The organism is Rhizobium sp. P28RR-XV (genome assembly GCF_012641385.1).
In the GTDB taxonomy this organism is placed as follows: Bacteria; Pseudomonadota; Alphaproteobacteria; order Rhizobiales; family Rhizobiaceae; genus Rhizobium.
The window spans coordinates 57,672-103,333 of sequence record NZ_JABAIG010000019.1 but is presented as its reverse complement, the minus strand read 5'-3'; the positions used below and the strand labels follow the sequence as shown (position 1 = coordinate 103,333).

The following is a 45,662-nucleotide window of genomic DNA, read 5'->3' as shown; positions in this document are numbered from 1 at the left end:
ATTACGCTACCTTCTTTCATGGTTCGCCCTCGCTAAGCTTGGGGCTCGGCTCCGGCCAATCCAGAGCAACCCCCGAATTCAGCTTACTGCGGGGGCGGGCCACGCTCACCCCGAGAACATACGGTCTAATCGCAGCCGGATGAAACTTCAGTGGCAGGTCACCGCGAAGCAAGCTGTCCAGCCTTTCAGCGACATCGCCCCATGCCGATGGCTACCATCACAGACGATCAAATGCCCATATCGCCATTCGACAATCAAAGGCGGCAAGCGTTGTGCGTCGACAAGACCAAGAGCGATGCTTTCGATCCGCTCTTTCCAAACGTCCGTGGGAACGCGGTAGATCATCCCGTCTTCAGGTCCGCAACACCGTTGCAGGCTTGAAAGCTCAATGAAGACGGGTTGGCCTGACGGGCAATCGAAACTCGCCTCAACCACGTGCTGGTAAGAAGCATCGAGGTGGAGCGAAGGACGGCTATTGTGCCATTCAACGCGAACCGGCACGGTCGTATTGGACCGTATGCAGGATAACAGCATACGGCCCAGCCGCAAGACGTCGAGCAATCGTATGATCCGTGTAGTCGTCGGGCAGATCAGGGTGACCCTCATCACGCAAATAGATTTGAAAGTAGTCGGCAAAAACATTGCCCTGAAACAGGACTTTGAAGTTGGAAGCCCCAGCAATCACCGAACCGATCATTGAAATTCCTCTGATGGCCAGAAATGTGCCGCGAGTTACGGTCATTTGTTTGCCTCTTTCGCCATATTCTTCTGGCGGACCAGCGCGGCTCCTTAATCGAATTGTTCACCGTGTCCTATCTGCTCGCGAACAGCGTTGCCGATTGGCGGATCATCAGCAGGATCTGGGTCAGCACTGTTGGCTTTATCGAGAGAACGGACTGCCTCGACCAGTGCGACGAGTACCTCTCGAGTACCCCACCCCGCTTGGTTTGCTGAGGCGATGACTTCTTCCAGGGCGTCTTTGGCCGCTACCTTCAATTCCTCGATGCGCTGCTCTAAATCCTGGGCTCGTGGGCATGGAAACGGCATGGTCGGCTCCTCTTGCTGCGGAGGTAACCCGTGGGACATCGGTCGGTTCCGTCGTCTCAACGGATCTTCAAATAATCGCAGAAAAACCTTCCAATACCAACGAATATCTATCGTTTCCCAAGGCGATTCGGACGCTGCGCTCGGCGCCTGAATTTGATCACATGGATGCAGGAGTCGGGAGAAGAGTCGTGCCCATGGCTGATTTTTGTCTGAAGAAAACGGCTTGATAAGTAGCGTTGAGCGTAAAAGCGGAGTCGTCTGCACCGGACGACGCAGCAGCGCGTTGGATTGCCGTCTTGATGCGCGCCTTGCTACGGAAGCCCTACGTGCGTCGTTTGGTTCATCGATTTCGGCAGCCATGTCTTTGAAAGCAACCATACCCCCGTCACGAAGGCCACACTCGCCGCGACACCCAGCAAATGCGCGATATGCCATGCTGTATTGAATTTGTCACCGGCGTAGCCTCCAACTCTTCCAGTGAAGCAGCAGGAGTTGGCCTGAAGGTGAGCCCTTCCTGGGCAATGTACAGCCTTGCCGCAATATCAGTTTTCTCTCTCATCGGCACAACATGAGCGTGCGCATGTGGAATATCGCCCCCTGAGAAAAGGAAAACGACACGATCTACGCCGTAAGTTTCTTTTGGGCACGCGCGATCCTTTGCCCTGTGCAAACTAGCTCGCCCGCAAGGTCGGCTGGCAAATCATCGAAATAGTTGAAATGATCGCGAGGGGTGATTTGAACATGCCCACGACGGATCGGAGAGGTATCGAGGATACGCCAGTAACTCAGGGCTTTCCAAAATGGGGACGCATGAAATCCGATTGTTCGCGATGTCGCAAAAGAGGCACGAAGAATTCTTTCCGGTCATAATTTCCTCGCCCGCGCAGCATAGGCGGTTAACGATATCAAGCATCGAACCCGATGTTTAACCCAAAGAAGCCAGCGCTACTTGTGAACAAATAGCACTCGCTGAAACGTCCGTGCCGGATGATCCAAGGATGCATGTGCTTGTGGGAAGATCTTGCGCTTTACTGATGGGGCTATCAACAATTGGCGACGAGCACGATCTCAATCGAATTTGTCGCGGCACCCCGCCGCATATGGAGTTTACACGGCCTCTGCCGTCACTTACGGGAATGCCAGCCATCTGGATTAAGGGGAACCGGTGATGTTGATCACCCAAAGCGACTACCATCGGATTTACCGGGTCATCAACAGCCTGTTGGTCAACGAAAACGCCAATCCCGCCACGGCTTCGATGTATTTCAGCACCTTTGGGGCCTTCATCCTCGAACATCACTTCAAGGTGAAGGCAAAGGCAAAAAGCGGGCTCGCGGCCTACAACCTCGACGGAAAGTACATCCTCTTCGCAGACCAGCGCGACGATGGTTACGTCTCTGGCGCTGGTGAGAATTTCCATTGCTGGGTCGAGGCTGACGATTGGGCGATCGATTTCATGGCCCCTACGTTCTCACAGAGCACCCCGGGTTTGGCGATTCCGCCGAAGATGTTTCAGCGGCCGCTCTCATCGATGCGCTCGTCCATCAATGATTTGAGCCAGTCCGGCGACTTCTTCTATCGTGCCGAACCTGATGCAACGAGCCGACGTTTCGCAGACTGGCGCAAGAATCCGATGATTGGAGACCTCGCCAGCCTCGCAGCGAACTGGTTCCGGAAATCTCCCAGAAAGATGCAGACATCAATCACAGTGCGGCATCAGGATGGAAAATCCAACGCCGTACCACTCATCGGCAACTCCCTTGTTGGTGCTTGGTAATCGTGGCACGAACGCGTCCCCACGCGATTGAAATGTCCTTGTGTTCCCCTTGAATTTTCTCGCGCACGGTGGCTGCATGATGGAGTGCCCCTCGCCCAGATACGACGGCAATAAAGGGTTGTTTCTGGAGGACACGGATCATGCGCTTGAATCAAGTGACGGTAACGATGCCCGACCTCGATGCACGCTGGAACTTTTATTGCACTCTTGGCCTCAAGCCTGTCGTCGATGCACGTCCCCACTATGCTCGATTCTTATGCCCGGACGGCGACAGCACGTTTTCATTGCACCAAGGCGAGAGCGCCGGTGGTGGGACTACGGTGTATTTTGAATGTGACGATTTGAACGAAACGGTTAGCCAACTGCAGAAGAAAGGGCTTCAATTCACAAGCCCGCCCGAAGATAAAAGCTGGTTGTGGCGAGAAGCCGAGCTGTTTGATCCTGGTGGTAATCGCGTCCTGCTATACTTTGCTGGGCAAAATCGCATTAACCCACCATGGCGTATCAAATAGCTTGTTTTGGAAGACTGACTTGCTCCACTTTTCCACGGACGAAGGAATTTAAGCTGAAGCGGCGAATTTCCGCGAAATTGAAACAGGCCGCATAACGTCAACCGATTGGTGGCAATTCCAGGCATTCGAAAATGGTCATGAAACACCGACGCCAGTCTGCCTGGCAATTCCTTTTACTGCCCTTGCGGCTCATTATAGCCGTGTTCGTTGTCATCAGCGAAATCGCCCGGCCCGTTTATCGGCCGCTCGTGAATTGGTTTGCTTCGCTTTCCATCGTAAAGCACTTTGGCGAGTTTGTGGGTTCACTGCCGCGAGCCGTCATTCTTGTTCTCTTTGTGGTTCCGCTCGCGATTGCCGAGCCCCTGAAGATTTATGCATTGGTCGTGATCGCCCGGGGCCATGTAATCTCGGGGCTGGTCATAATCGCACTGGCCTATCTGATGAGCTTTCTCCTGGTTGAGCGCCTGTTCCACGCGGGCCGTGAGAAACTACTAACCTATGGCTGGCTTAAGTGGATTATGGACCGCGTTGAGATCGTTCGAAATTGGATGGCCGAGATGAAGGAGCGGATCATGGCGTCCGTCCGCACTTGGCTTAGATCTCCCCGAAACTGATAAGCCAAAAGTAGTGGCAGCCGACTAGGGGAACCCAGATGCAGGCCTACCGACAGGCGACATTTTGGGAAAGGTGCAGGGCGAGCTTCTGACACTCGCCAAGCCGAACGGGTGGCGCGTTCTTGTCTGGGTGAATCGAGCGGTCGCGTAACCGTCGATAAGAAGTTGGGGTTCGAACCGTCTGGACAACCTCAAGAGACCAGATGAGGCTTGATCTTGCCAATGCTGGCGAGGCGGTAAGCGGAATAGATGCAAATGGCGCGTTCCCGCTATCCATTGCAGTCGTCTACATGGCATAGTCCTTAATCGACGTCCGCAAGGAAATGCTCCGGAAGAGTTAGTTTGATCTAAATCAGGCAACGATTATATATTGTATGCTAGAAGCTACGGAGGCCATGGCGAAAGCCCGCCAGAAGTTGCATCTTCATCAGGGGCTGTTACATCGTGATAGCGAGGGAAACCGATACTTCCATCAAGCCGGCTGATTTCGTCGAGAGACGGAAATGGCCGCGTTTGTCGCAGGCGCCGCTATTTCCGGAAATGCAAGCTGCTACAGCCCCGGAATCCTTGTCGTTTTCGAACTTGGATTTGGCTATTGATCAGCAATTTGCGGCCTGGCAGCAATTCATGACGCCGTTGATCGACATCCACATGCCAGAGCGCCTCCGCATCGGTGATGCATTTCCCGTGAATCAAATCGTCTGGAATCTGGAAGGGGTGCTTCTCATCCAGCAGGACAGTCCCGCATTCAGCTTTGCGCGATCTGAAGAAAAAGTACGCTATAGCTCGATGGATCATTGGCAGGTCACATTTTTGCGGACCGGAAAGACATGGGCGAGCACGAACGGGCGAGTGATCGAAAATGCCCCAGGTATGATGGAAATACGCAATTTGGGATGCCCCTTTTATGGGAGATCTCTTGCCGGCCAGTCCGTCGCGCTTATTCTCCCACGTGATTTATTTGCGATCCATGGCGGACTCCCAAACGCCGACAGTAATATCGTATTGGGAGGAGAGCGCGTCGAACTTCTCCACAGTTACGTGGATCATCTCGAAACGAACCTCGAACGGCTGACCAAAAACGACCTCGCCGGCGTGAGGAACCAGCTTCGTGATACGATATTTGAAATCATGACGTCGCTGGCGCATGATCGCCTCGATAGTGATGCGACGCAAACTGGATTGATGACGCGGGCAAGGCAATTCATCCAAGATAACCTCCATTCGACGTCCCTAACGCCGGAGAAACTCAGCCGAGAATTGGCCATTTCGCGCACCCGGCTTTACGAGATGTTTCAGGCATCCGGCGGAGTATTGAATTACATTCGAAGAAGACGGCTTTTGGCTGCGCACATGGCGCTGAGCGATCCAGCCAATAGATTGAAGATTGGTGCTATAGCCGAACAGCTCAGCTTTGATTCCGCCGCCTCCTTCTGTCGCGCGTTCACCCATGAGTTCGGCTACAATCCCAGTGAAGTGCGCAAACATTCGGGGATGCACGAAATGGCGCATCCGATAGGCGCAAAAGACCTTTCGACGTTTAACGGCTGGCTCAGCTCCCTTGGGCTTTGACTGCGCCGGCTACCGGTGTGCGGGAATGCCTTCAGACCTTCAATACGCTCGCCTTGTAAATTTCTTCGATCGTTTTCCCGAGACTGGCGTCGAACTCCGCGTCGCTCATCGTAACCCGCAGATCTTCCGTCAAAGCCCTTGAGAAGCTCGCGATCATGCCATGATTATGAGTGAGCTTTTCGCAGGCGTCGACACGGCTATAGCCGCCTGAGAGCGCGACGACACGAGCGACTGACTTATGGTCGACGAGCGACTTGTAAAAATCCGCGACCGTCGGAATGGTCAGTTTGATCATGACATGCTGGTCCGGCGACAGAGCATCGAGTTCCCGGGCGATCTCGTCGCGCAGGATGGCTTCCGCTTCGGTTTTCGTCGAGCTCTTGATAGAGACTTCCGGCTCGATGATCGGAACGAGGCCGTGGTCCAGGATTTGCCGACCCACGACGAACTGTTGCTTCACCACGGCAGCGATCCCGGTCTTATCGGCATGAGCGATCACCGACCGCATCTTGGTACCGAAGATTCCCTTCTTCACCGCGCGCTCCAGCAGAGCGTCAAGATCGGGCATCGGCTTCATGAGCTGGACGCCATCTTCCTCGCCCGCCAATCCTCTATCGACTTTCAGAAACGGCACGACGCCGCGGTCCTCCCAAAGGAACGACGGGACCGGTTTTCCATTCGCGTCTCCATCCATGGTCCTTTCGAAAAGGATGGCGCCGATCACCTTGTCACCGGAGAATGCGGGGGTCGTCACGATGCGCACCCGCATCTCATGCATAAGCCGGAACATCTCCTCCTCGCCGCTGTAGTCGGCATCGGAAATGCCGTAGAGACGCAAAGCGGCCGGCGTGGAACCACCACTTTGATCAAGGGCGGCGATGAACCCGTCCCGGCTGGTCATCTGCGCCATCATCCGTGCATCTGCTGCCATTTTCATTCCCTTTGCGCTGCGTCCTAACGTGATGGCGTCGAAGTCCACACCCAAGGTTCCAAGGTTGATCAAATTCCCAGTTGCTTCCAAGCTCAGGGACTTTCCGAGTCACGACGCTGCAAACATACTTGCATCGTCGTGCCGACCCAATGCGTCTACGGCAGTTTCCTCAATACTATTTCGGCGTCGTACTCCTCGGGTCCGCGAACATGCGGCCCAACTTCGCGTCGCGATGCAGCGTAAGCAGCCGTCCGAGAGCTTCCTTTGGTGCGCGAGCCCCCGGATGCCGCAGCACTTCAGCTGAAAGCTGCTGGCCGAAAGGCACTGCGTCACGCAGCGTCATCCCGCCAATACGGGCCGCCAGATAACCTGCGTTGAAGGCGTCGCCGGCCCCTGTCGTGTCCCTGATCATTGCAACTTTGGGAGTCGCCATCTCGCCGCTCTCGTTGCCTGCGGCGAAGGTAATCGCATGCGCGCCATTCTTGACGATAATCTCCTTCCCTCCCTCGGCTTCGATCCTTGCAATGGTGTCGGCCGGGGACTTGTCGCCCCACAGAGCGGCCTCGTCGTCGAAACTCGGGAGTACGATATCGCTGAGCGCAAGCATGTCTTGAATGCTTTGCCGCGCGTGCTCGGGTGACGCCCAAAGCCTCGGGCGGACATTCGGATCGAAGGAGACGACTGCGCCTGCGTCACGAGCCCGCGCAACGGCTTCAAGCAGTGTTCGGCGACCGTTTTCAGGCAAAATAGCCAGCGTTATCCCTGAAACATGGATGAGGTCTGCGCCACTCATCGCCACCGACAGCTCGGCCGGATCGTCGGCGAGATGCGTGGCTGCCGAATCCTTGCGCCAGTAATGGAAGCTGCGCTCAACGCCGTCCAACTCAGTGACGTAGAGCCCCATTGTCCGCGTGGGATCTCGCGAGATGACTGCCGTATCGAACCCATCTGCCCGCAGCTCTTCGACGAACCGGCCAGAAAGACCGTCGACCCCTACCCTCGTCACGAAGGCCACACTCGCTGCGACACCCAGCAAATGCGCCATATGCCATGCTGTATTGAACGTATCACCGGCGTAACCGAAGCGAAACATGTTCGCTCCATCAGGCGCCATTTCGATCATCGCCTCGCCGATGGCGACAATTCTTCTCGATACAAACTCCACCATCCAGGCAACCTCAGCGAGTCTCGAGATCGTAGATGCGCCCGGTGAGCCAAGCAGGCCAGTCCCGTTCGAAGAAGCATTTGGCGCTTTCGTCAAACGTCCGGTTCCGGCGAGTGTGGATATCGAAGCCCTCGGTGCTCATTCGCACCACAATCTGCTCCCGACGATGCTCTTCGCGTTCCTTCCGGAAGCGAAGTTCCTCGAGCGGACCCGACTTGGAAAGAGGCAAGGAGTCACCGTTGCGATCGCAGATCGCCCGCGCGCCGCGACTGCCTCCGCCATTTGCGATGAAGAAATCCAAGGCGGCGAGGACAGCTTCGGATGCGATCGCCATCTGATACCATTGAACGGCGCGGGTCGCCTCTGCGGCCCGGTCGTAAGTTATTCCATGTTCGCCGATGCGCTTGTTGAGCAGTCGTGCCTCTTGCAGTGCGTCAGTGACGTTGCCCGGATCGCAGATCAAACCAGCCTTATCGCTCATGCGCGCCTGCACCTCGCTGCGGACCGCCTTTACCGTCAGTTCGCTGTCGGAGCGAAGGAGCGCGCTGATTTCGGCCATGCCCTGCTCGGCAGCAATCCTGATGTCAGCTCCGGGGCGCGTCCGGGCTTCCTGGCTGGCAGATATGTGCTCTGCGACGCGTGTACCGAAAACCTGTCCGGCATTGAGTGCAGCACCTCCGGGACGGGTAACACCATGGGTTCCGGCGGCCTCACCGATCGCGTAGCAACCGGCAAGGTTGCTGCGCCCCCAGGTGTCGACCATGATCCCTCCGTTCATATGCTGATTGTTCACAGCGAACTCCAGCGGCTGCTCGGCAATGTCGATCTTGTAGCGGCGGTAGAGCTCGATCGAAAGCGGATTCATGTGCCGGAGACGATCGATCGGCATCTCCTGGATCGCCCCTGCATTGCCAAGATACTGACTTGCGTCGTAGTCAAGCCGTGCAAGCGAAAACGGCAGGTCGCCGGGGACAGGCAGTGGGTTCCTGTTGAAATCCATGAAAACCTGACGCCCTGCAATGGTCTCTCGATAGATGGCGAGATCCACGAGACTCGATCCGAAATCGAGCATGCGGGTGGAATGGAATGGCCACTGGTAGCCTTTCCGGAATACGTTCGATGCTAGTTCCTGGGTGGTCCGATAGTACTCCGCGAGGAAATGATGCTCGTTTCCTTCGGCATCTAGCGAAAAGATATGGGGAATGGCCTGCATATAGGTGCCGGAAAGATTCCAAGGGAATCCTTCCCGGCGAGTGCCAATTCCGAATTGGCTCTCCGTCAGGTTCACCAGCTCGATGCCCGACTCAAGCGCCAAGCCCAAAGAGCCGAAGCAGCCGTTCGGATAGACGCTGTCCCGATAGAGTTCCCCGGGTCCGCCGGCGGCGAGTACCAGGACGTTGCAGACGAAGAGAGTCAAGCCAAGGAGATTCTTCTCGGCTCGATGGCCCGCCTTCATGACGAGCACGCCGCAAACGCGGCCTGCGGCCCCCTGCTCTTCCTTTAGGATCTTCACCACCGTTGCATGGTTGTAGAACGGAATCCCCAGACGTATTGCCTCTTCGGCCAGCACCTTGACCATCAGCCTCGACGTTCTTGGTCCGCAGCTCGTCGCGCGACCGACCTCGTCGTGATCCGTCTGATATCGCAACGTCCCGCCAAGTGGCTCCTGCGGAAGTCGAAGGCCGAGGAACTGCAGCGACGCCATCATACGCGGGGAGCCGACCGCCTCCACGTAAGCCGTGTCCTCGTCCATCGCGCCGCCCGCCCGGATTGCCCGCGCCATCGCCTTATAATTATCGCCTTGATCAGCGGTATTTGCAGTGTGCAGCGTCTGCTTGTCGGAGCCGGAACAAGCGGACGTGCCGCCCCATGCGCTTTGGCTGACGATCGCCACATCGTCGCCGCGCCGCTTCAGTTCGACCGCTGCACGCAGCCCCGCCGCGCCAGATCCGACGATGACGCAGCCGGCTCGATAGACGGGCACATCTGTGCCCGCCAGGCGGACTATCTCCGAGGACATTGCCTCCGGGGACAGTCGCGGCATGTCGACATCCGTGAGCGCGTCGAGGATGTGTTGCGGAACATCGATGGTCATTGGCGCAGGTCCTTGCGAGGTCTTGGCTCAGGAGAGCGGGATGTCGATCCAGCGCTTCAGGCGCGAGGATTCCATGCAGGCGTCGACGATCTGGCAGATATGATGACCGCTTTCGAACGTTGGCCACATCGGTGTGTTCGTGGTGATCGACTTCACCACCTCGGCGGCTTCGATAATCTTGCTCTCGTTGTACCCGAGGGCGAAGTTCGGAAGCGGTAGGAACGCCCTGAAGGTCGGGTTTTCAGGCCCGACGTCGATCTCACGGAAGCCACTTCGTCCGGCACGGTCGTCGTTCGTGTAGAAGCGCAAGCGGTTCACCTCGTCATAGGTGTAGGCAATGCTGCCTTTTGTTCCATAGATTTCGTAGGTCTGCATGAACTTGCGGCCGGTGGCGACACGGCTGAAGTCGACGATCCCCGCAGCGCCATTTTCGAAGCGGCAGAGCAGGTTCGTGGCGTCGGGATTGGTAATCTCTGCCCACTTCTCATCGCCTTTGAGCTTGACCTGCTCGCCGTATGCAAGCCCTTCCACCACAGGCCGGCTGGCCGTGACGATCAGGTTGTCGGCAATCAAAGAGCTGACGCGACCCACCAGAAACTCCATGAAGCTGAAGATGTGCGAGCCGGTGTCACCGACGATACCCGTCGGGGCCAGCTTGCCGTCGGCGCGCCACATGAATGGTGCCATCGGGTCGCCGTACATATCGACGTGCTGACAGCCCTTGAACATCTTGATCTCGCCGATTTCCCCTGCCTGGATGATCTCCTTGGCGAGGTCGTGCACCGGATTGCGGGGGAACGCGTGGCCGACTCTCGTGATGACGCCCTTCTCTCGGGCGATATCGGCAAGCTCGCGAGCCTCTTTGGCGGTATTCGCCAGCGGCTTCTCGCAGTACACGTGCTTGCCGGCGATCAGTGCAGCTTTGGCTACCTCGTAGTGCAGGCTGTCGGGCAGGCATATGTCGATCAGGTCGATTTCCGGGTCGTTTACCGCCTGTTGCCAGTTCTGCAGGATCTTCGCGCCGGGGGCCCGTCGGGCAAGATCTTCGGCCGCGGCCGGATTTGCCTCGACGATCGCGACGACGCGCGCGGTCCCTCCGGAGGGACCGAGGAAATGAGGAAAGGTCTGGTAGGCCATCGTGTGGATCTTGCCCATCCAGCCCGAGCCGCCCAGCACAGCCACCTTGACTTCGCCCATTGCGAAAACTCCCTTGAAATCCGGCCCGTTCACGACCGGTCGCTGATATTCATCTGTTCCCCGCGGTTACGGAGGCGTGACGTGTTTCCTACCGGACGCCGGCGCGTGCCCTCGGGCGCGTATCGTTGCGCTCGTATGAAAAGATCGCCGATGGGAGTGGCGGCAGGCCCCGAATGAGGTCCGCTCCCTTCTCGCCGACCATGATCGTCGGAGCGTTGGTGTTGCAGGAGGGAACACGCGGCATGATCGAGGAATCGCACACGCGCAGCCCCTCGAGCCCATGGACCTTGAGATCGAGGCCGACGACGGCGTCGTGCCCCGTGCCCATCTTGCACGTCCCGACGGGATGGTGGTCCGTCTTGGCATTGGCGCAGCCGTATTCGAAAAGCTGCTCGTCGGTCGTGACCTTCGGGCCGGGAAGACGCTCGGCCAGCACGAACGGCTTGAGGGCGTCCTGCTGCATGATTTCGCGCGCAATCTTCAGGCCTTCGACAGACATCTTCCTGTCGTGCGGGTCCGACCAGTAGTTCGGATCGATGAGGGGTGCTGCCGCAGGATCGGACGAAGACAGGCGGACCGTCCCACGTGATCTCGGGTGAAGGTAAGCGGAATTCAGCGTGACGCCCGCGTTCTTCAAGCGCTCGACGCCAGCCTCGATGCCGGATCCGAGACCCAGATGGAACTGGATGTCCGGCGAGCGAGCATCGGGCTCGGCGTACCAGAAGCCGCCTGTCTCGAAAAGCGATGATGCAACAGGGCCGGTACGGAAGAGCACATACTCCATGCCCGCCCAGAGTGTGCGATGCAGCTTCGCCACGCCGTCATACGTGTGGTCGCCGGTGCATTCGGCGATGACGAACAGATCGAGATGATCCTGCAGGTTGCCGCCGACGCCCGGGAGATCGTGAAGTACCTTCACACCTACGGAACGCAAATGATCGCCGGGACCGATGCCCGACTGAAGAAGCAGCTTCGGCGAGCCAATCGCTCCCGAGGAGACCAGGACTTCCCGCTCGGCACGAACGGTCTCCGGGCCGCTTCCGCCTGCGATCTCAACGCCCACGGCGCGGTTGCCTTCCAGCACGATGCGCGAGACGTGCGCGCCGGTGCGGACTTTCAGGTTGCTGCGGTTCTTGATCGGGGAAATATACGCCATGGACGCCGAAGAACGGCGATGATCGCGCTGCGTGACCTGGTAGAAGCCAACACCCGCCTGCTGTCGGCCGTTGAAGTCCGGATTGTACGGAATACCCAGTTCCTGTCCCGCACGGATATAGGCGTCGCAAATGGGTAGCGGCGCGGCCGGCATGGATACGCCGAGCGGACCGCCGTAGGAGTGGTAGTCGTCGCAGAAGCGCTGATTGTCTTCGGCGCGTTTGAAGTAAGGAAGGATCGAGCGATAGTCCCACCCCTCGCAGCCGTCTTCGCTCGCCCAAAGATCGTAGTCGGCGGAATTTCCGCGAGTGTAGAGCTGCGCGTTGATCGATGAGCCGCCGCCGATGACCTTGGCCTGCGTATACCGGAGGACCCTGCCGTTCATGTGCTTTTGAGGCACCGTGTGCCAGCCCCAGCTCGCGACGCCCTTGGTCATCTTTGCGAAGCCGGCGGGCATATGAAACAGTGGGTTCCAATCGCCGCCGCCCGCTTCCAGCAGGAGCACGTTGACGTTTGGGTCTTCGCTGAGCCGGTTCGCAAGCACGCACCCGGCCGGACCAGCTCCTGTGATAATGTAGTCGAAGCGCATTTTGCTAATCCTGTTGGATGCGAGAGAACGAGAGATCCTGCGAGGCTATGTGGTCCGCCACGCGAAGCGCCTGGCTTGCCACCGTAAGGGCGGGGTTCACCGCGGCCGATGTCGGCAGGAAACTGGCGTCCACGACGAAGAGATTACTGTGGTCGTAAGAACGGCAGTACACGTCCAGTGGTGCGGAGGCAGGATCGTTTCCGATCCTGATTGTTCCGCACTGGTGCGACGGTGTGCGCTTGTCGAACGCTCTGGCCAGCACGATTGGGAATCCGATCGACTTCAGGATTTGCTTCAGTTTCGCGACGAGTGCGAGGTGAGCTGTCCAGTTTGTCCGCTGCCACTGCAGGATGACGCGATCGCCATCGACCATGACCCGGCTCTCGGGGTTGGGTATATCCTCGCTCATCGCATAGAAGTCGATTGCGTGGCCCGTTACGAGATTGAGCAACCATTCCGGCGCGCTTGGGAGGGATCCCTTGAGGATCTCGGCAGACACGCGTCCGAGGAGTTGCACGTTGCCGAGAGGAAAACCTCCGTCTCCATCTGAAAGATAGAAATCGTTGAACGCGAACGTCTTCTGATAGATGGACGTGTTCCGGAAGGTCGGCGAAACGCCGATCACGGCCGAAGCGTTGTGGTTCATGAAGTTCCGCCCGACCTGGTCGGAGGAATTCGCAAGGCCATTTCTGTAGCGGTCGCTCGCCGAGCGCAGCAGCAGGGCTGACGACTGAACGGCACCCGCGGACAAGATGACGATTTTCGGGGCCACGGAAAGCGTCTGTCCGTCCCTGACGTAGACGACTTTCTCAATCTTACCGCCTTGGCCGGTCTCTAGCCGAACCGCGCGCGAGTTCGTTTGGAGGGCGACATTCGGATGCCTCATCGCGATGGAAAGTGCCGCCGTTTCGGCATCCATCTTGCCGTCCTTGGAATTCGGATGGGCATCCCACGGTGTCTTCGCCTTGGCCAGCCAGGTGTCGATGTCGATGCCAAGTGGCAGCGAAGATGGGTGTAGCCCCTTTCTCTTGAGACGCGCTCTCACGTCGGCGATGGGAGCTTCATCCGGAACCGGCGGGTATTCGTATCCGAGAGAATGGTGCGGCTCCGTCGGATCTTCGCCGAGAGTGCCGCGAACCTTGTACATTCGCTCCGCGCGACTGTACCAGGGCTCCAAGACCTCGTATGGAAACGGCCACGCCGGAGAAACGCCTTCCCGATGCTTGAGAATCCCGAAGTCCTCCTTTCGGTAGCGGGACAGCACCGCGCCGTAGAATTTCGAGTTCCCGCCCACGTTATAGTAGTTGCCGGGATTGAAGCCTTTTCCATCGGCTTCATACCACGTCTCCTTCGGTCGGAAGTGTCCGCGTTGGAAGATAGCTCGTTGATCGCGATTCACCGGCAGGTCGGCTATGTGATCGCCCGCTTCCAGGATGAGGATCTGGGCGCCGCTCGCGGCTAGACCGGCCGCCACGGTCGATCCGCCCACTCCTGAGCCGATGATGACGATATCGGGTGTGACGTTCATTTCAATTCCTGTCCTACGCGATCCGGACCTGGGTCTGCGGATCGAAGAAGACGGCCTTGTCGAGGTTGAACGCGAGGCGTGCCGTTTCGCCCGCCTTGATCCGGGCATCGGCCCGCAGTCGCGCCACCACTTCCTTGCCACCCAGCTTGGTGACCGCGAAAGTGTCCGATCCGGCCGGCTCGACGACCTCAATAAGGCAATCGTTCTCCGCGACGCTCTGCGCATTTCGGTCGGCGCCTTCCGGGTCGGTCAAGGCTTCGGGACGGATGCCGAAGACAACATTGCGGTCCGCGTAGGTTGCCAAAGACATCATGCTCGGTGCGATCGGGAGCTTCATCGCCTCTCCCGCTGTTCGCTCCAGCGAAACGGCGAGACCGTTCGAATCCTTCAGGATCTTGCCTGAAAGGAGGTTCATGGCCGGCGACCCCATGAAATCGGCGACGAACATGTTTGCCGGATTATTGTAGATTTCCGCGGGCGTGCCGAACTGCTGGACAATGCCCTCCTTCATGACGGCGATCTTCGTTGCAAGCGTCATGGCCTCAATCTGATCATGCGTGACGTAGACGATCGTCTTGCCGGTCGCCTGGTGAAGGCGCTTGATTTCGGTGCGCATGTCGACGCGAAGCTTGGCATCGAGGTTCGACAATGGCTCGTCAAAGAGAAAGAGCTTCGGGTCACGGACCAGGGCACGGCCCATTGCCACGCGCTGTCTTTGGCCGCCCGAGAGCTGGCTCGGCTTGCGATCGAGCAGATGGCCGATCTGCAGCACCTTGGCGACCTTGTCGATTGCCTGCTTGCGCTCTTCGGCGGGCACACCGCGCATTTCCATACCGAAGGAGATGTTTCCCGCCACCGTCATGTTCGGATAGAGCGCGTAGCTCTGGAATACCATCGCGATGTCGCGCTTCGATGGGTGCAGGTCGGCGATGCTGCGGTCGTCGACGCGAATATCCCCTTCGGTGATCGTCTCGAGACCGGCGATCGTGTTGAGCAGCGTTGACTTGCCGCAGCCGGACGGACCGACAAGCACGAGGAAGCCGCCCTTTTCCAGTTCGAGGTCGATGCCCTTAAGGATTTCCAGGGCGCCGTAGCGCTTTCTAAGACCGGAGATGTTGAGGAAAGCCATTGTGATTATCCTTTGACAGCGCCCGCCATCAGACCGCGAACGAAATAACGGCCGGCGACGATATAGACGATGAGGGTCGGCATGGCGGCGATCATTGCGGCGGCCATGTTGACGTTGTACTCGACCACGCCGGTCGAGGTGTTGACGACGTTGTTCAGGGCAACGGTCATTGGCATCGAGTCACCTGAGCCTGCGTAAGCCGACGCAAACAGGAAGTCGTTCCAAATATTGGTGAACTGGTAGATGACCGTGACGACAATGATCGGCAGCGAGTTCGGTAGCATGATGCGGCGGAAGATCTGGAAGAAGCTTGCTCCGTCCACCTGGGCTGCGCGCACGAGTTCGTCCGGAAACGCCTCGTAGTAGTTACGGAAGAAGAGCGTCGTGAAGCCGAGACCATAGATGACGTGGACGATGACGAGATTGACGGTCGAGTTGCCGAAGCCTAACGACATGCCGATCTCGTTACGCAACGTTGCTCCGAACCGACCGAGGTTGCCAAGGATGGTCGCCATGGGGAGAAGCACCGACTGAAACGGAATGAAGCAGGCAAAAAGCATCAAACCGAAGACCAACGTGTGGCCTGGAAAACGCCACTTCGTCAGAATGTAGCCGTTCAACGCGCCCAGGATCGTGGAGATCGCAACGGCTGGCACAACCATCTTGATCGAGTTCCAGAAGTAGCCCTTGATGCCTGTGCAAGTCAGACCGACACAGGCCTCGCCCCAGGCCTTGAACCAGGGATCGATGGTCGGCGACTGAGGTAAGGCCAGCATGTTGCCATTCTGGATCTCGTCCATCGTCTTGAACGAGGTAACCAGCATGACGAATAGCGGCATCAGGTAGAAGATTGCGAATACGACCAGCAGGCCATAGATAATCGTGCGGTTGATCCAGCGCCCACTGGCAATGCTCCGTGATGGTGAAGACGGGGTGGAAATCGTAGTCATCGCGCCTTCTCCTTCAGTTCGGAATAGAGGTACGGAACGATGATCGCGGAGATCGTCATCAGCATGATGATCGCGCTTGCAGAGCCAACGGCCATCTCGTTGCGCTTGAAGGTGTATTCGTACATGAAGTTGGACGGCAGCCAAGCCGAACCGCCCGGCCCGCCGGAGGTCAGCGCCACGACAAGATCGTAGGACTTGATCGCCATGTGAGCGAGCACGATGAAGGCTGACAGGAAGACAGGGCGCAGCAACGGAATGATGATCCGGCGATAGAGTTGAGCAGTCGTCGCGCCGTCGATCTGGGCAGCTTTCATGATCTCACTGTCGATGCCACGCAGGCCGGCAAGAAACATCGCCATGACGAAGCCGGAGGCCTGCCATACGCCTGCGATAACGACAGTATAGATGACGAAGTCCTTGTTCTTGATCCAATCGAAATGGAAGCTCGTCCAGCCGAGGTGATGCAGCGTCTGTTCGAGGCCGAGACCCGGATCGAGGAACCATTTCCACGCAACGCCGGTGACGATGAACGACAGCGCCATCGGGTACAGGAAGATCGGTCGCAGAACGCCCTCGCCACGGATCTTCTGATCCAGCAAGATCGCCAGAAACAAACCGAGCGTCAGGCAGATGCCGACATAAAGCACGCCGAAGATGCCCATATTGGTGATGGAGGTGTACCAACTGGATGGCGGATCGCTTTCAAACGTCCAGCGCCACAGCCGTTGATAGGCGCGCGCGCCGGTCAGGGCGTAGGACGGAAAAGTCTTCGAATTCGTGAAGGACAGATAGGCCGTCCATACGATGAAGCCATACACGAAGATGATGGTAATCGCGAAGCTTGGAGCAAGCACGATCTGCGGCAGCGTGTTCTGGATCCGCGCACGCATCGACGTGCGCTTCTCGTGCGTTAGAATTGGTTCGGTGGTAGCGACAGTGCTCATGGTAGTCATCCCTTCGGGGGGCCTCGACCGGGCATCTTCCCCGCGATTTCCGCGGGGAAGACTTTCAGCCGCACTTAGCGTGCGTCGTCGATCGCCTGGACGAGTTGCTTGACAGCTTCGTCGGAGGTCTTGATCTGACCATGGACGAACTTCGAGACGACGTCCTTGTAGGCGTTGGCGATTGCGGGAGGTGCGCCATAACCTTGTGCCAGCGAACCGAACAGCGTGCCTTTCTCGTTAGCAGCCTTCAGGTCGGCGATGCCCTTCTTGCCACAGGCGTCGAAGTCAGTATCGGGAACGTCGGTACGGGCCGGAACCGAACCCTTGACGACGTTGAAGGCCGACTGAAAGCTCTTCGACAGCGTCGCCGTTGCAAGCGCAACCTGCGCCGCCTTACGATCGTCAGGTACCTTGAACATGCCGAACATGTCGGAGTTGTAGATCACACTGCCTTCGGTGCCGGGGAAGCGATAGCACAGGAAGTCCTTGTTCGGGGTCTTCTTGGCGGCTACAAATTCGCCTTTGGCCCAGTCGCCCATGACCTGCACGAGCGCATCGCCCTTGATGACCATCGCGGTCGCCAGGTTCCAGTCACGACCGGAGAAGTTCGGGTCGACGTACTTGATGATCTTGGCGAGATTGTCGAACGATTTCTTCATCGTATCCGACTTCAGCGCCTCCTCGTCGAGGTCGTTCATCGCTTTCTTGTAGAACTCGGGACCGCCGGTCGATTCCACGATCGAGTCGAACATCGTCGCTTCCTGCCAGTTCTGGCCGCCGAGAGCGAGCGGAACGACGCCTGCAGCCTTCGCCTTATCGAGCAGTGCGATCAGGTCATCGAACGTCTTCGGCTCAGTGCCACCGATCTTGTCCATGACGGCCTTGTTAATCCACAGCCAGTTCACCGAGTGAACGTTGACCGGGGCGGCAACCCATTTGCCATCGTATACCGAAAACTTCTGCAGCGCCGCCGGAACGGATTTGTCCCAGCCTTCCTTCTTCGCAGTTTCGGTCAGATCACCCATGACCCCGGCCTGGGCGTAGTCGAGGACGGTGTAGCCGAGCATTTGCGAGGCGGTCGGATAGTTGCCAGCGGCGACCATCGCCTTCAGCGCGGTCATCGCGGCGTCGCCGCCGCCGCCTGCTACCGGGACGTCCTTCCAGGCATACCCTTCCTTGGACAGGTCCTGTTTCAGGACATTGAGCGCCGCAGCTTCGCCGCCGGACGTCCACCAGTGCAGCATCTGCACTTCTTTCACGTCGTCGGCGCGTGCCGCAGCAGTCGCACCAGCAAATGCAAGTGCAATTACAGCGGTAGATGTTAGAAACTTGCGCATTGAAAACCTCCCAGTACAAGTTTGAGGTGCGGGACCATTCCCGCACCGATCACCCGCCCTCCTCGGGCGTAGTCCTGTCGCCGACCTAAGCCGGCGTTCCCTTCTTCGGCATCCACCAGTTCGTTCGGGCGCCGATATGCATGTTAAGTGTCTTGGTCTCGGTGTAATCCTCGACCGCATGGCGGCCCAGCTCGCGACCGAGGCCGGACTGCTTGTATCCGCCGAAGGGGAGCTCCGAAGCACCGTCCATGAAGGTGTTCATCCAGACCGTCCCCGCGCGAATCTTTCTGCCGATCGTGAGGCACGTGTCGAAGTCGCGGCTCCACACGCCGGCCGAAAGACCGTAGTCGATGGAATTCCCGATCTGGATCGCTTCAGCGGTTGTCTCGAATGTCAGGACGGAAAGGACTGGTCCGAACACTTCCTCGCGTGCTACCGCCATGTCCGGCGTGACAGCTTCGAGAATGGTCGGAGCCATGAACTGCCCCATGCCGAAGTCAAGGGCTTCGCCACCGTGAGCGACCTGCGCACCGTTGTTCGTCGCGCCGGTCACATAGGTGTTGATCTTTGCCAGGTGCTGCGGCGTGATGATGGCACCGACCTGGGTGCTTGGATCGAGCGGATCGCCGACCTTGACGTCCTTCGCCAGCTCGGCAACGCGCTTAACGACGTCTGATGCAATGCTCTTGTGCAGGATCAGTCGCGAACCGGCATTGCAGCATTCGCCTGCATTGAAATACGCGCCGAACACGGCAGCGTCGATGAAGGCATCGAGATCCGCATCCGGGAAAACGATCTGCGGGTTCTTGCCACCAAGCTCGAGCGACACCTTCTTCAGCGTCTGCGCGGCGTTGGTCATCGTCAGTTTGCCGACCCCGGTCGAACCCGTGAAGGACACCATGTCGACATGCGGGTGCGTCGTCATGATCGCACCCACCTCCGGTCCGGTGCCTGTAACGATGTTGACCGCACCGTCAGGAAGGCCGGCCTCTTGCAGAATCTCCCCCAGCAGCAGCGTTGATCCCGAGGTGAGTTCGGAAGGCTTGACGACCGTCGTGCAGCCGGCGGCAAGTGCAAAAGGCAGCTTCTGACCGACGATCAGGAACGGGAAATTCCACGGTGTGATGATCGACACCACGCCGATGGCTTCACGAAGAACGACGCCCAGAGTACCGTCGCCCAGGCTGTTATAGCTCTCGCCATGCAGGTCACGGGCGAGTGCGGCGGCGTATCGCCAAATGTCAACAGAACCAGCAATCTCCCCGCGAACCTGCGAGATCGGCTTTCCGGCTTCGATGGCGTCGAGATAGGCAAGTTCTTCGGAGCGCGCTGCGACGAGATCGGCGGCCTTCAGAAGAATGGCGGACCGTTCGGACGCGGTCATCCGGGGCCAAGGTCCATGATCAAAGGCCTTGCGTGCAGCGGCGATCGCCCGTTCGGCATCTGCTTTCATGCCCGTCGGATAGCGACTGACGACGACACCATGGCTCGGTGCTACGCGTTCCAGCGGCTGCGTGCCGCCTGCTTCCCACTTGCCGTCGATCAGCATCTTGAAATCGCGCGCCCTGTGATCGGCGAGAGCTTTGGGAGCAATCAGAACCGTCATTACCATTCTCCTTTGAACTGTGCGGGGCGCTTTTCTGTGAAGGAAGCAACGCCCTCCTTTAGGTCACCCGTCTTCGCAACAAGGATCGAGCCCAGCGCCTCGACGGCGGTCCCGTTGTCCTCACCATTTGCGGAGGCGATCATGAGTTTGACGACTTCGAGCGCCGCCGGACCGCGCGCTGCGATGCGCGCCGCATATTCCTTGGCAGCCTTGACGGCGTTACCTGTCGTTGTGACTGTATCGACGATGCCGAAGCCACGTGCCTCCTCGGCGGTGAATATCTCTCCGCCGAGAGCCATACGGCGAACAACCTGGGCGCCGAAGCGTTTCACCAGGCGCTGGGTGCCGGACCAGCCGGGAACCATGCCAAGACCCGTCTCGGGAAGACCGATCTTGATCTGCTCTTCTGCGATACGAATGTCGGCGACGCCCGCAAGCTCAAGCCCGCCGCCAAGCGCGTGACCGTTGAGCGCAGCGACGAGCGGGACGCGAAGCGTTGCGAGCCGCTCGAAGATGCGATGACCGTGCCGGACCCACGCATGACCGAACTCTTCGGGTCGCATTCCACCCCAAGCCTTGATGTCGCCGCCGGCCGAGAATCCCTTGCCCTCCCCTGTCAGGATCGCGACGCGAACCTTTGGGTTGGCTTCCACTTCGTCAGCGGCATCGGACAGCGCCTTGAGCATGTCGAGGTCGAGTGCGTTCAACTTCTCAGGCCGCGAAACCGTCATCGTCGCGACGGGACCTTCCACGGCGACCTTCACCGTACCGCTAGCCATTGAAGGTGCCCTCCAAAACGCGGGCGGCCCTCTTGGGAAGCGAGAGATCGATGTTGGCTTCGGCAAAGAGGTTCAAGCCCATGACCTTGAGATCTTCCGAAACGATCAGCGGGAATTCGGACTGGCCCAGGACATGTTCCTGGAGATCGATGCCCGGAGCGATCTCCGTCACCACGATGCCCCTCGGCGTCAATTTCATGACGCAGCGCTCGGTGACATAGGTGATGTCTTGCCCCTGTTCGATCGCCCGCTTGCCGGAGAAGGTGACATGCTCGACCTCGTTGACCAGTTTCTTGAGCTTGCCTTCCTTCTCGATAACAAGCTTGCCTTCTGCGACCGCAAGCTTTGCACCCGCGTTGAACATTCCGGAGAATACGATCTTCCTCGCCCGCGCGGTGATGTCGACGAAGCCGCCTGCGCCCGCTGTGACATGCGGACGGAACGACAGTTTCGACACGTTGACCGAGCCGTCGCTGCCGATTTCCAGGAAGGAAAGCAGCGAGGCGTCGAAACCAGCTCCCTGAAAATAGGTAAACTGGTACGGCGAAGGCATGTAGGCGTCGGCGTTCGAGGCGCAGCCGAAGGCGAAGTCAAGAAGCGGAACGCCACCAACGGCACCCTGCTCGATGACCCATGTCACCGCGCCATGAAGGCCCTCTTCCATTAGAATGCGGGGCACATTCGCCGAGATACCGAAGCCAAGGTTGACGCAGCTTCCGGCCTGCAGTTCCTGCGCAACGCGACGGGCGATGACCTTTTGGATGTTGAACTCCGGAACCCGGAAAGTGTCGAGCGGCCGGAAGATCTCTCCGGAGATCGCCGGATCGTAGAGCGTCTGCGTCGTCTGCTTCTGATCCGGATCGACGACGACATAGTCGACGAGCATGCCAGGCACGCGCACGTCGTGCGGCTTTAGCGAGCCTTCCTTGGTTATGCGCTTGACCTGAGCGATGACGATGCCGCCGTTGTTGCGGGCAGCGAGCGCCTGATCGAGGCCACCGAGATACGCGCCTTCATGCTCGTAGGTGAGATTGCCGCGCTCGTCGGCAGTCGTTGCACGGATGATGGCGACTTGGGGCACGATTGACGGGAAGAACAGATAGTCGTCGCCTTCGAAGGAGACCCGTTTGACTACCGGCTCGCCGGCCCCGAGATCGTTCATGGCGCAGCCCTGCCGGTTCGGATCAACGAACGTGTCGATGCCGATCTTCGTCAGAACACCCGGGCGCTTGGCAGCAGCTTCCCGGTGAATATCGAACATGATGCCCGAAGGAATATTGTAGGCCGGAATCTCGTTGTTCGTGATCATCTGCCAGATCAGCGGTGGCTCGGCGCTCGACGGACCCGATGGATAGGAACCGCCGATAATCTTCTTAAGGAGACCCTTTTTGGCGATGTAGTCGACGCCCCTGATGCCGCTCATGTCACCGGCGGCGATCGGATGCAGCGTCGTGATATCCCTCGGATGACCGGTGCTATCAAAGCGCTCGCCAATCGCCTTCAACATGAGGTCGGGGCAGCCAAGGCCGCTCGACGACGAAACGGAGACGACGGCACCGTCCGGAATGAGGGCTGCGGCTTGCGCCGGGGTAATGTGCTTGCTCATGTTCGTTTAGGGTCCTGTTTCAACTTTCACGGCCGCACCCGTCGCAACCGCTTTCTTGACGGCAAGCGCGGTGGCCATTGACCAAATTCCATCCTCGGTCGCCGCCAAGGGCAAGCCGTTCTTCATTGCGGAGTGGAACGCTCTGAGAGCGTCCTCGTAGAGGTTGCCGCCGTCGACAGTCATGCCTGCGTCCTTCCAAGTGGGGAGCCGTTTGCAGCGCCACAGGTTTCGCGAACCACGAGCCGAACCGACGAGACTATGGCTTCGGCTTCCGCCTTTCCGGCGCTGATCTGCTTCAGGAGAAGCTGCGCGGCACGACGGCCTATTCCTTGAGGATCGACCGAGATGGTAGTCAGAGCCGGAACAGCGGTTTTTGCCTCGATCACGTCGTCGAACCCGACGACCGCGAAGTCCCGGCCGGGCTCGAGCTTCCTGGCACGAAGGCCGTCGCAAACCCCGAATGCGACCGCGTCGTTGAAGCATACCGCAGCAGTCGGCCTGTTTCCGATCGACAATGCACGCTCGATCGCTTCGGCTCCGCCCGCCCTCGACGGCGGGGAATCGACAATCAGATCCTCGTCGGCATCCAGCCCGCAAGCGGCAGTAGCGGCACGATAGCCGGCCAGACGCTCGTCAAAGACCGCCGTGTCACGAAAACCGCCAAGGAACGCGATGCGGCGATGACCAAGTGACACCAGGTGCTCCACGCCCACAACGACGCCTTCGCGATTATCCGAGACAACTGATGAAGCCTTTGCTCCGGGCACATTTCTAACGGCGACAACAACGGGAATGCCAGCGGCGATGAGCGGCTTCAGGTCGGCGGCTTCCGTCGCGCGTGCGGGCGAAAGGATCAGCCCCGAGATGCCGTGCTCACGCATCGACGCGATGACCTCCCGCTGACGGTCGAGGTTCTCGCTTGTGTTGGATAGAAACTGTACGAATCCGGCAGACTGCACGACCATGTCCACGCCGACTGCGAGCTCGGCGAAGAAGCCATTCGTCAGATCATTGACGACAACGCCAATGATCTTCGACTTCGACCCTGACTGCCTGAGATTGGCGGCGCCGCGATTATAGACATAACCGAGTTCCCGCATCACGGCATTGACCTTGGCCCTCGTGCCATCGTTGACCAACGGAGATCCCTGCAAGACCAACGAGACGGTCGATTTCGACACGCCCGCAGCCTTCGCGATATCGATGACGGTGACCCGTCCCTTGGTCATGACAAACCTCCAATGACCTCAGTCATGTCAATTTAATAATTGGAACGTTCCAATTCAGTCAAGAAGAAAATCTTTTCACCAATCGGACAGGCATCGCATTCTCATATAAGCATAGGAATCTATTATGCTATTAATTTCTGCGGCACTTGTTCCCTGGCGACCATAGACGGCAGATTTATTTGGAACGATCTAAATTTCGAACGCGTGAGCTTGCTCGGATTCCTCCAGGCTGGTCCCAGCTCGGCGGTGATCCCGACAAGACGATCCGCGTTTTCATCAACGCCTTTCCATTGAAGCGATTGGAAGCGCGTAACAAGGACTGCATCAACGAAATGTCACGACGAAACTTGCGAGATTGCGCCTGTCGCGTGCCAAGGCCGACGCGAAGGGGTTTTCATCATATGCCAGATGACGCGGCGCCCACATTTCAGTCGAAGGGATTATCAAGATATACCCGATCGACTAGCTTCAGACTGCGATCGGGCTGCACGATGTATGTCTCGCGCACCCGTTCGCCCCACCGATCCGTGAATGTGTGAGGAAGGATGCTGCCGACTGGTGACTTTTGTAATCGTTGAGTCGGCTGCCCGCCGTAGGTAATGCTCCCCGGAATCGGCTCCAGTCCTGGTTCGCTAGTCTGGCAGGCCGCAAGCATGCCCGCCAAAATTACCACAACCGCTATCCTCTTCATTGTATCCTCCCATCTCGCTTCGATTCATCAAGCCGATGTAGGTTCGAGTCCGGCCAAGTACAGCGTCGCTGGGGGGCCAACATCAGGATCGCCTCTGCCGATCTGCAGACCCTCACCTTCGGGCGCTCCAAGGGGCTCGGGTTTGACCGCCTCCTCATCCATCCTACTGAGAATATGGTATCGTGGTTGAAAGATCCGCGAAACGCCTTGGAAGCGGGACACGGGCTAAGCTCTGCGTAGCCCTGATGCGTGCGCGGCACGTGGTCACTGTGGTGTATGATATCCCGAATGGTCAGGACATTGCCGGCTTTTCGGTCTATGGCAACCTTCGGCTCTCGGCAGCCCAATCGAAAGAGCGTTCATCTCCGGACTGGAGCGACGGCGTCGCGATTCCCTTGGAAAGTGCGAGATGCCTGCACCGGCGCTTTTAGGAAGCTGGCTTCGTGCGTCTCACGCGCACACCAAACCATTCGTCACCGTCAGCGATAAATTCAATACCAGCCTCTTCCAATACTTTCCGAAGACGATCAAGCGTTGATTGCTTGAGCTCTTCGCCCCGTTCGAGTCGAACAAGTGTATTGGTCGAAACCCCTGCTCGCTCGGCAAACTCGACAATACCCCAATCTAGAGCCGCTCGCGCCATACGGAATTGAACCGCCAACATTCATAATCGCCATGTTTTGGCGAAATCCATTGCTTCGCCGAGTTTTCAGGTTACAATCGAAAATCTGCCGAATTGGCAGACGGCCAAGCCGGGCGTTCGCAGCGCCCTGCTTGGCCTGACCACAACCCAGCTTAGTGGAGCTCAGGACATGGCTGATTCTGAGAATAGCAGAACTTTGCCCGCATTTGCCCGCGGAAAAATCAAGCCATGCCCTCGGACGTGTGAAACCGTCCCGCGCGTGATCGACCGCCGGAACCTGCTTGCCGTCGCGTCGCGCCTATTGAGCTCTCACATCGAAGATCCTGACGCTCGGCGAACAGAGCCTGGCCCAACGCCCGTCAGAGAAATGTGGCCGAAATGGTATGCGCTTTATCAGCAGCAGGTGAAGGCCACTCGTCTCAGAGAAAAACTTGAGAGGGAATTGCTCGAAGAGGCCGGTGGTCTTCCGGCAGCGACGCTGCCGAGTGTTGGAAAGGATGGCGTCGTTAAGGTTCACTCGTTTGCCGACATCAATCGAATGGCAACGCAGCTTAATGCCGGAGACCTGTCTCAGGCGCGGGCCGAGCTTCGTGTGCGCCGGAAACGATGGAAGGACGCGGATCAGCGTTTGGGATACAGCGCGGCGCTCGCCCTCGAACAGGAGCTCGCGGAAGGGGCCGGAATATCAGGACGCGTCATGGGGATCACACCGCCCTCCTCCCTGATGGAAGTCACCGCGAAACTCCATTGCCTGATCGTCATGCATGATCCTGGCCTGAAGCTCGAAGATGCCCCCTGGCCTGAGCTGCGCACGATGCTGAAGGATCTTATCCGCCTTGCTGAGAAGCGTCGGCCGACATCATGCAAGCGACCTGCACAGCCCGGCAAAGCGGCAGGCGTTCGGAGCATTCTAAACCTGGCGACACACTACCAAGAGGCGGCCAGGAAGCTTGGCGAGGGCTCGTCCAAGCCCAACCAGGCTCCGCAGCGTCTTCTGGCGCTCCATGCGATGGAGCTCTACCTGAATGCATTCCTGCTCGCCAAAGGCGTGGACGCCACGATGATAGGCGGTTTCCGGCACGACCTCGGCGAACGAACGCGGATAGCGACCGACGCCGGCCTTATCCTGCGCAAGCGGACGGTGGCGCATCTGGCCGCGCTCTCTGCAAGCAACGAGCATCACGTCATCAGCCATGCCCCGCAACCTGCGTCCACGCTGTCACAGATGAACCGAGTTATGGCAACGGTCGATGAGCTCTCGCGCAAGGTGCGAAAGGCATTGCGGGGAGCGCCGTGATTGCGCCTCACAGAGGCGGCACCGGCAAGGTGTGCCTCAGGCTGCATATTCAGCCTACGCTCCTGAACATGGGGTAATCGCGGACGCTTCCCCCAACGACATTGCCCTAGCAATATCTGACATTGGTGGTTGCCCCCGGTAAGATGAAATACGGGCTCACGATTGGAACCGGGCCCAGCATCAAATGGGAGGCAACCATGGACCAATATATCGGGCTTGATGTTTCGTTGAGGCAAATGTCCTTCTGATCCCAAAGTTCTATCGCAGATCATCCGAAAGCCTCCACGCGCAAAGGTGGTTGTTTTCGAGACAGGCCCACTGTCGACTTGGTTCTATCACGCGCTGACAGCCGAAGGAATTCCCGCGATTTGCATCGAAGTACGTCTTGCGCAAAAGGTTCTGAATGAGACCCTCAATAAGACTGATGCCAATGATGCGGATGGTCTGGCGCAGTTGGCCAAAGCCGGGTTTTACAAAGTCGTGCGAGTGAAGACTTTCGACAACATGCTGACGCGTACACTAGTGGCAGCGCGTAGCCTGCTCGTGAGCATTTCCAAGCAACTCAGCAACCAAATACGCGGTCTTCTGAAAACGTTTGGTCTCGTCGTGCCCAAAGGAGAAGGACGGGTATTTGATGCCAATGTGAGAGAGTTGCTGAATGGAAATAGCGGCCTGGCAGTTGTGATATTACCCCTCCTCGAGGCATGGCGCGAAATGCGTGAGCGCGCAGCCAATCTTGATAAACAGTTGGTCGCAGTTTCCAGACAGAGCCGGGCTACGAAGCTTCTGATGACGATTCCAGGCGTTGGTGCCGTAACGGCCGTCTCGTACATTGCTGCGATCGAAGATCCGGAAAACTTCCCCACCTCGCGCTCCTCGTACATCTTCTCTTCTCGCTGCAAAAGTCTGAATTCGGTCGAGTGAAGACTGGCCAGTCATCTGGCGCGCGATCAACTGATAGATCTGACAAACTATCTCGTAGAAATTGGATGGAAACGGATGGATAAATAGTGCATGAGAGTGCCTCAGGAATTGGATGGGATTGGATGGGAAAATGGAATTTCTAAACACGGCGACCATCCGGATCACGGCGGAAATCCTGTCGCTGATCGCCGAAATCGACGAATTCAAAGGTGCTTGGCGCGCGATCGGCCGGATCGCGCCTGAGCGGCTGTCCAGCCTCCGGCGTGTCGCCACGATCGAAAGCGTCGGTTCCTCCACACACGTATTGAAGGGGCACGCCTCACCGACCGAGAGGTCGAAAAGCTGCTGGCAAACATTCGCCTGGGGTCATTTACGACACGCGACGAGCAAGAGATTGCCGGCTATGCGGAGGTAATGGAGAACATCTTCAGTGCTTACGAAGCTATTTCGTTCACCGAGAATCATATCCGTCAGCTCCACCGCGACCTTCTTGCACATTCGACAAAGGACGAGCGGCATCGCGGCGCCTACAAAGCGCTCTCCAACAACGTGGAAGTGTTTAACGAACAGGGCGAGAGCCTCGGCGTCGTTTTCGAAACGGCATCGCCGTTCGATACGCCGCGTCGAATGCAAGAACTGATCGCTTGGCTGGATGAGCAAGGGCGAGAAAAGCAGCTCCACCCACTTTTGGTCGTCGCGATCTTCGTTGTCGTTTTCCTCGAAATCCATCCATTCCAGGATCGCAATGGCCGCCTATCACGTATTCTGACCACCTTGCTGCTCTTGCGGGCCGGCTACGCTTATGTCCCCTACAGCTCGCTCGAAAGCGTCATCGAGCAAAGCAAGGAAAGCTATTACATCTCGCTTCGGCGTACGCAGGCAACGATCCGCAGCACGGAGCCCGACTGGAATCCTTGGATCGAGTTCTTTTTGAGGGCCCTGCATCTGCAGAAGACCCGGCTTGAGAAGAAGATGGAGCGCGAGCGCATTATCCTCGCCGACATGCCGGAATTATCCGTCACATTGCTCGAGTTGGCGCGTGAGCACGGGCGGATTACAGTCGCGGAAGCTGCTCGCATCACCGATGCAAGCCGTCACACCATCAAGGATCATCTCAAGGCACTTGTGGATCAAGGGCACCTCGTCCTGCACGGTGCCGGCCGCGGTGCCTGGTACGGTCTTTCCTGATGAATCGGATGTCGGGCCCATCTGAATGGGTTCCTCTCGAAGGGATGCGAACTGTCGCCCCGGTAATTCAAACAACCCCTAAGCTCGCTTAGCCTTTGAGAATATCACGCTTTATATCAGGCTGGCTGCCCGACCGCGGCTCGCGGATCCTTCGGCCCCCTTGCGCGTTTTCTCGATGAGGAAACAACCGGATCGGTCTGGCAGAGCCTGCGAGAAGCTGATGGCGCACGAAAATGACCGCGAAGATTCAAGGGATCGAAGACATGAACATGAGTGAGTTAAAACCCGCTGCGGAGCTGGCCGCGAAGCGAGTGTCCCGGTTCAAGAATGAAAGCCCGCAGTATTCCAAGGCCAGAACGGCCCTGCTGGCAGAAGAAATCGAAGTCCGACGCCATCTCACCCGGCTTGCCGACCTTCGCCGGCAGCTACCCTCCGGCCCGGTCGTCGAAAAAGACTACCGGTTCAAGGACGAGAATGGTAACGAGATCGGACTTGCAGAACTCTTCGGAAATCACGACACACTTGTGACGTATTTCTGGATGTTCGGTCCGCAGCGCGAACGGCCCTGCCCGATGTGCACAAACTTCCTTGGCGGCGCGAACGGCAACGGGGTCGATGTCAAACAACGAGTTGCGTTCAAGATCATTGGGCGAAGCTCTGTGGAACGACAACGGGCGTTTGCCATGGAACGAGGTTGGCATGACCTGGATTTTGTTCAAACGGTAGGTGACGACTATGCCCGAGATTTAGGCCTGGTCGATGATGAGGGTTACGAATATCCGGGCTTCACTGTTTACCAGAAGAACGGATCGGAAATTCGTGTCTTCTACAATGCCGAAATGCCACGCGAAGCGGCCGATCCTGGACAGGATCCCAGAGGCGCTGTTGATATTGCACCGCTGTGGAATATTCTCGATATGACTCCGGCGGGGCGCGGCGCAGACTGGTATCCGAAGCTAAAATACTAACGCTCGACTCCCTGCAGTTAATCTAGCCTTGGCTATGAAGAAGCCTTAGCATATCGGCGTGTCGATGGACGAGCTTCCATTCTCCCTCCTCGCGTCGGAAGACCTCCGTCACGCGCAACGACATCGGAATCTCTCCGTCTTGACCAGCCATCCTGGGCTTTGGCATGCTGCAGTCCCGTCCAGAAGCCCAGGTTTCCATCCTACGAAGACTGAAGGATTTCGGGACTTCGAAACTGCCCCGCTTCCCTCCTTAAATGACGCGGCCCCTTCTCGTTCGAAGCGTTGACCGCCGCCGGACCGTCGATCCGGTTCCCGGACGGAGGAAGGAAGGTCGCGGGGTCCGTGGGGCGTCGACATATTGATCAGGGGTCGCGGAGTTGCCGTTGATATAGTTAAGGGAAGCGCTCTCACAACGATTGACCTGGCACTTCATCCAGAGCTGGCATGGCTATCTCCTGTTGGCGAGGTGTGGAACACCATGGTAAGGACTTTATTCGGCGTCGGGATCGATGCCTCCTTGGTGTTGCTTCACCGCGGTCAGAACGCGCAACAGACTGGGCCATCTCATTCTATTGATCCCATCCTGAGATGGCCGTGTGCCGATCCCGAAGAGAAGCGAGGGCCTGCGAGAGACATCAAACTACCGAGAAGCTGAAAGCTCAAAAGCGCTTGACGTCAATACACCGAATAGGGAAGAGCCGGAAATACTATGTGAGCTTCAGTAAAGCATATTTCTTTGTCAGCGTAATGCCACCCTCTCTGACTTCTCTAAGCCCAGAAGTTGGCGTAGCGCGACGGTTGGCCCGACGAGGTCCTGCAACGTGTAGCCGTCAAGGACTTCGAGAAAGGCTGCGGTCGCGGTTGCAAGCGCGCGCTTGAGCACGCAGGCCGGCAATACCACGCAGGCATTACCGCCTTCGGCTTCCATGCAGGGAACCAGCGCGAAGTCCGGCTCGCAGGCCCGAACGATGTCTCCGACCCTGATCGCCGATGCGTCATGAGCCAGGCGCATTCCCCCCTGACGTCCCCGTATGGTCTCGATCAGACCCTTCCTACCGAGTTCGTTGGTGATCTTCATTAGATGCGCCTTGGAGATACCGTAAGCCGCAGCCACTTCATCGATCGTCGACGGGTTCCCGCCCGGACGGAGACCGAGATACATCATCAGCCGCAATGCATAGTCGGAATAAACTGTCAGCCGCATGAATTTCTTCCTGGTTCCATTTTGAAGCATAATAGCAATCAGGCGGCGGAGCGAACTCCAACCGCCTGATGCTCATGTTATGCCGCCAAATCGTCGGCCGGACCGAAGAACTCGTAGTGGATCCTGTCTTTCGGAACGCCGGCTCTGTCCAATCCATTGACGAACGTCGTAAGGAACGGCTTTGGACCACACAAATAGATGTCGGCTTCCGTCAGTGGCGTGTTCTCGGCGAGCCACTCGAGGGTGACGAAGCCTTCCTGGTCGTAGTGAACGCCCTTCCGATCGTCGGAATGCGGCGCGCGATAGAAGATCGCCGACCTCATTCCGTCGCGGCCGAAGATGAGCTTGCGAACATGCTCGCCCATCGCGTGAACCTTGCCGTCTTCGGCGCCGTGAACGTAGTAGACATTCGCGTTCTCTTCTTTCGCTGCGATGGTTTCGAGCATGCTGACCATCGGCGTCAGGCCGACACCGCCGCTCAGCAAGACGACCGGTCGCGCCGTATTCTCCTTCAGGAAGAAATCGCCTGCCGGTGGCGCAACTTCGAGCACATCGCCGACGACCAGCTTGTCATGCAGATAGTTCGAAATCACACCCGAGGGCTCGCGCTTGACCGAAATTCTGTAGGTCTCGCCGTTCGGAGCAGAGGAGATGCTGTAGTTGCGGCGATGTTCACCCTTTCCGGGCACGGCTATCCGGAAGGTCAGATACTGGCCGGGGAGATGGCGCAGGACCGGCCTGTCATCTTCCGGCTTGAGTACGAAGGAGGTGATGATGTCGCTCTCGCGGCGTTTGTCGGCAATGCGGAAGCGGCGCCACCCGTTCCATCCGCCTTCAGTGGCGCTTAGCTCATCATAGACCTGCTTTTCCCTGCCGATGAGGATATCCGCTAGGAACCAGTAGGCCTCGCCCCAAGCTGCAAGCACTTCGTCGGTTGCGGCGTCGCCCAGCACCTGCTTGATGGCTGCGAGCAGTGCGTTGGCGACATGCGGATAATGATGCTCCTGAATCTGAAGGCCGACATGCTTTTGTGCGATCCGCTCGACCGCCGGCCCGAGGACGGCGAGGTTGTCGATATTCTGCGCATAGACGAGGATCGCCTGTGCCAGCGCCTTCGTCTGCCCGCCGCCTTCGCCTTGGTGGGACTGGTTGAAGAGGTTGCGAACCTCCTCGTCCTTGAAAAGCAGTAGATACATGGCGGCGGTGATCTCGGTGCCGTGGGCTGCAAGCGCGGGTACGGTGGCCTGCACGATTGCCTTGGTTGCCGCGCTCAGTTCTCTAGCCATTTCGGATCTCCATGATTTTGATAGTGGCGGGAACCGATGTATGCCTTAAAACATATATCAACAATGTATCTTTTTGCATTAGCGATGCCCTGTGCGGTTCTGCCACACGTGAGCCCAGCATAGTCAGGCCCCTTCGTTTCCCAACCACGCCCCATCGATTTACAGCGATCTGAGGTTGATCTAAGGGCTGTCAAATGAGCTCACCGACGAGTACTTGACGAGCTCATTTTGAGGGTAACGTTGATAATTCTCTCCATTTTTATTCTGAAATACCGGTGATGTCGGGCGTCTGCCAGGCAAGGTGCTGTGCGCTGTCGACCGCGATCATTTGGCCGGTGATACTCTCGGCGCGCGCTAGATTGGCAACCGTTTCGGCAACCTGATTAGGGACACCCCGCGGCCGAGCAGAACGACGCCCGATTGGCGTGCAAAGTCAGCCTCGCTTTGCCTTGCATTGCTGAGAGTGGGACCTGGTCCCACAGCATTTGCCCGTATTCGAGGCGCAAGAGCTGAGCAAAGGTCCTCGTTGCGGTACGTGAAGACGGCGGCGAGGACGATTAAACGGGATTATCAAGGAAGCTGTTCGTTCCGTCACGCAGAACTGAGGAGCGCCTCGATTTCGCTTCGCGCGGGCATGGCGGGCGCTGTACCGGGGCGCGTCACTGCAATGCCGGCGGTCACCGACGCAAAACGCACGGCGTCAATCGGCGCGCGTCCTTCGGCAAGGGCTGCCGAAAAGCCGCCGAGAAAGGCATCCCCGGCTCCGGTCGTGTCGATCACCTTTCCTGCGGCAATAGCCGGAACGAACTCGCTATGGCCTGGCGTTCGAAACAGCGATCCTCGCCCGCCGAGCGTGATGATTGCTGTCTTCGCACCGCGCTGGAGAAGCGTCTCGGCGGCCCTCACTGCCTGCTCGTCGGTGTCGACCGGATGGCCGACGATACCTGCGGCCTCAATCTCGTTCGGGACGATGAAGTCACATAACGGATAGATACTATCGGGGATCACCTGTGCCGGCGCGGGGTTGAAGATCGTCGTAACGCCAGCCTTCTTCGCGATCGAAAGACCGTGGATGGCGGCTTCGATCGGCTGCTCGAGCTGGGTCATGAAGATAGAAGCGGCTTCGATTTCCGCGCGGTTGGCATCAACATCTTCAATGCCGATTAGGCCGGCAGCGCCAGGGGCTACGATAATGGCGTTATCGCCGTTGTCCTCGTTGACGAAGATGAAGGCGGCACCGGTCGAGACGCCTTCCACGCGCATCACATTGGCCTTCACGCCTGCCGCCGCATAGGCCGCAAGCGCCATGTCACCGAAGGGATCGTTGCCCACACGCGAGATAAAGGTGACGTGGCCGCCTGCTTTTGCCGCGGCAATTGCCTGGTTGGAGCCTTTGCCACCAGGACCGAGAGAAAAGCCAGAACCGATCAAGGTTTCGGCGACATGCGGCAGACGCTTGGCCTTATAGGCGGTATCGGCGGCGAAGATGCCAAGGATAACGATGGTCTTTCTGTCACTCATCGCGCCACCTCATTGGCTGGGATGACACCCTTGGTGAGAATGAAGCAGCCGTAGAACCGCGTCTCGCCAGTCGCGATAACGCAATAGGCCTTGCGGGCAATGTCGTAGAAAGCCATCCGCTCAATCGGATACATGGGTGCCGCCTTGTTCTCTGCGCGATCGACTACGGCTTGCACTTCCCGCTGTACGTCTGGGATTTCGTCCGGTTTGCCGATTACTTCCATGCGGCCAACCGAGGGCTGCAGCGGCGTGTCGAGCGGGAAGACAGAGAGGATCGCCTCGATCGCCCTTGGTGCGGGCGTATTCTCCATTGTCAAAAGACCACCGAGCGGCGAGTGCCGGGCCACCGAATCCGAAGGGAAGTTCGTGTCCGAAACCACGAGGTAATCGCCATGCCCCATCTTGGACAGCGCCTGGAGAATATCTCCATTGAGTTCTGGCCTGATACCTTTGAGCATTGATTCTTCACTCCTTTTAGCGGCTCTTCCGGCCTGTTTTCAATTGATGTCCGGCTTGGTCTGGCGGTGGCGCTGTCGACCCGCGGATGATGAGCGAGGCGCTCAAGGCCTCGTCTCCAGGTTCTGATACCCTTTCGAGCAATAATTTGACCGCGCGCCTAGCCAGTTGGTCCGTCGGCTGGCGCACGGTCGTCAGGCGTGGCACGACAAGATTGGCGAGATGAATATCGTCGAAACCAGCGATGGAGAGGACGCCCGGCACATCGAGGCCAAGGTCCCGCGCCGCACGAAGGACTCCAATCGCCTGCTGATCGCTGGCAGCGGCGATAGCCGTTGGCCGCATATTCGGCGGCTGTGCAAGAAGCTGCCGCGCGATGACCTCGCCGGATTCGTAGTCGAACCGGCCGGAGAATATTTTGAGCTCCGCCTTTTCATCCAATGCGCGGATGCGGTTCACGAAGCCCTCGCGGCGCGCGCGCCCGGCCTCAGTATCGGCCGGACCGGCAATATAGGCGATGCGCCGATGGCCGAGTTCGTAAAAATGATCGGCAACGAGTGCCGCCGCCTCGGCATGATTGATGGAAATCAGCGGAAAATCGGCAAAGCGGCGATCGAGCGACACGATCGGCACCTTGGATTTCACATGCGCGGGATGGGTGACATTCGCCGCGACAATGATGATGCCGCGCACAGAACGATCGAGAAAAGCCGAAATGTGGCTCTGCTCAGCCTCGCGGTCATTGTGAGAACTCGCCAGCATCAGCGAATGGCGGTGCTCAAGTGCCGCACGTTCGGCGCTGGCCGCCATTTGCGAGAAGAACGGGTTGGTTATATCGGGAACGATCAGCCCGATGACATCCGTCTTGCTGGTACGCAGCGCCCTGGCCATGACATTCGGGCGATAGCCGAGCGCGTCGATCGCATCATGGACCTTGTCGCGCAGCACTGTCTTGACGGAAAGCTCGCCAGCGAGCACTCGCGATACTGTACCCACCGAGACACCCGCCAGCGTGGCGACATCCTTGACTGTGGGTATCTTGTCCATATTCACACGCTGCCGCTATTTCACTGCGCCGGCTGTCATGCCCGCGATGATGTGTTTTTCGAGCAGGATGCCAACGAATACAAGTGGCAAGATCCCGGCCGTCGAAAGCGCCGCCATGGACCACCAGTTGATCCCCTGACTGCCCGTCTGGCTGGCGATCATGACCGGTAGCGTATTGGTGTTCGTCGATGTCAGCAGGGCTGCGAAGAAATATTCGTTCCAGCACAGGATCAGAGCGAGGATGAAGGCTGCAACCATACCCGGCGCCACCAGCGGCACGATGATGCGGCTGAACGCGCCCCAGATCGACAGTCCGTCGACGAGTGCGGCTTCCTCGAGCTCCACAGGGATGGTCGCGAACTGGTCACGCATGATCCAGATGACGATCGGCAGAACCATCAGCGTATAGACCGCAATCAGTCCGCCAAAGGTATCAAGGAGAGCAAGCTGCTTGTAGAGGACCAGAAATGGCAGGGCCAGAACAACCGGAGGCATGATGAGCTGCGACAAGAAGAAAAAGGATATGTCGGAATTGCGCATATGGCCGAATTTATAGGAGAAGCGGCTGAGCCCATAGGCGGCAAGCGATCCAAGGAAGACGGCGAGCGCCGAGGCTGTCCCCGAAATCACGGCGCTGTTCCATAGCCGGCGCATAAACTCGTCACGAACGGTCGAAGTCTGTGTGAGCGCGTCAGGTGATAGCCCGAGAGAGCGCCAGCCGAGCCAACTCGGCGTGAATTCGTACCAAGGCACAATATTGCCCTTCATAACGTCGGGCGCTGTCTTGAAGGAAGTCGAAATTGTCCAGAAAAGTGGAAAAAGGCTGACGATCGCCCAGGTTACGAGGAGGCCGTAGACAACAAAGCGCATTGCCCACCAACGCGCGCGTTGACGGCGGGCGAACTTGTCAAAGTCAATTGCAGCCATCAGATTCTCCCCGTCATGCGCTTGACGATGCGGTCGGAAACATTGATCAGCGTTGTCATACCAATGACGATAATTGCCAGGTAGACGAGCGCCAGAAGCGTTCCATATCCGACGTTCGAACGATCGCGATATTCGCGATAGATGAAGCTGGTGACGGAATCCGTGGCGCCACCCGGGCCGCCGGCCGTGACCGTGATGATGATGTCAGCGAGCTTCAGCTTGAAGATGATGCGGATCATGACCGTCGTCACCGAAACCGGCAGCATCAGCGGGAAGATGACTTGCCAGAAGCGCTGCCATTTCGTTGCGCCATCGACTTCCGCAGCCTCCAGTACTTCGCGTGACAGCGACTGCAGGCCGGCAAGAAGCATGATCATCATGAAAGGAATGAACGTCCAGGCATCCATGATCATGATCGAAAACTTCGCGGTCAGTGGATCGCCGAAGAAAGACGGATTTTCCCAGCCTAGCCACCGAGCAAGCCGAGCAATTGGCCCGAAGCGCGTCTCCAGCATCGACTTTCCGACCATCCAGCCCACAGCAACCGGTGACAGCATGAGCGGGAGGAGAAAGGTCACGCGCCAGAATTTGCGAGCAACAATCTCCTGGTTCAGCAGCAGTGCCAAACCAAAGGCAATCGCATATTCAACCGCGATAGCAAGGACATAATAGCCCATGTTGATAAGCGCATTGAGATAAAACGCGTCCCCCAGCATTTGCCGCAGATTATCCAGGCCGTTGAATTGCCGTCCTGTCGGCGAAGCCAGGTTCCAGTCGGAAAATCCGACCCAAAGCGCAAATAGAAGCGGAAATACCACCATGGACACGACGAAAAGGGCGGCTGGCAGCACGAACAGCGCCTTCTTTCCCGCCTCACCATGAATGACGACACGCGTCACGCAAAGGACTGCTGCCCAGATAAAATAGGCGTAGAGCACGGGCCGCCAATTTTCGAAGCCCCATTGCGCCCAGCCGAGGTCATGGGACGCCTGGAGCATAAACGAAACGGCAAACCAGGCCGCACTCACCCAGAGGGCTGCATAACCCCAAATGCGCCGGCTCGCCGAAATCGAGCCGGTCTCGACCGTATGCAACAGATCGCCTTCCATTGTCGACATAATAGTCCCCGCCAAGCTATTCGAAGGCCGGCGGAACGCGACGTTCCGCCGGCTTAATCACCTTACGGGATCAGAGCCCAAGGCTCGCGCGATACAGTTTCAGCTGCTTATCGCGGCCGATCTGATCGGTGATCTTTTCCCAGGCGGCGGCGATGGCATCTGCGGTTTCCTGGGCCGACTTGTACTTGCCGCCATAGCCTTTCGCCAATTCGTCTTCCGCGACGGAATAGTATTGGAAAATGCCCGGGATACGCGGCTCAACAGCACGGTTCGGGTGGTTATAGGAGCCGAATTGCGACTTTAGATAGTTCGAGATGTAGTCGCCCTTGTAGCCGGCGGCCACCCATTCTTCGATCTTGGACTGGCTGTTGCGGTGTACCTGGAAGCCCGACGGATACATGGCCGTCCAAATCGCCAGATCCTTGCCTCCGAGATGGGCGGCGGCGCTCCACGCAGCACGGTGTTTCAGCTTGTCGCTTTCCACGCGGGCCATGACGTAGATGCCCCATCCGAGATAAGCGCAGTTCGGCGCATAATTCACGCCGTCCTTTGCCTTCACCCATTTACCCGCCTTGCGGTCATATACATCCTCGGACCCAGGCAGAATGTCGAAAGCAGCAACCTCGCCGACGACCGATGTGTCGGACGTGTTTGCCTGCTGGCCGATATCGCCCCACCATGTGACCATGGAACCAGTACCGGCGAGGAACTGCTGGAACCCGGTCGTGCCCGGATCGGCGTTGATCTGGTCGGTGGGTTCGTAAGATAGGAGGTCCATCGCTTCCTGAATAGCGCGGACCCAGCCGGGACTATTGACGAGCGGCTTCATGTTTTCAGGGTCAAACAGCCAAGCTGGATCGCCCGGCACCTTCACATAGGCGGTTGCCCGGTCTTCCAAGAAGTAGAAGCCAAAGCCACCCCAGCCCTTATACGGGTCGAGATAACCATAGGCCGGGCCGTTTGACAGCGGATCCTTCTTGCCTTTCAGGAACTTCGAAACTTCTTGAACCTGAGCCCAGGTCTTCGGAACGCTCCATTCACCAGAGTGGCCTTCGTCCTTCCAAGCCTTGGCAAGGGCCATGTCGCTGAAATAGTCAGCGCGGTAATTGAAGTTATGGCAGTCGCCGTCAATCGTTACGCGATAGGTCTTGCCGTCCCAGGTCCCAACGGGAGGCTTTAGATAATCCACGTAGTCGTCAATATCGATCTGCTTCTTTACCCAATCGGGCATCTCGGATAGCAGACCCTTGCCGGCTGTATCACCCTCGAAGGGCGCGCCCATTTCAAGAATGTCGAAATCGACGGTACCAGTAGCGATCGACTGCTGCAGGCGGGCATTATAATCGGCCTGAGCCAGGTCGATCCATTTGATCTTGGCGCCGGTATAAGCCTCCCATGGCTTCAGGAAGCCGCGGAACAGGAAATTGTGGAGATTTTGGTTGTTAAGCCCCATGAAGGTCAGCTCAACGCCAGCAAACTCGCCCTGCTTGACGTTGGCCTTGGTCGGCCCAAGGCAAAGCTCACCTACTTTCTGCCAGTCGGCATCCGTTGGCGCGCCCTTGCCTACGCCGGGAATTTTCAGAATTTGTGCCCGGACGTCATCCGCGGCAAACGCCCAAGACGGCAATCCGCCCATGACGCTGGAAACACCCATAAGCGCGGCAGCGCTCGCCGTGCCGCGCAGGATGTCGCGACGGCTTGCCTGACGGCGCATCAATGCATCGTATACTTCGAGTTTCATGTGGTCTCCTCCGTTTTGTCCCCGGTGATCTGCCCGCCGGTTGATGCGGAACCAGTCGCAAAATTTACACTGGTCTGCTGCAAAGCTATCTGTTATTCAACGAAATGAAACGTTTCATCAGTTGCGTTTGACACCGCTCCTCTCGGTCTCGATGAGGAGAATTAGACAGTAGCCGTAAAATGTCAATCGAAAATGAAACGTTTCATAGAGGGGGATTCCGCGATATTTCATACGGCGGTGCATGGCGCAATGTGCCCGGGCCGCGGATGAAGAGACCGTTGAAAGAATGAGAGAATGCCTCGGTGAAAGCCTTGAAAAATGGCTTTTGCGTAGGCAGAGGGAGCGAGATGGCTGAAGTTAAAGTATCTGGGGCGCAAAAGACCTACGGCGCCATGAAAGTTCTCCACGGGATCGATATCGAAATCGATGATGGCGAATTTGTCGTGCTCGTCGGCCCTTCCGGCTGCGGCAAGTCTACATTGCTGCGAATGGTGGCGGGACTTGAAAGCATTACCGGTGGAACGATTTCAATTGGGGGCCGCGTCGTTAACAACGTGCCTCCTAAGGACCGCGACATCGCGATGGTATTCCAGAGCTATGCGCTCTATCCGCACAAGACGGTGGCAGAGAACATGGTCTTTGCGCTACGCCTTCAGAAGCAGCCGGCAGATGTCATCAAGCAGCGCCTGCAAGCAGCAGCCGAGACGCTCGATCTCGTGCCTTATCTTGACCGCTATCCGCGTCAGCTATCTGGTGGCCAGCGCCAGCGTGTGGCTATGGGCCGTGCAATCGTTCGCTCGCCGCAAGTCTTCCTGTTCGATGAGCCGCTGTCCAACCTCGACGCCAAGCTGCGTGTACAAATGCGCAAGGAAATCAAGGAACTGCATCAGCGGCTCAATACGACGACAATCTATGTAACTCATGACCAGGTAGAAGCCATGACCATGGCCGACAAAATCGTGGTTATGCAGGGCGGCCATGTCGAGCAGATCGGCACGCCGCTCGACCTCTACGACTGGCCAAACAACACGTTCGTAGCGACCTTCATCGGCTCGCCGTCCATGAACCTCATGAAGGGCAAGTACAAAGCCGATGGGCACATCTTCGTCTCCGAGACCGGTGATGAGATCGCTCTGGGTTTCGCGCCCGCTGCCACCGACGGTCAGACGGTCCAGCTCGGGGTTCGTCCAGAACATCTGCAGCTTGGCGACGCCGGCCTGAAAGCAACAGTGAATGTGACGGAGCCGACCGGCCACGAGACCATGGTTTTCCTGCGCTACGGCAATAGCGAGCTCGTTGCGGTCTTTTCCGAACGGCACGATTTCCGTCCTGGAGACGAAGTCACCGTCATCCCTCGCGTCGGAAAGCTACATCTCTTCGATGCACAGTCAGGCCGAACATTACGGCAGTAGCTGGTTTCCATGCAAAACTGAGCCGGTTAGGCATATAATTTCCATTGAGAATTGAGCCATGTGAACCTTCCCCCAACTACGCGCAAGCTTCTGCAAGAAAATGCAATTGCCATCGAAAATGACATTCGCGACCTCTTGCGCAACTTTGGGCTCAAAGTCGGCGTAGTTGGGGCGGCCTGTTTCGAGGATAGGACCGTGAGCTGACCGAAGACATGCCCGATCTGGCGGAGATCATGGACGCCCTCCTGACCACCAGGCAGAGGCTACGTGAGGAGTTTTCCCGCCTGCATCGGAAAGTGTTGGAAATCGCCAAAGGTAGTGCGACCTGCACACGCTTAATGACGCTTCCTGGTGTCGGCCCGGTTACGTTGCTTTCTTTTATCAGCACGATCGACGTACCTGCCCGCTTCCGAAACGATCATCTAACTTTGAAGCTACTTGTGTATAGGAGTGGGCAACCGCTCGACAGAGTCTAGCGTACCATCAATATGGTCGCTCGATGATTTAACTTCTTGGTTTGGAAAAACGGACGCCGGCGCCACCGCCGTTTTCCGGGATAAACTCGATGCCAGCGGCCTCGAACGCTCCACGGATGGCCTCCAATGTCGCCGCATACCCCGGACGACCGGCTTCGATCCTAGTCACCGTCGCCGCCGTAATATTAGCCCGGCTTGCGAGATCCCGAACGCCCCACTTCAGAGCAGCTCGCGCCATTCGGATTTGATCGGCAGTCAACATTATAACCTTGACATAATCTTTATATGATTCAAACTCTCTGGGACGGTTCACAGCGGCCACGCAGAGTGCTTGCGACACTCTCCGTGACCTGACCGCAATTCAAGCTTCAGGGAGCTCGGATCATGGCTGATTCTGAGAATAGCAGAACTTTGCCCGCATTTGCCCGCGGAAAAATAAGCCCATTCCCTCCGACGTGTGAAACCGTCCCGCGCGTGATCGACCGCCGGAACCTGCTTTCCATCGCGTCGCGCCTATTAAATTCTCACATCAACGATCCTGACGGTCGGCGAACAGAGCCTGGCCCAACGCCCGTCAGGGAATTGTGGCCGAAATGGTATGCGCTTTATCAGCAGCAGGTGAAGGCCACTCGTCTCAGAGAAAAACTTGAGAAGGAATTGCTCGAAGAGGCCGGTGGTCTTCCGGCAGCGACGCTGCCGAGTGTTGGAAAGGATGGCGTCGTTAAGGTTCATTCGTTTGCCGACATCAATCGAATGGCAACGCAGCTTAATGCCGGAGACCTGTCTCGGGCGCGCGCCGAGCTTCGAAGGCGCCGGAAACGATGGAAGGAAGCGGATCAGCGTTTGGGATACAGCGCGGCGCTCGCCCTCGAACAGGAGCTCGCCGAAGGGGCCGGAATATCGGGACGTGTCATGGGGATCACACCACCCTCCTCCCTGATGGAAGTCACCGCGAAACTCCATTGCCTGATCGTCATGCACGATCCCGGCCTGAAGCTCGAAGATGCCCCCTGGCCCGAGCTGCGCACGATGCTGAAGGATCTTATCCGCCTTGCTGGGAAGCGCCGGCCGACATCATGCAAGCGACCTACACAGCCTGGCAAAGCGGCAGGCGTTCGGAGCATTCTAAACCTGGCGACACACTACCAAGAGGCGGCCAGGAAGCTTGGCGAGGGCTCGTCCAAGCCCAACCAGGCTCCACAGCGTCTTCTGGCGCTCCATGCGATGGAACTCTACCTGAATGCATTCCTGCTCGCCAAAGGCGTGGACGCCACGATGGTAGGCGGTTTCCGGCCCGACCTCGGCGAACGGACGCGGATAGCGACCGACGCTGGCCTTATCCTGCGCAAGCGGACGGTGGCGCATCTGGCCACGCTCTCCGCAAGCAACGAGCATCACGTCATCAGCCATGCCCCGGGGTCCGCGTCCACGCTGTCCCAGATGAACCGAGTTATGGCGACGGTCGATGAGCTCTCGCGCAAGGTGAGAAGGGCGTTGCGGGAAGCGTCGTGATTTCATCTGACATACGCAGCGCTGGCTGGCCGCACTTCAAGTCTGCAGCAATTTGGCCGCCTTGAAGGAATATGAACTGCCGACCCGTCGATGACTTGTTGTGATCACTGCATTTCCCTATGAGGCCAGCTACCTGCTATGGGAGTGGCCGAAATGGGGCCGAAAGCCCATAGGCAAAGCCGGGTCGGGGATTCAATGAGATGGGCTCCCTTTTATCACCGGCCCTGCTCCTTGGCGGCCCGATCGACGCGCCCCCGAGATCGCTTTTGCGCATCGCCCTCAAAAATCATTGACGCCGTCCCTGCCGTGAAGTCGAGGACGGGTCCGAGGGTCGGCCGATATTAGCTAGCTCGACGCGTTCCGCTGGCATTCACTGCGAGGTCGGAACATCTCCCATCGAATCGCCAAGGGACTTAACAAGAGTTTACCCTAGGAGCCGACACTGGCAATGGCTGTGAACTTTATTCAGACTATAATCAATGCCGCCAACGCGACGCCCCGCTGTGGCAAAAACCGTGATCAAAGGGCATCGGGCGTCAGGCATTAAGCTCCCGGACATTGCAGGCTCGTGCGGCACACCATCGACCGGTTGATTAGGCCAACTTCTGCCTCCCATAGAGCAACAGCATGCAGACAATTACCGCGCCGTAGATTAACTGCCGCCCGGCCTCTTCGATCTGCATGACCGACAGGATCGACTGCAGCAGCGTGATGAGGATCACGCCGGCGATCGTCCCGAGATAGGAGCCCTTGCCGCCGAGCACATGCGTACCGCCGAGGACGACGGCTGCGATCGACGGCAGCAGATAGGCATCCCCCATAGACTGCGAAGCCTTGGAGGCATAGCCGGCGAGCAAGACGCCGCCGAGCGCACTCAGCGCCCCGGATATGACGAAGGCGAGCATGGTGATGCGGCGCGTATCGATGCCGGACATATAGGCGGCGCGTTCACGATTACCGATGGCATAGAGCGAGCGGCCGAAGGTCGTCCGCGTCAGGAGGAAGATCGCCAGAATGCCGATGATCAGCCAGACGACCACGCCGTTCGGCACTGACGGGATGACATAGCCGGTCGCAATGAAGCGCATGGCCGGCGAAGCGGAATCCTGCGGCGAGAACCCGCCGGTGTAGACGACCATCAACCCCTGCACGACGGCATTGGTGGCGAGCGTGATGATCATCGAGGGAATGCGCAGATAGGCGACCGCCGCTCCGTTGAAGGCGCCGATGACGGCGCCGCAGATAATGCCGAACGGAATGGCGAAAGCAGACCCGCTGGTGCCATAGGCCGTCGCGGCACAGGCCATCATCGCCCCCGCCGTCACCACCCATGGCACGGAGAGATCGATCTGCCCGAGCAGGATTACCACCATCATGCCTGTGGCGATGACGCCAAGAAAGGAGGCGACCTTCAGCTGCTGCAGCAGATAATCCGGGGACAGGAAATTGCGTGAATAGAGCGAACCGCCGAGCAGCAACAGGATGATGCAGCCGAAGGCGATGGCTACGGCAGGATCGATGCCGCGCAAGCGGGCCGGGATGATGGATTGCCGCATGGCCGATGCATCCTCGCTCATTGGAACCACTCCAGCCTGTTGCGCACGCGCGCCAATCCGATGGAGCCGATGCTGATCGCCACCAGCAATACGATACCCTGGAAGAGTGGCTGCCAGAGCGGATCGAGATCAAAGACGAAAAGCAGATCGCCGATGGTGCGGAAGGCGAGCGCGCCCAACACCGCACCGATCGCGCTTCCCCGCCCGCCGGCAAGCGAGACGCCGCCGAGAACGACGGCCGCAATCGAGTAGAGCGTATAGGCATTGCCGCTCGCGAATGCGGCCTCCCCCGTATAGGAGAAAAAGGTGAGATAGAGGCCACCGATTGCGGACAGCAGGCCACCCAGCGCATAGGCGGCAAGCTTTGCCCGCTTGATCGGCATGCCCGACATATAGGCCGCGGTCTCGGACGAACCCGCGGCATAGGCCGCGCGTCCCAACACCGACCGACTGAACGGCACCCAGATGATCAGGATCGTCAGTGCCAGAACGACGAGGCTCGCCGGGACCACACCGAAAAGCTTTGAGGTGAAGGCGTCCGCCAGATCCTCGTTGACGGAACCGCCGGGCGACGGACGCAGCAGCAGCGCGAGGCCGAAGAAGACGGCACTGGTCGCGATCGTTGTCACGATCGGCTGAAGCCTGCCGACGATGATGATCAGCCCATTCAGCAGACCGCAGGCGAGGCCGGCAAGAAGAACCGCGACGACGCCGATTCCCGTCTGCAGCGGCGAGCCGACGACGAGCCAGGAGGCCAGGCAATTGCAAAGGATCAGAATCATGCCGGCGGATAGATCGATGCCTGACGTGATGACCACGAAACATTGCGCCATGGCGACAAAGGCGAGAAGCGTCGCTTTGTTGGCCGCCGTCTGCACGACATTCGGCGTGAAGCCGGCCGGATGGTTACTGACATAGACGATGAACATGACCACGAACAGCGTGGCCGCGAGCAACGTACCCTTGTGCTGCGCATGCCAAAACCGCCAGTCGCCGGGAGACGTCTTGCTCATTGTCCGATCCTCCGTTCGCCGGCCTGGGAATTGACATTGAGCGCGCTGCCGATGAGTTCGCGCTCGTTGATCTCGATACCCTCTAACGTGCGGACGACGCTTCCGTCATACATGACGAGTACGCGGTCGCAACAGCCAATCAGTTCGTCATAGTCAGTGGAATAGAGGATGATCGCCGCACCTGCATCGGCAAGTTTGCGGAGCAGGGCGTAGATCTCCTGTTTCGTGCCGACGTCGATGCCGCGCGTCGGATCGTTGAGCAAGATGATCTTCGGCTTGTTCATCAACCATTTGGCGATGACGACCTTCTGCTGGTTGCCGCCCGATAGCGCGCCGACCGGCATGTCGATCGTCGCAGCCTTGATGGCGAGCAGCTTCAGCAACTCATCGATCCTCGCCTGCTCTGCAGCCCGATCGATGACGCCGCACTTCGAGACGCTGCCGAGTGCCGCTATGGAGAGATTTTCACGCACGGTCATCGGTAGCATCAGCCCCTCGGTCTTACGATCCTCCGGGATCAGCGCGACGGAGGTCGTGCCCGATTTTGCCTGTTTAGGGCTCCTGAACAGTGCCCGCTGGCCGGCGACCTCGATCGTACCGTTAAGGTCGCGCAACACGCCGAAGAGCGCCAGCAGCAACTCGCGCTGCCCCTGCCCGTCCAGCCCGCCAATGCCGATGATCTCGCCGGGGCGAACGTCGAAGGTGATACTGGAAAGACGATCGCCCCAGGATAGGCCGCGGCAGGATAGAACGGGCGCGCGATCGGTCGCAATCGCCGGCTTCGGCGGGAAAACGTTGGTATATTCGCGGCCGATCATCAGCTCGACCACCTGCTGGTCGGTCTTGGCTCTGGCCGGATAGGACTCGATGCTGCGGCCATTGCGAAAGACCGTGCAATCATCCGCCAGTTCGGCGATCTC

The 45,662-nt window shown here is 58.3% G+C and carries 43 protein-coding genes and 3 pseudogenes (1 of these 46 only partly in view); 12 read left to right on the top strand and 34 right to left on the bottom strand.

The genetic code is table 11. From position 1 onward, the window contains the following. Nucleotides 1–147 precede the first annotated feature (147 nt). The 4 genes from HGP12_RS30025 to HGP12_RS34940 all read right to left on the bottom strand — a co-directional run bounded on the left by HGP12_RS30025 (nucleotide 148) and on the right by HGP12_RS34940 (nucleotide 1,821). A complete protein-coding gene (locus HGP12_RS30025) occupies nucleotides 148–345 on the bottom strand; it encodes a hypothetical protein (RefSeq protein ID WP_168843336.1) in 198 nt (65 codons plus the stop codon). Between the two features lie 139 nt (nucleotides 346–484). Next, the gene (locus HGP12_RS30020; protein WP_168880059.1) at nucleotides 485–742 is read right to left on the bottom strand and encodes a hypothetical protein; all 258 of its coding nucleotides are present in this window, start codon (nucleotides 740–742) and stop codon (nucleotides 485–487) included. 47 nt (nucleotides 743–789) lie between these two features. Continuing rightward, on the bottom strand, nucleotides 790–1,425 hold the full coding sequence (locus HGP12_RS34945; protein WP_409527240.1) for a hypothetical protein: 636 nt from the start codon (nucleotides 1,423–1,425) through the stop codon (nucleotides 790–792). Nucleotides 1,426–1,668: 243 nt separating this feature from the next. Further along, complete coding sequence (locus tag HGP12_RS34940) at nucleotides 1,669–1,821, bottom strand: HIT family protein (RefSeq protein WP_409527242.1); 153 nt, start codon at nucleotides 1,819–1,821, stop codon at nucleotides 1,669–1,671. Between the two features lie 394 nt (nucleotides 1,822–2,215). Here HGP12_RS34940 and HGP12_RS30005 point away from each other — a divergent pair, with 394 nt between their 5' ends. The 4 genes from HGP12_RS30005 to HGP12_RS29990 all read left to right on the top strand — a co-directional run bounded on the left by HGP12_RS30005 (nucleotide 2,216) and on the right by HGP12_RS29990 (nucleotide 5,522). Next, the gene (locus HGP12_RS30005; protein ID WP_168843339.1) at nucleotides 2,216–2,824 is read left to right on the top strand and encodes a DUF2026 family protein; all 609 of its coding nucleotides are present in this window, start codon (nucleotides 2,216–2,218) and stop codon (nucleotides 2,822–2,824) included. 140 nt (nucleotides 2,825–2,964) lie between these two features. Then, nucleotides 2,965–3,336: a VOC family protein gene (locus HGP12_RS30000; protein WP_168880058.1), complete on the top strand. Its 372-nt coding sequence runs from the start codon at nucleotides 2,965–2,967 to the stop codon at nucleotides 3,334–3,336. 137 nt (nucleotides 3,337–3,473) lie between these two features. Then, nucleotides 3,474–3,950 carry a hypothetical protein gene (locus HGP12_RS29995; RefSeq protein ID WP_246703594.1) on the top strand — a complete coding sequence of 159 codons (477 nt, stop codon included), beginning with the start codon at nucleotides 3,474–3,476 and terminating at the stop codon, nucleotides 3,948–3,950. 444 nt (nucleotides 3,951–4,394) lie between these two features. Continuing rightward, entirely contained in the window at nucleotides 4,395–5,522 is a 1,128-nt protein-coding gene (locus HGP12_RS29990; protein ID WP_168880057.1) for a helix-turn-helix domain-containing protein, read from the top strand. Nucleotides 5,523–5,553: 31 nt separating this feature from the next. Here the strand turns inward: HGP12_RS29990 and HGP12_RS29985 are convergent, their stop codons facing one another. From HGP12_RS29985 to HGP12_RS29905, 17 genes and pseudogenes are all read right to left on the bottom strand, one after another. Continuing rightward, on the bottom strand, nucleotides 5,554–6,453 hold the full coding sequence (locus HGP12_RS29985; protein ID WP_168880056.1) for a fructose bisphosphate aldolase: 900 nt from the start codon (nucleotides 6,451–6,453) through the stop codon (nucleotides 5,554–5,556). Nucleotides 6,454–6,628: 175 nt separating this feature from the next. Then, complete coding sequence (locus HGP12_RS29980; protein WP_281408527.1) at nucleotides 6,629–7,621, bottom strand: sugar kinase; 993 nt, start codon at nucleotides 7,619–7,621, stop codon at nucleotides 6,629–6,631. Nucleotides 7,622–7,631: 10 nt separating this feature from the next. Next, on the bottom strand, nucleotides 7,632–9,713 hold the full coding sequence (locus tag HGP12_RS29975; RefSeq protein WP_168880054.1) for an FAD-binding protein: 2,082 nt from the start codon (nucleotides 9,711–9,713) through the stop codon (nucleotides 7,632–7,634). A gap of 27 nt (nucleotides 9,714–9,740) precedes the next feature. Continuing rightward, nucleotides 9,741–10,910, bottom strand: a complete 1,170-nt coding sequence (locus HGP12_RS29970) for a Gfo/Idh/MocA family protein (protein ID WP_168880053.1) — start codon at nucleotides 10,908–10,910, stop codon at nucleotides 9,741–9,743. A gap of 88 nt (nucleotides 10,911–10,998) precedes the next feature. After that, the gene (locus HGP12_RS29965; RefSeq protein WP_168880052.1) at nucleotides 10,999–12,654 is read right to left on the bottom strand and encodes a GMC family oxidoreductase; all 1,656 of its coding nucleotides are present in this window, start codon (nucleotides 12,652–12,654) and stop codon (nucleotides 10,999–11,001) included. Nucleotides 12,655–12,658: 4 nt separating this feature from the next. Continuing rightward, nucleotides 12,659–14,182 (bottom strand): GMC oxidoreductase, encoded by a 1,524-nt coding sequence (locus HGP12_RS29960; RefSeq protein WP_168880051.1) that lies wholly within the window; start codon nucleotides 14,180–14,182, stop codon nucleotides 12,659–12,661. Nucleotides 14,183–14,195: 13 nt separating this feature from the next. Beyond that, complete coding sequence (locus tag HGP12_RS29955; RefSeq protein ID WP_168843349.1) at nucleotides 14,196–15,311, bottom strand: ABC transporter ATP-binding protein; 1,116 nt, start codon at nucleotides 15,309–15,311, stop codon at nucleotides 14,196–14,198. Between the two features lie 5 nt (nucleotides 15,312–15,316). Continuing rightward, nucleotides 15,317–16,261, bottom strand: coding sequence for a carbohydrate ABC transporter permease (locus HGP12_RS29950; RefSeq protein WP_168843350.1), 945 nt, complete (start codon nucleotides 16,259–16,261; stop codon nucleotides 15,317–15,319). Next, a complete protein-coding gene (locus HGP12_RS29945; protein WP_168880050.1) occupies nucleotides 16,258–17,205 on the bottom strand; it encodes a carbohydrate ABC transporter permease in 948 nt (315 codons plus the stop codon). The genes HGP12_RS29950 and HGP12_RS29945 overlap by 4 nt, the downstream gene beginning before the upstream one ends. A 74-nt stretch (nucleotides 17,206–17,279) precedes the next feature. Then, nucleotides 17,280–18,542 (bottom strand): ABC transporter substrate-binding protein, encoded by a 1,263-nt coding sequence (locus HGP12_RS29940; RefSeq protein ID WP_168843352.1) that lies wholly within the window; start codon nucleotides 18,540–18,542, stop codon nucleotides 17,280–17,282. 85 nt (nucleotides 18,543–18,627) lie between these two features. After that, nucleotides 18,628–20,154, bottom strand: coding sequence for an aldehyde dehydrogenase family protein (locus HGP12_RS29935; protein ID WP_205926722.1), 1,527 nt, complete (start codon nucleotides 20,152–20,154; stop codon nucleotides 18,628–18,630). After that, nucleotides 20,148–20,927 carry an enoyl-CoA hydratase/isomerase family protein gene (locus tag HGP12_RS29930; RefSeq protein WP_168880048.1) on the bottom strand — a complete coding sequence of 260 codons (780 nt, stop codon included), beginning with the start codon at nucleotides 20,925–20,927 and terminating at the stop codon, nucleotides 20,148–20,150. The genes HGP12_RS29935 and HGP12_RS29930 overlap by 7 nt, the downstream gene beginning before the upstream one ends. Continuing rightward, complete coding sequence (locus HGP12_RS29925) at nucleotides 20,920–22,533, bottom strand: acyl CoA:acetate/3-ketoacid CoA transferase (protein WP_168843355.1); 1,614 nt, start codon at nucleotides 22,531–22,533, stop codon at nucleotides 20,920–20,922. Before HGP12_RS29925 ends, HGP12_RS29930 begins: the two co-directional genes overlap by 8 nt. Before the next feature lie 6 nt (nucleotides 22,534–22,539). After that, nucleotides 22,540–22,707, bottom strand: a pseudogene (locus tag HGP12_RS29920) (gfo/Idh/MocA family oxidoreductase); the annotation flags it as partial. Nucleotides 22,708–22,712: 5 nt separating this feature from the next. Next, on the bottom strand, nucleotides 22,713–23,762 hold the full coding sequence (locus HGP12_RS29915; RefSeq protein WP_168880046.1) for a LacI family DNA-binding transcriptional regulator: 1,050 nt from the start codon (nucleotides 23,760–23,762) through the stop codon (nucleotides 22,713–22,715). A gap of 427 nt (nucleotides 23,763–24,189) precedes the next feature. Then, complete coding sequence (locus HGP12_RS34340; protein ID WP_168880045.1) at nucleotides 24,190–24,453, bottom strand: hypothetical protein; 264 nt, start codon at nucleotides 24,451–24,453, stop codon at nucleotides 24,190–24,192. A gap of 427 nt (nucleotides 24,454–24,880) precedes the next feature. Next, nucleotides 24,881–25,117, bottom strand: a complete 237-nt coding sequence (locus HGP12_RS29905) for a helix-turn-helix domain-containing protein (RefSeq protein ID WP_168880044.1) — start codon at nucleotides 25,115–25,117, stop codon at nucleotides 24,881–24,883. A gap of 346 nt (nucleotides 25,118–25,463) precedes the next feature. Here HGP12_RS29905 and HGP12_RS29900 point away from each other — a divergent pair, with 346 nt between their 5' ends. From HGP12_RS29900 to HGP12_RS29885, 5 genes and pseudogenes are all read left to right on the top strand, one after another. Continuing rightward, nucleotides 25,464–26,393 carry a hypothetical protein gene (locus HGP12_RS29900; RefSeq protein WP_246703593.1) on the top strand — a complete coding sequence of 310 codons (930 nt, stop codon included), beginning with the start codon at nucleotides 25,464–25,466 and terminating at the stop codon, nucleotides 26,391–26,393. A gap of 197 nt (nucleotides 26,394–26,590) precedes the next feature. Then, a pseudogene (locus tag HGP12_RS29895) lies at nucleotides 26,591–27,269 on the top strand (transposase); the annotation flags it as partial. Nucleotides 27,270–27,447: 178 nt separating this feature from the next. Further along, complete coding sequence (locus HGP12_RS34335) at nucleotides 27,448–27,732, top strand: hypothetical protein (RefSeq protein WP_246703592.1); 285 nt, start codon at nucleotides 27,448–27,450, stop codon at nucleotides 27,730–27,732. Next, on the top strand, nucleotides 27,732–28,505 hold the full coding sequence (locus HGP12_RS29890) for a Fic family protein (protein WP_246703591.1): 774 nt from the start codon (nucleotides 27,732–27,734) through the stop codon (nucleotides 28,503–28,505). Before HGP12_RS34335 ends, HGP12_RS29890 begins: the two co-directional genes overlap by 1 nt. Before the next feature lie 263 nt (nucleotides 28,506–28,768). Further along, a complete protein-coding gene (locus HGP12_RS29885) occupies nucleotides 28,769–29,473 on the top strand; it encodes a DUF899 family protein (RefSeq protein ID WP_205926725.1) in 705 nt (234 codons plus the stop codon). A 22-nt stretch (nucleotides 29,474–29,495) separates the two neighbouring features. Here HGP12_RS29885 and HGP12_RS34935 read toward each other — a convergent pair whose 3' ends face one another. The 9 genes from HGP12_RS34935 to HGP12_RS29835 form a co-directional block, all read right to left on the bottom strand. Beyond that, nucleotides 29,496–29,624, bottom strand: coding sequence for a nuclear transport factor 2 family protein (locus tag HGP12_RS34935; RefSeq protein ID WP_409527241.1), 129 nt, complete (start codon nucleotides 29,622–29,624; stop codon nucleotides 29,496–29,498). Between the two features lie 588 nt (nucleotides 29,625–30,212). Next, the gene (locus tag HGP12_RS29875) at nucleotides 30,213–30,677 is read right to left on the bottom strand and encodes an RrF2 family transcriptional regulator (protein ID WP_168843362.1); all 465 of its coding nucleotides are present in this window, start codon (nucleotides 30,675–30,677) and stop codon (nucleotides 30,213–30,215) included. A 77-nt stretch (nucleotides 30,678–30,754) separates the two neighbouring features. Beyond that, on the bottom strand, nucleotides 30,755–31,963 hold the full coding sequence (hmpA, locus tag HGP12_RS29870; RefSeq protein ID WP_168843363.1) for an NO-inducible flavohemoprotein: 1,209 nt from the start codon (nucleotides 31,961–31,963) through the stop codon (nucleotides 30,755–30,757). Between the two features lie 591 nt (nucleotides 31,964–32,554). Further along, nucleotides 32,555–33,484 (bottom strand): ribokinase, encoded by a 930-nt coding sequence (locus tag HGP12_RS29860; protein WP_168880043.1) that lies wholly within the window; start codon nucleotides 33,482–33,484, stop codon nucleotides 32,555–32,557. Beyond that, nucleotides 33,481–33,942, bottom strand: a complete 462-nt coding sequence (locus HGP12_RS29855; protein ID WP_168880042.1) for an RbsD/FucU family protein — start codon at nucleotides 33,940–33,942, stop codon at nucleotides 33,481–33,483. Before HGP12_RS29855 ends, HGP12_RS29860 begins: the two co-directional genes overlap by 4 nt. A gap of 16 nt (nucleotides 33,943–33,958) precedes the next feature. Next, complete coding sequence (locus HGP12_RS29850; RefSeq protein ID WP_168880041.1) at nucleotides 33,959–34,987, bottom strand: LacI family DNA-binding transcriptional regulator; 1,029 nt, start codon at nucleotides 34,985–34,987, stop codon at nucleotides 33,959–33,961. Nucleotides 34,988–35,002: 15 nt separating this feature from the next. Further along, nucleotides 35,003–35,914 (bottom strand): carbohydrate ABC transporter permease, encoded by a 912-nt coding sequence (locus HGP12_RS29845; protein ID WP_168843367.1) that lies wholly within the window; start codon nucleotides 35,912–35,914, stop codon nucleotides 35,003–35,005. Next, nucleotides 35,914–37,032, bottom strand: a complete 1,119-nt coding sequence (locus tag HGP12_RS29840; protein WP_168880040.1) for a carbohydrate ABC transporter permease — start codon at nucleotides 37,030–37,032, stop codon at nucleotides 35,914–35,916. Before HGP12_RS29840 ends, HGP12_RS29845 begins: the two co-directional genes overlap by 1 nt. Nucleotides 37,033–37,102: 70 nt before the next feature. Then, the gene (locus HGP12_RS29835; protein WP_168880039.1) at nucleotides 37,103–38,773 is read right to left on the bottom strand and encodes an ABC transporter substrate-binding protein; all 1,671 of its coding nucleotides are present in this window, start codon (nucleotides 38,771–38,773) and stop codon (nucleotides 37,103–37,105) included. Nucleotides 38,774–39,120: 347 nt separating this feature from the next. On the opposite strand from HGP12_RS29835, the gene HGP12_RS29830 reads away from it, so the two are divergent. Both HGP12_RS29830 and HGP12_RS34330 read left to right on the top strand, forming a co-directional pair. Continuing rightward, nucleotides 39,121–40,185: an ABC transporter ATP-binding protein gene (locus HGP12_RS29830; RefSeq protein ID WP_168843370.1), complete on the top strand. Its 1,065-nt coding sequence runs from the start codon at nucleotides 39,121–39,123 to the stop codon at nucleotides 40,183–40,185. Nucleotides 40,186–40,260: 75 nt separating this feature from the next. Beyond that, a pseudogene (locus HGP12_RS34330) lies at nucleotides 40,261–40,601 on the top strand (IS110 family transposase); the annotation flags it as partial. 88 nt (nucleotides 40,602–40,689) lie between these two features. On the opposite strand, the gene HGP12_RS29820 reads toward HGP12_RS34330, so the two are convergent. Further along, nucleotides 40,690–40,899, bottom strand: a complete 210-nt coding sequence (locus HGP12_RS29820) for a helix-turn-helix transcriptional regulator (RefSeq protein WP_168843398.1) — start codon at nucleotides 40,897–40,899, stop codon at nucleotides 40,690–40,692. A gap of 380 nt (nucleotides 40,900–41,279) precedes the next feature. Here HGP12_RS29820 and HGP12_RS29815 point away from each other — a divergent pair, with 380 nt between their 5' ends. Next, the gene (locus HGP12_RS29815; RefSeq protein WP_312862955.1) at nucleotides 41,280–42,173 is read left to right on the top strand and encodes a hypothetical protein; all 894 of its coding nucleotides are present in this window, start codon (nucleotides 41,280–41,282) and stop codon (nucleotides 42,171–42,173) included. 593 nt (nucleotides 42,174–42,766) lie between these two features. On the opposite strand, the gene HGP12_RS29810 is transcribed toward HGP12_RS29815, so the two are convergent. The 3 genes in view from HGP12_RS29810 to HGP12_RS29800 are tightly spaced (each overlapping or abutting the next) and all read right to left on the bottom strand, a layout consistent with a single transcriptional unit that may run on beyond the window. Continuing rightward, entirely contained in the window at nucleotides 42,767–43,750 is a 984-nt protein-coding gene (locus HGP12_RS29810; protein ID WP_168843372.1) for an ABC transporter permease, read from the bottom strand. Continuing rightward, nucleotides 43,747–44,742, bottom strand: coding sequence for an ABC transporter permease (locus tag HGP12_RS29805; protein ID WP_168880037.1), 996 nt, complete (start codon nucleotides 44,740–44,742; stop codon nucleotides 43,747–43,749). Before HGP12_RS29805 ends, HGP12_RS29810 begins: the two co-directional genes overlap by 4 nt. Next, nucleotides 44,739–45,662, bottom strand: the 3' portion of a protein-coding gene (locus HGP12_RS29800; RefSeq protein WP_168880036.1) for a sugar ABC transporter ATP-binding protein. The gene runs 615 nt beyond the window's last position; only the last 924 of its 1,539 coding nucleotides appear in the window; the start codon falls outside the window, past its right edge — the gene reads right to left on this strand; it ends in the stop codon at nucleotides 44,739–44,741. Before HGP12_RS29800 ends, HGP12_RS29805 begins: the two co-directional genes overlap by 4 nt.

Excerpts from the sequence above, each read along its gene's own strand:
- HGP12_RS30025 (WP_168843336.1), bottom strand. The coding sequence starts at position 345 with ATGATCTACCGCGTTCCCACGGACGTTTGGAAAGAGCGGATCGAAAGC.
- HGP12_RS30020 (WP_168880059.1), bottom strand. The coding sequence starts at position 742 with ATGACCGTAACTCGCGGCACATTTCTGGCCATCAGAGGAATTTCAATG.
- HGP12_RS34945 (WP_409527240.1), bottom strand. The coding sequence starts at position 1,425 with ATGGTTGCTTTCAAAGACATGGCTGCCGAAATCGATGAACCAAACGAC.
- HGP12_RS30005 (WP_168843339.1), top strand. The coding sequence starts at position 2,216 with ATGTTGATCACCCAAAGCGACTACCATCGGATTTACCGGGTCATCAAC.
- HGP12_RS30000 (WP_168880058.1), top strand. The coding sequence starts at position 2,965 with ATGCGCTTGAATCAAGTGACGGTAACGATGCCCGACCTCGATGCACGC.
- HGP12_RS29995 (WP_246703594.1), top strand. The coding sequence starts at position 3,474 with ATGAAACACCGACGCCAGTCTGCCTGGCAATTCCTTTTACTGCCCTTG.
- HGP12_RS29985 (WP_168880056.1), bottom strand. The coding sequence starts at position 6,453 with ATGGCAGCAGATGCACGGATGATGGCGCAGATGACCAGCCGGGACGGG.
- HGP12_RS29980 (WP_281408527.1), bottom strand. The coding sequence starts at position 7,621 with ATGGTGGAGTTTGTATCGAGAAGAATTGTCGCCATCGGCGAGGCGATG.
- HGP12_RS29975 (WP_168880054.1), bottom strand. The coding sequence starts at position 9,713 with ATGACCATCGATGTTCCGCAACACATCCTCGACGCGCTCACGGATGTC.
- HGP12_RS29970 (WP_168880053.1), bottom strand. The coding sequence starts at position 10,910 with ATGGGCGAAGTCAAGGTGGCTGTGCTGGGCGGCTCGGGCTGGATGGGC.
- HGP12_RS29965 (WP_168880052.1), bottom strand. The coding sequence starts at position 12,654 with ATGCGCTTCGACTACATTATCACAGGAGCTGGTCCGGCCGGGTGCGTG.
- HGP12_RS29960 (WP_168880051.1), bottom strand. The coding sequence starts at position 14,182 with ATGAACGTCACACCCGATATCGTCATCATCGGCTCAGGAGTGGGCGGA.
- HGP12_RS29955 (WP_168843349.1), bottom strand. The coding sequence starts at position 15,311 with ATGGCTTTCCTCAACATCTCCGGTCTTAGAAAGCGCTACGGCGCCCTG.
- HGP12_RS29950 (WP_168843350.1), bottom strand. The coding sequence starts at position 16,261 with ATGACTACGATTTCCACCCCGTCTTCACCATCACGGAGCATTGCCAGT.
- HGP12_RS29945 (WP_168880050.1), bottom strand. The coding sequence starts at position 17,205 with ATGAGCACTGTCGCTACCACCGAACCAATTCTAACGCACGAGAAGCGC.
- HGP12_RS29940 (WP_168843352.1), bottom strand. The coding sequence starts at position 18,542 with ATGCGCAAGTTTCTAACATCTACCGCTGTAATTGCACTTGCATTTGCT.
- HGP12_RS29935 (WP_205926722.1), bottom strand. The coding sequence starts at position 20,154 with ATGGTAATGACGGTTCTGATTGCTCCCAAAGCTCTCGCCGATCACAGG.
- HGP12_RS29930 (WP_168880048.1), bottom strand. The coding sequence starts at position 20,927 with ATGGCTAGCGGTACGGTGAAGGTCGCCGTGGAAGGTCCCGTCGCGACG.
- HGP12_RS29925 (WP_168843355.1), bottom strand. The coding sequence starts at position 22,533 with ATGAGCAAGCACATTACCCCGGCGCAAGCCGCAGCCCTCATTCCGGAC.
- HGP12_RS29915 (WP_168880046.1), bottom strand. The coding sequence starts at position 23,762 with ATGACCAAGGGACGGGTCACCGTCATCGATATCGCGAAGGCTGCGGGC.
- HGP12_RS34340 (WP_168880045.1), bottom strand. The coding sequence starts at position 24,453 with ATGAAGAGGATAGCGGTTGTGGTAATTTTGGCGGGCATGCTTGCGGCC.
- HGP12_RS29905 (WP_168880044.1), bottom strand. The coding sequence starts at position 25,117 with ATGTTGGCGGTTCAATTCCGTATGGCGCGAGCGGCTCTAGATTGGGGT.
- HGP12_RS29900 (WP_246703593.1), top strand. The coding sequence starts at position 25,464 with ATGTGGCCGAAATGGTATGCGCTTTATCAGCAGCAGGTGAAGGCCACT.
- HGP12_RS34335 (WP_246703592.1), top strand. The coding sequence starts at position 27,448 with ATGGAATTTCTAAACACGGCGACCATCCGGATCACGGCGGAAATCCTG.
- HGP12_RS29890 (WP_246703591.1), top strand. The coding sequence starts at position 27,732 with ATGGAGAACATCTTCAGTGCTTACGAAGCTATTTCGTTCACCGAGAAT.
- HGP12_RS29885 (WP_205926725.1), top strand. The coding sequence starts at position 28,769 with ATGAACATGAGTGAGTTAAAACCCGCTGCGGAGCTGGCCGCGAAGCGA.
- HGP12_RS34935 (WP_409527241.1), bottom strand. The coding sequence starts at position 29,624 with ATGGCTGGTCAAGACGGAGAGATTCCGATGTCGTTGCGCGTGACGGAG.
- HGP12_RS29875 (WP_168843362.1), bottom strand. The coding sequence starts at position 30,677 with ATGCGGCTGACAGTTTATTCCGACTATGCATTGCGGCTGATGATGTAT.
- hmpA (WP_168843363.1), bottom strand. The coding sequence starts at position 31,963 with ATGGCTAGAGAACTGAGCGCGGCAACCAAGGCAATCGTGCAGGCCACC.
- HGP12_RS29860 (WP_168880043.1), bottom strand. The coding sequence starts at position 33,484 with ATGAGTGACAGAAAGACCATCGTTATCCTTGGCATCTTCGCCGCCGAT.
- HGP12_RS29855 (WP_168880042.1), bottom strand. The coding sequence starts at position 33,942 with ATGCTCAAAGGTATCAGGCCAGAACTCAATGGAGATATTCTCCAGGCG.
- HGP12_RS29850 (WP_168880041.1), bottom strand. The coding sequence starts at position 34,987 with ATGGACAAGATACCCACAGTCAAGGATGTCGCCACGCTGGCGGGTGTC.
- HGP12_RS29845 (WP_168843367.1), bottom strand. The coding sequence starts at position 35,914 with ATGGCTGCAATTGACTTTGACAAGTTCGCCCGCCGTCAACGCGCGCGT.
- HGP12_RS29840 (WP_168880040.1), bottom strand. The coding sequence starts at position 37,032 with ATGTCGACAATGGAAGGCGATCTGTTGCATACGGTCGAGACCGGCTCG.
- HGP12_RS29835 (WP_168880039.1), bottom strand. The coding sequence starts at position 38,773 with ATGAAACTCGAAGTATACGATGCATTGATGCGCCGTCAGGCAAGCCGT.
- HGP12_RS29830 (WP_168843370.1), top strand. The coding sequence starts at position 39,121 with ATGGCTGAAGTTAAAGTATCTGGGGCGCAAAAGACCTACGGCGCCATG.
- HGP12_RS29820 (WP_168843398.1), bottom strand. The coding sequence starts at position 40,899 with ATGGCGCGAGCTGCTCTGAAGTGGGGCGTTCGGGATCTCGCAAGCCGG.
- HGP12_RS29810 (WP_168843372.1), bottom strand. The coding sequence starts at position 43,750 with ATGAGCGAGGATGCATCGGCCATGCGGCAATCCATCATCCCGGCCCGC.
- HGP12_RS29805 (WP_168880037.1), bottom strand. The coding sequence starts at position 44,742 with ATGAGCAAGACGTCTCCCGGCGACTGGCGGTTTTGGCATGCGCAGCAC.